This window comes from Pseudomonas sp. ok272, from assembly GCF_900109995.1.
In the GTDB taxonomy this organism is placed as follows: domain Bacteria; phylum Pseudomonadota; class Gammaproteobacteria; order Pseudomonadales; family Pseudomonadaceae; genus Aquipseudomonas.
Map to the genome: position 1 here is coordinate 281758 of NZ_FOCB01000001.1, position 56559 is coordinate 338316.

Genomic DNA, 56559 nt, shown 5'->3' on the forward strand with positions numbered 1-56559 from the left:
CCGCGGTGCGGCACTGAGTGCTGCCGGCATGGATCGGGTTACAGGCGACCACATGGGCATGCTGGCCACTGTGATGAACGCTCTGGCCATGCGCGACGCCCTTGAGCGAGCCAACATCACCGCTATCGTAATGTCGGCGATTTCGATGGTCGGCGTTACTGATCACTATGATCGGCGCAAAGCCATGCGTCACCTGGATGCCAAGGAAGTGGTGATTTTCGCCGCGGGTACCGGCAATCCATTCTTCACCACCGATTCGGCGGCATGCCTGCGCGGTATCGAGATCAATGCGGATGTGGTGCTCAAAGCCACGAAGGTTGACGGTGTTTATACTGCAGATCCATTCAAAGACCCGCATGCCGAGAAGTTCGATCATCTGACTTATGATGAAGTGCTGGATCGCAAGCTGGGTGTAATGGACCTGACTGCTATTTGCTTGTGCCGCGACCACAAGATGCCGCTGCGCGTATTTAACATGAACAAGCCCGGCGCCCTGCTGAACATCGTACACGGCGGCGCGGAAGGGACTCTGATCGAGGAAATCGAACAATGATCAACGAAATCAAAAAAGACGCTCAAGAGCGCATGCAGAAATCCCTGGACTCGCTGAACCATGCATTTGGTCAGATTCGTACCGGCAAGGCACACCCAAGTATCCTGGGCAGCGTGATGGTGCCGTACTACGGCACAGACACCTCGATCACCCAGGTGGCCAACATCACCGTGAAGGACTCTCGTACCCTGCAAGTCGTGGCCTTCGAGCGCAACATGCTCGCAGCGGTCGACAAGGCGATCCAGAGTGCTGGCTTGAACCTCAACCCAACCAACCTGGGTGAGTTGCTGCTGATCTCCATGCCGGCCCTGACTGAAGAGACCCGCAAGGGCTTCACCAAGCAGGCACGTAGTGCAGCGGAAGATGCTCGTGTTGCCGTGCGTAATATCCGCCGTGACGCATTGAGCGACCTGAAGAAGCTGGTCAAGGACAAGGAAATCAGCGAAGACGAAGAGCGTCGCGCTGCTGCCGACATCCAGAAGCTGACCGATAAGGCTGAGGCTGATATCGATGCAGCTACCAAGCAAAAAGAAGCGGATTTGATGGCCGTATAAGGGTCGCGCTTTCATGGAAAAGAACAAGCAACCTGCACCGCCCTCGGTGCCGCGTCACGTCGCGATTATCATGGACGGTAATAATCGCTGGGCCAAAAAACGCTTCCTGCCCGGCGTTGCCGGGCACAAGGCGGGCGTCGATGCGGTGCGCGCTGTTATCGAGGTGTGCGCTGAATCGGGTGTCGAGGTCTTGACCCTGTTTGCGTTCTCCAGTGAAAACTGGCAGCGCCCCGCCGATGAAGTCAGTGCGCTGATGGACCTGTTCTTCAAGGCGTTGCGTCGTGAGGCCAAGCGCCTTAACGAGAACAACATCAGCTTGCGCATCATTGGCGACCGTTCGCGTTTTCACCCCGAGCTTCAGGCAGCCATGCGTGAAGCCGAGGCGATGACGGCGGGCGCCAATCGCTTTGTCCTGCAGATCGCCGCCAACTACGGTGGTCAGTGGGATATCGCCCAGGCTGCACAGCGTCTGGCGCGGGAGGTTCAAGCGGGGCACCTGCGTCCTGACGACATCACTCCAGAGCTGTTGCAAACCTGCCTGGCTACCGGCGACCTGCCGTTACCGGACTTGTGCATCCGCACGGGTGGCGAACATCGCATCAGCAACTTCCTGCTATGGCAACTCGCTTATTCCGAGTTGTACTTCTCCGACCTGTTCTGGCCGGACTTCAAACACGAAGCCATGCGCAATGCGCTGGCCGATTTCGCTTCTCGCCAGCGTCGCTTCGGTAAAACGAGCGAGCAGGTCGAAGCTGGAGCCCGGGTTTAATGCTTAAACAACGAATCATTACGGCACTGATCCTGCTGCCGATTGCCTTGTGCGGTTTTTTTCTGCTTGAAGGCTCCGGCTTTGCGCTGTTCATCGGCCTGGTGGTAACCCTCGGTGCCTGGGAGTGGGCGCGCCTGGCAGGTTTCGAGGCCCAGCCGATCCGTGTGGCCTATGCCGCTGTCGTGGCCGCGATGCTGTTTGTCATGCACCTGGTGCCGGGGCTTGCGCCCTGGGTGCTGGGCGCTGCCGTGCTGTGGTGGGGGGTGGCGACCTTCCTGGTGCTGACTTACCCCAGGACCAGCGAGCATTGGGCCAGTGCGGCCTGCAAGCTGGTGATCGGCCTGCTGATACTGTTGCCGGCCTGGCAAGGCCTGGTCCTGATCAAGCAGTACCCGCTGGGGAACGGGTTGATCATGGCGGTGATGGTGCTGGTCTGGGGTGCCGACATCGGCGCTTATTTCTCTGGTCGGGCCTTTGGCAAGCGCAAGCTGGCGCCGCTGGTCAGTCCAGGCAAGAGCTGGGAAGGCGTCTACGGTGGCCTGGCGCTGAGTTTGGTGCTTGCCCTCATTGTCGGCCTGGTTCGTGATTGGAGTGTCGGCGAGGTGCTGCTGGGGTTGATCGGTGCAGCCATCATCGTGTTCATTTCGGTGGTGGGCGACCTGACCGAGAGCATGTTCAAGCGCCAGGCGGGGATCAAGGACAGCAGTAACCTGCTGCCTGGTCACGGCGGGGTGCTGGATCGAATCGACAGCCTGACCGCCGCGATTCCGGTGTTCGCCGTGCTGCTTTGGATGGCGGCGCCGTGAGTCGTCCCCAACAGATTACCGTTCTTGGGGCGACCGGCTCCATCGGTCTGAGCACCCTCGACGTCATTGCACGTCATCCTGATCGTTTCCAGGCGTTTGCCTTGAGTGGCTACTCCCGGCTTGGTGAGTTGCTGGCCCTGTGCATTCGCCATGTGCCGCGCTTCGCGGTGGTGCCGGAGCCTGTGGCGGCGCGACGTTTGCAGGATGACCTGCGGGCGGCCGGACTGTCGACTCGGGTGCTGGTGGGGGAGGAGGGGCTGTGTCAGGTCGCCTCTGACCCTGAAGTCGATGCGGTGATGGCGGCCATTGTCGGGGCCGCGGGTTTGCGGCCGACCCTAGCCGCGGTCGAGGCCGGCAAGAAAATCCTGTTGGCCAATAAGGAGGCGCTGGTGATGTCCGGCGCCTTGTTCATGCAGGCAGTGCATCGGAGTGGGTCGGTGTTGTTGCCGATCGACAGTGAGCACAACGCCATTTTCCAGTGCATGCCGGCAGACTTTTCCCGCGGACTGGGTGCGGTGGGTGTCCGGCGGATCTTGCTGACGGCTTCTGGTGGTCCCTTTCGCCAGACGCCAATGCATGAGCTGGTGGATGTGACGCCGGATCAAGCGTGCGCCCACCCTAATTGGTCGATGGGGCGCAAGATTTCGGTCGATTCGGCCAGCATGATGAACAAGGGCCTGGAACTGATCGAGGCCTGCTGGTTGTTCGATGCCAAGCCGTCACAGGTTGAAGTGGTGATTCACCCGCAGAGCGTGATTCACTCGTTGGTCGACTATGTAGACGGCTCGGTACTCGCGCAATTGGGTAATCCGGATATGCGCACACCGATTGCCAATGCGCTGGCCTGGCCGGAGCGTATCGACTCCGGGGTGGCACCCCTGGATTTGTTTGCCATCGCGCGCTTGGACTTCCAGGCGCCTGACGAACAGCGTTTCCCGTGTCTGCGCCTGGCACGCCAGGCGGCAGAGGCGGGCAACAGTGCGCCGGCCATGTTGAATGCTGCGAATGAGGTGGCAGTTGCGGCGTTTCTTGATGGGCGTGTCCGTTACCTGGAGATCGCGAGTATCATCGAGGAGGTCCTGAACCTCGAGCCCGTGGTTGCGGTCGATGACTTGGATGCAGTGTTTACGGCGGACGCTAAAGCGCGTGAGTTGGCGCAGCGTTGGTTGGGTCGCCACGGGCGATAGTGTGGTGGCCGATTGGCCAGCGGTAGTGCTGAGCGGGAATACGGAGAAAGTAGATGAGCGCGCTCTATATGATTGTCGGCACCCTGGTGGCATTGGGCGTGCTGGTCACCTTCCACGAGTTTGGCCATTTCTGGGTCGCCCGCCGCTGTGGCGTCAAGGTGCTGCGCTTTTCCGTAGGCTTCGGCATGCCGCTGCTGCGCTGGCATGATCGGCACGGCACCGAGTTTGTGATTGCTGCTATTCCGCTGGGCGGCTACGTCAAGATGCTTGATGAGCGCGAAGGCGAAGTCCCGGCCGAGCAGTTAGATCAATCCTTCAATCGCAAGACCGTGCGCCAGCGCATTGCAATCGTTGCGGCGGGCCCGATTGCCAATTTTTTACTGGCCCTGGTGTTTTTCTGGGTGCTGGCCATGTTGGGCAGCGAGCAACTGCGTCCGGTCATCGGTGGTGTCGAGGCGGGCAGTATCGCGGCCAAGGCGGGGTTGACCGCCGGGCAGGAGATTGTCGCCATCGATGGCGAGCCGACCGTGGGCTGGGGCGCGGTTAACCTGCAACTGGTCCGGCGTCTTGGTGAGAGCGGTGCCCTGCAGTTGCTGGTGCGCGAGCAAGGCTCTACGGTCGACTCGCCGCGCGAGTTGGTGTTGGATCATTGGCTCAAGGGCGCCGATGAGCCGGACCCGATCCGCTCCCTGGGCATTCGTCCATGGCGTCCGGCGTTGCCGCCGGTGCTGGCGGAACTCGACCCCAAGGGGCCGGCGCAAGCGGCAGGCCTGAAGGCCGGCGACCGCCTGCTGGCGCTCGACGGTCAGGCCTTGAGCGATTGGCAGCAAGTGGTGGATTGGGTCCGTGTACGTCCTGATACCAAAATTATGCTGCGCGTCGAGCGCGACGGTGCTCAAATCGACGTCCCGGTAACCTTGGCGACACGCGGCGAAGCGAAAGCGGCGGGTGGTTATCTGGGTGCAGGGGTAAAGGCTGTCGACTGGCCACCAGAGATGGTCCGTGAAGTCAGTTTCGGTCCCTTGGCGGCCATTGGCGAGGGTGCAAGGCGCACTTGGACCATGAGTGTACTGACCCTCGACTCGCTCAAGAAAATGTTGTTCGGCGAGCTCTCGGTAAAAAACTTGAGTGGACCGATAACCATTGCTAAAGTGGCGGGCGCTTCTGCCCAGTCGGGTGTCGCTGATTTCCTGAATTTCCTTGCTTATCTGAGTATTAGCCTGGGGGTTCTGAATTTGTTGCCCATTCCTGTACTGGATGGGGGGCATTTGTTGTTTTATCTGATCGAGTGGGTGCGTGGTCGCCCCTTGTCAGATCGGGTGCAGGGTTGGGGGATACAGATCGGTATCAGCTTGGTGGTCGGGGTGATGTTACTTGCCCTGGTCAACGATCTGGGTCGACTGTAACGCTTCGCTGAATTGCGAATCTGCCGCATTTGCGGCAGTTTGTTTATTGCCAGTTGGAATAAGAAAGGACTTCATGAAACGTCTGCTGCTAACTGCGGTTCTCTCCGTATTGATGATCGCCGAAGTTCACGCCGAGTCCTTCACTATCTCCGATATTCGCGTCAATGGCCTCCAGCGGGTCTCCGCGGGTAGCGTCTTTGGTGCCTTGCCGTTGAACGTCGGTGAGCAGGCGGACGATCGTCGCCTGGTGGAATCCACTCGTGCGCTGTTCAAAACCGGTTTCTTTCAAGACATCCAACTGGGTCGCGACGGCAATGTCCTGGTCATCACGGTAGTCGAGCGCCCGTCGGTCGCCAGTATCGAGATCGAAGGCAACAAGGCGATCTCCACTGAAGACCTGATGAAAGGCCTCAAGCAGTCCGGTCTGGCCGAAGGCGAAATCTTCCAGCGGGCGACGCTTGAAGGTGTGCGTAACGAGCTACAGCGTCAGTACGTAGCCCAGGGCCGCTACTCGGCAACCGTTGATACTGAAGTTGTGCCCCAGCCGCGCAACCGCGTTGGCCTGAAGGTCAATATCAACGAAGGTACCGTTGCAGCGATCCAGCACATCAACGTCGTGGGCAACACCGTTTTCCCCGACGAAGACCTGATCGACCTGTTCGAACTCAAGACCAGCAACTGGCTGTCGTTCTTCAAGAACGATGACAAGTACGCCCGCGAAAAACTCTCCGGTGACCTGGAGCGCCTTCGCTCCTACTACCTGGATCGTGGCTATATCAACATGGATATCGCCTCCACCCAGGTGTCGATCACCCCGGACAAGAAACACGTCTACATCACTGTCAACGTCAACGAAGGCCAGAAGTACAAGGTCCGTGACGTAAAACTGAGCGGTGACCTGAAGGTGCCTGAAGACCAGGTCAAGGCGTTGCTGCTGGTGCAGCAAGGCCAGGTGTTCTCGCGCAAGCTGATGACCACCACTTCCGAGCTGATCACCCGTCGCCTGGGTAACGAGGGTTACACCTTCGCCAACGTCAACGGCGTACCGTCGCCTCATGACGATGATCACACGGTTGATATCACCTTCGTCGTCGACCCGGGCAAGCGTGCCTACGTCAACCGCATCAACTTCCGCGGCAACACCAAGTCGGAAGACGAAGTGCTGCGTCGTGAAATGCGCCAGATGGAAGGTGGCTGGGCTTCGACCTACCTGATCGATCAATCCAAGACCCGCCTGGAGCGTCTGGGCTTCTTCAAGGAAGTCAACGTCGAGACCCCGGCTGTACCGGGCGTGGATGACCAGGTTGATGTGAACTACAGCGTTGAGGAACAGGCGTCCGGCTCGATTACCGCCAGCGTCGGTTTTGCACAGAGTGCCGGTTTGATCCTCGGTGGCTCGATCACCCAGAACAACTTCCTGGGTACCGGTAACAAGGTCAGCATTGGCCTGACCCGCAGTCAATACCAGAGCCGCTATAACTTCGGTTATGTGGACCCCTACTGGACTGCTGATGGCGTGAGCCTGGGTTACAACGCGTTCTATCGCACCACCGACTACAAAGACCTCGACGTCGACGTAGCCAGCTATGCAGTAGACAGCCTGGGTGCGGGCGTCAGCGTTGGTTACCCGATCAGCGAGACTTCCCGCCTGACCTTCGGCCTGACGGCACAGCAAGACAAGATCAAGACCGGTCAATACACCGTTGACGAGATCTTCGACTTCGTGAACAGGGAAGGTGATCAGTACCTGAACTTCAAGGCGTCGGCCGGCTGGTCCGAGTCGACCCTGAACAAGGGTGTGCTGGCGACCCGTGGCCACTCCCAGAGCGTAACCCTGGAAGCCACTACACCGGGCAGCGACCTGTCGTTCTTCAAGCTCGACTACCGTGGCCAGTTGTTCCAGCCGCTGAGTGACAACTACACCGTTCGCCTGCATACCGAACTGGGTTATGGCGACGGTTATGGTTCCACCGATGGTTTGCCGTTCTATGAAAACTACTATGCTGGTGGCTTCAACTCGGTTCGTGGCTTCAAGGACAGTACCTTGGGGCCGCGTAGTACGCCGAGCCGTGGCGCCAAAGATACCGGTAACGTGGGTACGATCGCTGACCCGGACCAGGATCCGCTGCCGTTTGGTGGTAACGTATTGATCCAGGGTGGTGCGGAGTTGTTGTTCCCACTGCCGTTCGTCAAGGACCAGCGTTCGTTGCGTACCTCTGTGTTCTGGGACGTGGGTAACGTGTTCGATTCCAAGTGTGATCAGAGCACCAACACCAATGGTGTTACGAAGTCCAACACGCAATGCAACGACATCAGTCTGAGCAACCTGGCCAGCTCCGTGGGCGTTGGCGTGACCTGGGTCACCGCATTGGGTCCTTTGAGCTTTGCGCTGGCCATGCCGGTCAAGAAACCTGATAACGCTGAAACCCAAGTGTTCCAATTTTCCCTCGGTCAGACGTTCTAAGCGTCTAACTCAAGATAACGACAATGGATTTGTAGGAGTGCATCGTGCGTAAGTTGACTCAATTGGTTCTCCTGGCGACTGTCCTGGTAGCAACCCCGGCGTTTGCCGAGATGAAAATCGCTGTACTGAACTATCAGATGGCATTGCTTGAGTCTGACGCGGCCAAGAAATACGCCGTGGATGCCGAGAAGAAGTTCGGTCCGCAGTTGACCAAACTCAAGACCCTGGAAAGCAGCGCCAAGGGCATCCAAGATCGACTGGTAGCCGGTGGCGACAAGATGGCCCAGGGCGAGCGCGAGCGACTTGAGCTGGAATTCAAGCAGAAGGCCCGTGACTTTCAGTTCCAGTCCAAGGAGCTGAACGAAGCCAAGGCTGTTGCTGACCGTGAAATGCTGAAGCAGCTGAAGCCGAAACTGGACAGCGCTGTGGAAGAAGTCATCAAGAAAGGTGCTTTTGACCTGGTCTTCGAGCGTGGCGCAGTGATCGATGTCAAACCTCAATATGACATCACTCGCCAGGTTATCGAGCGCATGAATCAGCTGAAATAATCCATGACTGCGACTAAAAAGCTCGGCCAGTTGGCCGAGTTCCTTGGCGCCACCTTACGTGGCGACCCGGAGAAAGTAATTACTGGGCTAGCCACCTTGCAGGAGGCTGGCCCAGCTCAGTTGAGCTTTCTGGCAAATCCCCAGTACCGTAAATACCTGGTCGACAGTCAGGCCGCAGCCGTGTTGCTGAAGGCCGCTGATGCCGAGGGTTTTGTCGGGGATGCGCTGGTTGTGCCGGATCCGTATGCGGCGTATGCGCGGGTTTCCCACCTGTTCGATCCCAAGCCGAAATCTGCTGCGGGGGTTCATCCCACTGCGGTGATTGCGCCGGATGCTGTGGTCGATCCAGCGGCGAGCATCGGTCCCTTCGTGGTGATCGAAAGCGCTGCACGCATTGCTGCTGGCGTGACCCTTGGCGCCCATTGTGTCATCGGTGCTCGTAGCGAGGTCGGTGAGGGTGGTTGGCTGGCGCCCCGTGTGACGCTCTACCACGACGTGCGCATCGGCAAGCGTGTGGTGATTCAATCGGGTGCGGTGCTCGGTGGCGAAGGTTTCGGCTTTGCCAACGTCAAGGGCGTCTGGGAGAAGATTGCCCAGGTCGGTGGTGTGTTGATCGGTGATGACGTGGAGATCGGCGTGAATACCGCCATCGACCGCGGTGCGTTGGCCGACACCATCATCGGCAATGGCGTGAAGCTGGACAACCAGATCCAGATCGCCCACAACGTGCAGGTCGGCGATCACACGGCCATGGCGGCATGCGTGGGGATTTCCGGCAGTACCAAGATCGGCAAGCATTGCATGCTGGCCGGCGGTGTCGGGTTGGTAGGGCACATCGATATTTGCGACAACGTGTTCCTGACCGGAATGACCATGGTGACCCACTCGATTACCGAGCCGGGTGCCTATTCGTCCGGTACGGCCATGCAACCGGCTGCCGAGTGGCGCAAAAGCGCGGCACGCATCCGTCAGCTCGATGACATCGCGCGACGTCTGCGACAGCTGGAAAAGCAGGTGGGTGAAGTGACCCCCGGCAGCAATGCTTCATCAGATGGCTGATACCCATTCCATATCAAGTGTGCACAGCCGTTAGACTGCCTCCTTGATTTGCTAGAGGAGTGTGCGCAGTCGCATGCTCCCAATCTTTACATAGGCTTCCCCCCGAAATGATGGACATCAACGAGATTCGCGAATACCTGCCTCACCGTTACCCGTTCCTGCTGGTGGACCGTGTAGTGGACCTGGATGTTGAGGGCAAGCGCATTCGTGCCTACAAGAATGTCAGCATCAACGAACCATTCTTCAATGGTCACTTCCCGGCGCATCCGATCATGCCCGGCGTACTGATCATCGAGGCGATGGCCCAGGCTGCCGGGATCCTTGGTTTCAAAATGCTCGACGTCAAGCCGGCCGACGGCACGCTCTACTACTTCGTCGGCTCCGACAAGCTGCGCTTTCGCCAGCCAGTCAAGCCGGGTGATCAATTGATCCTCGAAGCCACCTTCATCAGTTGCAAGCGCAAGATCTGGAAGTTTGAATGCCAGGCGTCGGTGGATGGCAAGCCGGTGTGCTCGGCCGAGATCATCTGTGCGGAACAAAAAGTATGAGTTTGATTGACCCTCGCGCAATCATCGATCCCTCGGCCGTCCTGGCCGAGGGCGTTGAAGTCGGCCCCTGGTCGATTGTCGGCGCTGGTGTGGAAATCGGCGAGGGCACAGTGATTGGCCCGCACGTAGTGCTCAAGGGGCCGACCCGGATTGGCAAGCACAACCGCATCTACCAGTTCTCTTCAATCGGTGAAGATACGCCCGACCTGAAGTACAAGGGTGAGGAAACCCGCCTGGTGATCGGTGACCATAACGTCATTCGCGAAGGCGTGACGATTCACCGTGGCACCGTCCAGGATCGGTCGGAGACCACTCTGGGTGATCACAATTTGATCATGGCCTATGCGCACATCGGCCACGACAGCGTTATCGGCAATCACTGCATCCTGGTCAACAACACGGCGTTGGCCGGCCATGTGCACGTTGCCGACTGGGCGATCCTGTCCGGCTTCACCCTGGTTCACCAGTACTGCCATATTGGCACCCACAGCTTCTCGGGCATGGGCACCGCCATCGGCAAGGATGTTCCTGCTTATGTCACGGTGTTCGGTAATCCGGCCCAGGCACGCAGCATGAACTTTGAAGGTCTGCGCCGTCGTGGTTTCAGCGAAGAAGCGATCCACGCCCTGCGTCGGGCCTACAAGGTGGTTTACCGCCAGAGCCTGACCGTTGAACAGGCGTTGGCCGAGTTGGCTGAACCGTCCTTGCAGTTCCCCGAAGTCGCGGTATTCCGCGACTCGATCCAGTCCTCGACTCGCGGTATTACTCGTTAATCATGGCCAATTTGCGTATTGCGCTGGTGGCTGGCGAAGCCTCCGGCGATATTTTAGGCGCAGGCCTGATGCGTGCACTCAAGGCGCAGCATCCAGCGGTTGAGTTCATTGGCGTCGGCGGTCCACTGATGGAGGCTGAAGGCCTGGTGTCCTATTTTCCGATGGAGCGCCTGTCGGTCATGGGCCTGGTGGAGGTCCTGGGTCGCCTGCGTGAACTGTTGGCGCGCCGCAAGAAGCTGATCAAGACCTTGATTGCGCAGCAGCCCGATGTGTTCATCGGTATCGATGCGCCGGACTTCACCCTCAATATCGAATTGAAACTGCGTCAAGCCGGGATCAAGACCGCGCATTACGTCAGTCCGTCCGTCTGGGCCTGGCGACAGAAGCGCGTGCTGAAGATCCGCGAAGGCTGTGACCTGATGCTCACGCTGTTCCCCTTCGAAGCCAAGTTCTATGAAGAGCAGGGCGTGCCGGTGCGGTTTGTCGGTCACTCGTTGGCGGATGCGATTCCGCTGGAAGCGGATCGCGCGGCGGCGCGGGCCGAGTTGGGGCTGCCTGATGGACCGCTGGTCGCCTTGATGCCGGGCAGTCGTGGCGGCGAGGTCGGACGCCTGGGCGCCTTGTTCCTGGATACCGCCGAGCGTCTGCGGGCCATGCGCCCTGGCGTGCGGTTCGTCATGCCCTGTGCCAACCCCGAGCGGCGGGCGCAGCTCGAGGAACTGCTGGCCAGTCGAGACTTGCCGGTTACCCTGCTCAACGGTCGTTCCCACCAGGCATTGGCCGCGTGTGATGCGGTGCTGATTGCCTCGGGTACCGCGACGCTGGAGGCGCTGCTGTTCAAACGGCCAATGGTCGTGGCGTACCGCCTGGCGCCGCTGACGTACTGGATTCTCAAGCGCATGGTCAAAAGCCCTTACATCTCCTTGCCGAACTTGCTGGCCCAGCGCTTGCTGGTGCCCGAGTTACTGCAGGATGATGCGACGCCTGAAGCGTTGGCGCTGACGTTGTCGCCGTTGATCGATGGCGGCGAAGAGCAAACCACCGGTTTTGACCAGATTCATCGGACCCTGCGTCGCGATGCGTCCAATCAGGCCGCCGAAGCGGTCCTCAACCTGATCGGCAAATCCTGATGAGTCAGCAGAAGATACAGATGGGCCTGGATTTTACCCTCGTCGCCGATGCCGAAGATTTGGTCGCAGGCGTTGACGAAGTCGGGCGCGGCCCCTTGTGTGGCGCGGTTGTCACGGCGGCCGTGATCCTTGACCCGAAGCGGCCGATCCTGGGGCTCAATGATTCCAAGAAGCTCACGCAAGCACGGCGCGAAAAGCTTTATGACGAAATCTGCGAAAAGGCCCTGAGTTGGTGCATTGCCCGGGCCGAGGTCGAGGAAATCGATGAGCTGAACATCCTGCACGCCACCATGCTGGCCATGCAGCGTGCGGTCGAAGGGCTGCACGTCACGCCTAAGCTGGCGATGATCGACGGCAACCGCTGCCCGAAGCTGGCGATGCCGGCCGAAGCGGTGGTCAAGGGGGATAGCAAGGTGCCGGCGATTGCCGCCGCGTCGATCCTGGCCAAGGTCAGCCGTGATCGCGAGATGGCGGCGTTCGAATTGATCTACCCGGGGTACGGCATTGGGGGCCACAAGGGCTACCCGACTCCCGTTCATCTGGAAGCCCTGGCCCGCCTGGGACCGACCCCGATCCACCGGCGCTCGTTCGCACCGGTACGCTTGGCGTACGAGGCCCGTGAAGGTTTGCTCGAGCGCTAGTGGCGAGGCTGATGTTTTTGCCAAGGCCCGGTACAATCCGGGCCTTGTTGTTTTCATGACTTAACGCAGGATCACTATGCCGGCTTCATTCGTTCACCTACGCCTGCACACTGAATACTCCCTGGTTGACGGTCTGGTTCGGATCAAGCCGTTGGTCAAGGCGCTGGTCGGCATGAACATGCCCGCCGTGGCGGTCACCGACCAGAACAACATGTGTTCGTTGGTCAAGTTCTATAAAAACACCATGGGCGCCGGGATCAAGCCGATCTGCGGCGCCGACCTGTGGCTGTCGAACAAGGATCCGGACAACGCGCTGAGCCGGATCAGCTTCCTGGTGATGAACGCCGTTGGCTACCGTAACCTCACTGAGCTGATTTCCCGCGGCTTCATCGAGGGCCAGCGCAACGGTCAGGTCATCATCGAGCGTGAGTGGGTGGCCGAGGCCAACGAAGGCCTGATCATGCTGTCGGCGGCCAAAGAAGGCGAGATCGGCATCGCGGCACTCAGTGGCAACCCGGACGAAGCCGAAGCCCTGGCCCGCGAGTGGATGGCGGTGTTCCCGGATCGTTTCTACCTGGAAATCCAGCGCACCAATCGTCCCAACGACGAAGAGCAATTGCACGCCGCGGTGGCCCTGGCTGACAAGCTCGGCGCGCCGCTGGTCGCGACCAACGACGTACGCTTCATCAAGCAAGAAGACTTTGCCGCTCACGAAACTCGTGTGTGCATCGGCGAAGGGCGGGCGCTGGACGACCCGCGCCGTTCGAAGAACTACAGCGATCAGCAGTACCTCAAAAGCGCCGAGGAAATGCTCGCGTTGTTCAGCGACTTGCCGGATGCGGTGCAAAACACCGTCGAGATCGCCAAGCGCTGCAACATCGATGTGAAGCTGGGGACGCACTTCCTGCCCAACTTCCCGATTCCCGATGGCATGACCATCGATGAGTATTTCCGCAAGGTGTCCTTCGACGGCCTTGAGGAGCGCCTGTCCGTCCTGATGCCCAAGGACACGACCGACGACTACGAGGCCAAGCGCCAGGTGTATGTCGATCGGTTGAACTTCGAGCTGGATATCATCATCCAGATGGGGTTCCCCGGTTACTTCCTGATCGTGATGGACTTTATCCAGTGGGCCAAGAGCAACGGTGTGCCGGTAGGGCCGGGCCGTGGGTCGGGTGCCGGGTCGCTGGTGGCCTACGTTCAGAAGATCACCGACCTTGACCCGCTGGAATACGACCTGCTGTTCGAACGGTTCCTTAACCCGGAACGGGTCTCCATGCCCGACTTCGACGTCGATTTTTGCATGGACGGTCGTGACCGGGTTATCGAGTACGTGGCCGAGAAGTACGGGCGCAACGCGGTAAGTCAGATCATCACGTTCGGTTCCATGGCCGCCAAGGCGGTGGTTCGCGACGTGGCTCGGGTGCAGGGCAAGTCCTACGGGCTGGCGGATCGTCTGTCGAAGATGATTCCGTTCGAAGTCGGCATGACCCTGGAAAAAGCCTACGAACAGGAAGAGATCCTGCGTGACTTCATCAAGGTCGATGAAGAAGCGGCCGAAATCTGGGAAATGGCGCGCAAGCTCGAGGGTGTTGTGCGTAACGTCGGCAAGCACGCCGGTGGCGTGGTTATCGCGCCGACCAAGCTGACTGACTTCTCGCCGATCTATTGCGATGAAGAGGGCGGTGGCCTGGTCACCCAGTTCGACAAGGATGATGTCGAGGCGGCTGGCCTGGTGAAGTTCGACTTCCTGGGCCTGCGAACCCTGACCATCATCGATTGGGCGTTGAAAACCATCAACCGTGAGCGCGCCAAGGTCAATGAGCCGCCGCTGGATATCGCCTTTATCCCGCTGGACGACAAGCCGACCTACTCGCTGCTGCAAAAGGCCGAGACCACCGCGGTGTTCCAGCTTGAGTCGCGGGGCATGAAGGAACTGATCAAAAAGCTCAAGCCCGACTGCCTGGAAGACTTGATCGCACTGGTAGCGCTGTTCCGTCCCGGTCCGTTGCAGTCGGGCATGGTGGACGACTTCATCAACCGTAAGCACGGTCGCGCCGAACTGGCGTATCCGCACTCCGACTATCAGTACGAAGGCCTCAAGCCCGTATTGGCGCCGACCTACGGCATTATCCTGTATCAAGAACAGGTGATGCAGATCGCCCAGGTCATGGCTGGCTACACCCTGGGGGGTGCGGACATGCTGCGTCGTGCCATGGGTAAGAAAAAGCCCGAGGAGATGGCCAAGCAGCGGGGCGGTTTCATTGAAGGTTGCGCCACCAACAATATTGATGCTGATCTTGCGGGTAACATCTTCGATCTGGTGGAGAAGTTCGCCGGTTACGGCTTTAACAAGTCCCACTCTGCCGCCTACGGGCTGGTGTCATACCAGACGGCCTGGCTGAAAGCGCATTACCCGGCGCCGTTCATGGCCGCGGTACTGTCGGCGGATATGCACAACACCGACAAGGTCGTGACCTTGATCGAAGAAGTGCGGACCATGAAGCTGCGCCTCGATGCGCCGGACGTGAACGCTTCGGAGTTCAAGTTCACGGTGAACGACGACGGCCGCATCATTTATGGCCTGGGCGCGATCAAGGGGGTTGGCGAAGGGCCGGTCGAGGCGATCACCGAAGCGCGCCTGGAAGGGCCATTCAAGGACCTGTTCGATTTCTGCGCGCGGGTCGATCTCAAACGTATCAACAAGCGCACCCTCGATGGTTTGATCCGCAGTGGTGCCCTGGACCGGCTCGGTCCGTATTTCCATGATGAGCCCAAGGCTTATCAGGCCAATATCGATCGCAACCGCGCAGTCTTGCTGACGGCCATGGAAGAAGCGATCAAGGCGGCCGAACAGACCGCGCGCACCCACGACAGCGGCCACGCCGACCTGTTTGGCGGACTGTTCGTCGAAGCGGACTCCGATGTCTATGCCAATCACCGCAAAGCCAAGGAACTGACCCTCAAGGAGCGTCTCAAGGGTGAGAAGGACACCTTGGGTCTGTACCTCACCGGTCACCCGATTGACGAGTACGAAGGCGAGATCCGCCGTTTTGCCCGCCAGCGCATCATCGACCTGAAGCCGGCCCGGGATACCCAGACGGTCGCGGGCATGATCATTGCCCTGCGGGTGATGAAGAACAAGAAGGGCGACAAGATGGGGTTCATCACCCTCGATGACCGCTCGGGCAGGATCGAGGCGTCGCTGTTTGCCGAGGCGTTCCATTCGGCGCAATCGTTGCTGCAGACCGATGCGATGGTGGTGGTGGAAGGTGAAGTCAGCAACGACGACTTCTCCGGTGGCTTGCGCCTGCGGGTCAAGCGGGTCATGAGCATGGAAGATGCGCGTACCAACTTGGCCGAGAGCCTGCGCTTGAAGGTGCAGACCCAGGACTTGAAAGGCGATCAGTTGCGCTGGCTGGGCGATTTGCTCAAGCGCCATCGCGGCGCTTGCCCGATCACCATGGAATACGCCAGCCCCGACGCCAAGGCCTTGTTGCAGTTTGGCGAGGGCTGGCGCATTGATCCGGCAGACAGCTTGATTCAAGCCCTGCGTGACCAGTTCGGGCGAGACAACGTCTTCCTCCAATACCGTTGACGGGCAGGGGCCGCTGAAGTGCTCCGGCCCTGACCTGAATTTTTAATCTCGACCTGAACGCGCCTCTCCCTTAAGGTAGGGCGCGAATAGACAACCGGCCGGCCCAAGCTCTCTTGGACGTCGACCCAAGACGGACGCCTATGAACCCGAATTTTCTTGATTTCGAACAGCCAATCGCCGACCTGCAAGCCAAGATCGAAGAGTTGCGCTTGGTCGGTAATGACAATTCGCTGAATATCGGCGATGAAATCTCCCGCCTGCAAGACAAGAGCAACACGCTCACCGCAGACATCTTCGGCAAGCTGACCAGTTGGCAGATTGCGCGCCTGGCACGCCACCCGCGCCGTCCGTATACCCTGGACTACATCCAGCACATCTTTACTGAGTTTGATGAGTTGCACGGCGACCGTCATTTCTCCGATGACGCGGCTATCGTCGGTGGCGTTGCCCGCCTGGACGACCAGCCGGTGATGATCATTGGCCATCAGAAAGGCCGCGAAGTACGCGAGAAGGTACGTCGCAACTTCGGCATGCCGCGCCCGGAAGGCTACCGCAAGGCGTGCCGCCTGATGGAAATGGCCGAGCGCTTCAAGATGCCGATCCTGACCTTCATCGACACACCGGGTGCATACCCGGGTATCGACGCCGAAGAGCGCAATCAGAGCGAAGCAATCGCCTGGAACCTGCGTGTCATGTCGCGCCTGAAGACCCCCATCATTGCCACCGTGATTGGTGAAGGTGGTTCTGGTGGTGCGCTGGCCATTGGCGTGTGCGACCAGTTGAACATGTTGCAGTACTCCACGTACGCGGTGATCTCGCCAGAAGGCTGTGCTTCGATCCTGTGGAAAACCGCCGAGAAGGCACCGGATGCCGCCGAAGCCATGGGCATCACCGCCGAGCGCCTCAAAGGCCTGGGTATCGTCGATAAAGTGATTGGCGAGCCATTGGGTGGTGCACACCGTGATCCGGCCACCGCGGCGGCCTCGATCCGCGCGGAGCTGAGTTCGCAGCTGGCAATGTTGAAGAAGTTCGACAACGATGCACTGCTGGCGCGCCGTTACGAGCGTCTGATGAGCTACGGTCTCTGATCTGACCTCGGCTTTAAATGTGGGAGCGAGCGTGCTCGCGATGGCGGTATAACATCAACCGATTCGTTGGATGTTAGGCCCTGATCGCGAGCAGGCTCGCTCCCACAGTCGTTTTTGGCGAAGTGATTCATGAGTCAATCCCCTACTGATCTGTCTGCACGACTGCTGTTGAGCCTGGCGCCCTGGCGCGCCGCGCCCACCTGGCGCATCGCGTTCTCTGGTGGCCTCGACTCCACGGTCCTGCTGCACGCGCTCGCTCGGCTTGCCCAGACCCAATCCCTGCCTGAGCTCAAGGCCATTCACGTCCATCACGGCCTCCAGGCGGTGGCGGATACGTGGCCGGCACATTGCCAGGCTGCGTGTGATGCCCTGGGTGTGCCGCTCACGGTGGTTCGAGTTCAGGTGTTGTCCGGCGCCAGCCTTGAGCGTGCGGCGCGTGAGGCGCGCTATGGTGCCTTTATCGAGGCCACTCAGGTCGACGAGGTGCTGCTGACTGCCCAGCATCGTGACGATCAGGCCGAGACGCTGGTGTTTCGCCTGTTGCGCGGAGCCGGAGTAAGAGGCCTGTCCGCGATGCCGGCGCAGCGCCCATTGGGGCATGGGCACCTGGTGCGGCCATTGCTGGGGATCTCACGCGCTGCGCTTGAGGCCTACGCGGCCGAGCACCAGTTGAGCTGGATCGAAGACCCTTCCAACGGGGATCAACAGTTCTCGCGTAATTACCTTCGCCAGCAGATTTTTCCGATACTGACTCAGCGCTGGCCCCAGGCGGCAGCTACCATTGCCCGTAGTGCCGCGCATTTGAGTGAGGCGCAGGGATTGCTCGAAGAGTTGGCGCAAGTGGACTTGGCGCACGCGGCAACCCCCCATGCCTTTGATTGGCTGGGTGTGCCGTCGCTGGCGTTGCCGGCGCTGACCACGCTTTCCGCTGCTCGCCAGCGTAATGCGCTGAGTCATTGGCTGGCACCGTTATCGCGCTTGCCGGATAGCGACCACTGGTCGGGTTGGGCGGATCTGCGTGAGGCGGCAGTGGATGCGCGGCCGGTCTGGCGCCTGGCCGATGGCGAGTTGCATCGCTCGAATGGGCGACTCTGGTGGTTGTCGGGTGCGTGGTTGAGCCCGGCGCCGGTGCCGATGGCGTGGCCGGATCCGCTGGAACCGCTGTTGCTGGGTGAAAATGGTCGGCTGATCCTGCGCGGTGCGGTGCCCGGCGGCGCGCTCAGCGTGCGCTACCGCCAGGGCGGAGAAGTCATGCCGGTGCCCGGTCGTGGGCATCGTGATCTCAAGCGCTTGCTCAATGAGCGTGCGGTGCCGATGTTTGTCCGTGGCAGATTGCCGCTGCTGTATTGCGACGAGCAGTTGATCGCAGTGGCCAACCTGGCTGGGCTGGACGGTGGCGCGGGTGCCGGGGCGGTTTTGCGCTGGCAGCCAACAGGCCAAGATCTAGGTTTGAGCTGAAAGGGGCTTTCCGGTAGACTACGCTCCCTTCTTGATACAACTTCTGTGGATTCGACTGAATTGCAGCAGTTGCCGATTACCAAGCAGTCTTTGCTGGGCGATTCCAAAAAATGTGTAGCGATCAACCTACCGGTGCTTCATCTGCCGGTCTGTCACAACGCGGCGGTTTTTTTGAAAGATGCACTGTAATTAATGCAGGTGATCGGGGGCTTCGGCCTTCCTTCGCTTTCCCCGGCGGCTCGGACCGCTTTAACGCAGACTTCTAGGGTTTTTCATGACGCGCTACATATTCGTCACGGGCGGTGTTGTTTCTTCATTGGGGAAAGGCATCGCATCGGCTTCATTGGCGGCCATCCTGGAGGCGCGGGGACTTAAGGTCACCATGCTCAAGCTGGACCCGTACATCAACGTTGACCCGGGCACCATGAGCCCGTTCCAGCACGGTGAAGTGTTCGTCACCCACGACGGCGCCGAGACCGACCTGGACCTGGGCCACTACGAGCGGTTCATTCGCACGACCATGACCCAGAACAACAACTTCACCACGGGCCGTGTCTACGAGCACGTGCTGCGCAAAGAGCGCCGTGGTGACTACCTGGGTGCAACCATCCAGGTGATCCCGCACATCACCGACGAAATCAAGCGCCGCATCATCAAGGGTGCTGGCGACGCTGACGTGGCCATGGTCGAGATCGGTGGCACCGTGGGTGACATCGAATCCCAGCCGTTCCTCGAAGCCATCCGTCAGTTGCGTTTCGAAGTCGGCGCCAAGCGCGCAATGCTGATGCACCTGACACTGGTGCCGTACATTGCCACCGCTGGCGAGACCAAGACCAAGCCCACCCAGCACTCGGTCAAGGAACTGCGTTCCATCGGCCTGCAGCCAGACGTGCTGGTCTGCCGCTCCGACCACCCGATCGATCTGTCGTCGCGTCGCAAGATCGCGCAGTTCACCAACGTTGAAGAACGTGCGGTGATCGCCCTTGAAGATGCCGATACCATCTACAAGATCCCGGGCATCCTGCACGCCCAGGGCCTGGACGACTTCGTCGTCGAGCGCTTCGGCCTGCAATGCGGCGGTGCCGACCTGTCCGAGTGGGAAGCTGTGGTTGACGCCAAGTTGAACCCGGAACATGAAGTCACCATCGCCATGGTCGGCAAGTACATGGAGCTGCTGGACGCCTACAAGTCGCTGATCGAAGCGATGAGTCACGCCGGTATCAGCAACCGTACCAAGGTCAACCTGCGCTACATCGACTCCGAAGACATCGAGAACCAGGGCACCGCGCTGCTGGAAGGCGTCGATGCCATCCTGGTTCCGGGCGGCTTCGGTCTGCGTGGCGTGGAAGGCAAGATCACGGCGGTTCAATACGCTCGCGAAAACAAGGTTCCCTACCTGGGGATCTGCCTGGGTATGCAGGTCGCGGTGATCGAGTTCGCACGTAACGTGATGGGCTGGAAAGACGCCAACTCCACCGAGTTCGACCGCGCCAGTGGTCACCCGGTCGTGGGTCTGATCACCGAGTGGGAAGATGCCACCGGCGCCGTGGAAACCCGCACCGAAACGTCCGACCTGGGCGGCACCATGCGCCTGGGCGCCCAGGATTGCCTGCTGGAAGCCGGTTCCCTGGTGCACGATTGCTACGCCAAAGATGTAATCGTCGAGCGTCACCGTCATCGCTACGAAGTGAACAACAAGCTGCTGCCACAAATCATCGAGGCCGGCCTGAAAATTTCCGGTCGCTCCGGTGATGGCGCGCTGGTGGAAGTGGTCGAGGCGCCGAACCATCCTTGGTTTGTCGCATGCCAGTTCCACCCTGAGTTCACGTCGACTCCCCGTGACGGTCACCCGTTGTTCAGTGGCTTCGTCAAGGCGGCGCTCGCTCAACACCAGAAGAAGGCGTGAAACTGATGGGTCAGAAGATTATCCGCGTAGGCAACATCGAAATCGCCAACGACAAACCGATGGTACTGTTCGGCGGTATGAACGTACTGGAAAGTCGCGACATGGCGATGCAGGTGTGTGAAGAGTACGTCAAGGTCACCGAGAAACTCGGGATCCCCTACGTGTTCAAGGCCAGCTTCGACAAGGCTAACCGCTCGTCGGTAGCGTCCTACCGGGGCCCAGGCCTCGAAGAAGGCATGCGGATCTTCCAGGACATCAAGCAAGCCTTTGGCGTGCCGATCATTACCGATGTCCATGAGCCGGCCCAGGCGGCGGTTGTCGCAGAGGTTTGCGACATCATCCAGCTGCCTGCCTTCCTGTCGCGTCAGACCGACCTGGTGGTCGCGATGGCCAAGAGCGGTGCGGTGATCAACATCAAGAAAGCCCAGTTCCTCGCACCCCAGGAGATGAAGCACATCCTGAGCAAGTTCGAAGAAGCGGGTAATGATCAACTGATCCTCTGCGAGCGTGGTTCGAGCTTCGGCTATAACAACCTGGTCGTCGACATGCTCGGTTTCGGCATCATGAAGCAGTTCCAGTACCCGGTGTTCTTCGACGTGACCCACGCGCTGCAAATGCCCGGTGGTCGCGCGGACTCCGCGGGCGGACGTCGTGCCCAGGTCACCGACCTGGCCAAGGCCGGCATGAGCCAGTCCCTGGCTGGCCTGTTCCTGGAAGCTCACCCGGACCCGGACAACGCGAAATGCGATGGCCCTTGCGCCTTGCGCCTGAACAAGCTTGAGCCGTTCCTGGCCCAGCTCAAGGCACTGGACGAACTGGTTAAGAGTTTTCCGACGGTAGAAACCGCGTAATCCTCGATTCTCCGGTAAAGTACCGCTCGATTTATCGCTCAGGCCCTCGGGCCTGAGCTTTTATCGTCTGCAAGACTGCCCGCTAGATCAATCTTGTCGCTGATAAGAAGATTTCCTATAGCTGCGTCGCTTTCGTCAACTTTGGAGTGTTTACAACAATGGCAAAAATCGTCGACATCAAAGGTCGTGAAGTTCTCGACTCCCGTGGCAACCCCACCGTCGAAGCAGACGTACTTCTCGACAACGGCATCATCGGCAGCGCCTGCGCGCCGTCCGGTGCTTCCACCGGCTCGCGTGAAGCGCTCGAGCTGCGTGATGGCGACAAGAGCCGTTACCTGGGCAAAGGTGTCCTGAAGGCTGTGGCTAACATCAACGGTCCGATTCGCACCGCGCTGCTGGGTAAAGACCCGGTTGACCAGAAAGCCCTCGACCGCATCATGATCGAGCTGGACGGTACCGAGAACAAAGGCAGCCTGGGCGCCAACGCGATCCTGGCCGTGTCCCTGGCCGCTGCCAAGGCCGCCGCCCATGATCAAGACCTGCCGCTGTACGCACACATTGCCAACCTGAACGGCACCCCGGGTGTCTACTCGATGCCGGTGCCGATGATGAACATCATCAACGGTGGCGAGCACGCCGATAACAACGTCGACATCCAGGAGTTCATGGTCCAGCCGGTTGGCGCCAAGACCTTCTCGGAAGGCCTGCGCATGGGTACCGAGATCTTTCATCACCTCAAGGCTGTGCTCAAGGCCCGTGGCCTGAGCACCGCAGTCGGTGACGAAGGTGGTTTCGCACCGAACCTGGCGTCCAACGAAGATGCACTCAAAGTGATCTCCGAAGCCGTGGCCAACGCTGGCTACAAGCTGGGCACCGACGTGACCCTGGCCCTGGATTGCGCGGCCAGCGAGTTCTACGAAGACGGTAAGTACAACCTGTCCGGCGAAGGCCAGGTGTTCACCGCCGAAGGTTTTGCCGACTACCTCAAGGGCCTGACCGAGCGTTACCCGATCATCTCCATCGAAGATGGCCTGGACGAGTCCGACTGGGCTGGCTGGAAGATCCTCACCGACAAGATCGGCGAGAAGACCCAGTTGGTAGGCGACGACCTGTTCGTGACCAACACCAAGATCCTGAAAGAAGGCATCGACAAGAAGATTGCCAACTCGATCCTGATCAAGTTCAACCAGATCGGCACCCTGACCGAAACCCTGGAAGCCATCCAGATGGCCAAGGCCGCGGGCTACACCGCCGTGATCTCGCACCGCTCCGGCGAAACCGAAGATTCGACCATTGCCGACCTGGCCGTGGGCACTGCGGCAGGCCAGATCAAAACCGGTTCGCTGTGCCGTTCCGATCGCGTATCCAAGTACAACCAACTGCTGCGTATCGAAGAGCAATTGGGCGCCAAGGCCACGTACAACGGCCGTAGCGAGTTCCGCGGCTAAGTCTGAAGCGTAAAAAGACAGCGGATTGCGTCGATATCGTCGCTGTATTAGTCGATCGACGCTAATCTGATGCCTTAGAGTGCGAGCCTGGATCTTTCCAGGCTTCGTGCTATCAGATGCTTCAAAGTATTGGCATGGCTGTTTTTTCACTGGATACCTGATATTCGATGCGCAGTCCCTATTGGTTGTTTCTTGTCCTGCTCTTGCTCCTGGGTGGTTTGCAGTACCGCCTGTGGGTGGGAAATGGCAGCCTGGCCCAAGTCGCCGAACTGACTCAGCAAATTGCTGACCAGCACGCTGAAAACCAGGCACTGCTAGAGCGCAACCGGGTGCTGGACGCCGAAGTCATGGAGTTGAAAAAAGGCATGGAGACCGTTGAAGAGCGGGCTCGCCACGAGTTGGGCATGGTCAAGGACGGTGAAACGCTTTACCAGTTGGCCCAATGATGCATTCCTTGCCGGCCTTTTGGGCCGTGATTCCCGCCGCGGGCGTTGGTGCTCGTATGGCGGCCGACCGTCCCAAGCAGTATCTGCAACTGGGCGGGCGCACTATTCTCGAACACAGCCTTGGCTGTTTTCTCGATCACCCAGCCCTCAAGGGCCTGGTGGTCAGTCTTGCCGTAGATGATCCCTATTGGCCAAACCTGGCCTGCGCTGCCGATCCTCGTATCCAGCGTGTTGACGGGGGTGAAGAACGTTCGGGGTCGGTACTCAACGCGTTGCTGCATTTGCATGCGCAAGGGGCGGCCGATGACGATTGGGTGTTGGTTCATGACGCGGCGCGCCCCAACCTGACGCGCGATGATCTGGACAAACTGCTGTCGGAACTGGCTGATGATCCCGTCGGCGGTTTGCTGGCGGTTCCCGCACGTGACACGCTCAAGCGCGTGGACAAGCAGGGGCGGGTCGTCGAGACCGTCGACCGCAGCTTGATCTGGCAGGCTTACACGCCGCAAATGTTCCGCCTGGGCGCGTTGCATCGGGCATTGGCTGACAGCCTGGTGGCGGATGTGAGCATCACCGACGAAGCTTCGGCGATGGAGTGGGCAGGGCAGGCACCGCGCTTGATCGAGGGGCGCGGGGATAACCTCAAGGTTACCCGTCCCGAAGACCTCGAATGGCTGCGCCTGCGCTGGATCAATCGGCCTTAGGTTACGTACTCCGGCCGTAACGCCAAACCTTCCTTCAAGTAGTCCACCAACTTGCGTACCTTCGGCGACAAATGCCGTTGCTGTGGATACAGCGCCCACACTGCGGTGTTAGGCGGTTGATGAGCATCGAGCAGCGACACCAGTGCGCCGCTCTTGAGGTGCTCAAGCGCGTAGTAGTCCGGTAGCTGACACAGTCCTACTCCTTCTAACGCTGCATCCAGTACGGCTTGCCCACTGTTGCAGCGCCAATTGCCCTGTACCCGTTGGGAAAACTCCCTACCGTCCTGCGCCAGTTGCCAGATATCCGAACTCCCGATCAGGCAGTTATGCCGGCTGAGTTCCGACAGGCTGTGTGGCCGGCCATACCGTTCCAGGTAGGAGGGTGACGCGCACAGGTACATGCGGCGCGGGGCCAGGCGGGTGGCCATCAAGCGTGAATCTTGCAGGCGTCCCAGGCGGATCGCCAGGTCCAGGCCCTCATGCACCAGGTCCAGGGGGCGATTGCTCAGCTCGATGTCGACCCGCAGTTGCGGGTAAAGCCCCATGAAACGCGTCACCAGCGGCACGATAAACCGCTCGCCATAGGCCACTGCGCATGTCATGCGCAGCATGCCCTTGGGTTCACTGGCCAGATCGCCGACCGCGCGCAACGCTTCTTCGCGACCGTCTTGCAGGCGCTGACAGTGTTGGAGGAACGTTTGTCCAGCCTCGGTCAGGGTCACTCGCCGGGTACTTCGATAGAGCAGGCGGGTTTGCAGGCGCTCTTCCAGGCGTACGACTTGTCGACTGACGTGGGACGATGAAACCCCGAGCCGCTCGGCCGCCGCGGTGAATTGGCTGCATTCGGCGACGGCGACGAACTCGTCGATACCTTCCCAGCGGCTCTCGGACATGTTGATTATCCCTGTATGGCAATAATATTTTGCATTTGTCTCGATTATTCATCGGATGGCCCTGTATTACACTCCCAGCCTCGTTTTTATTCACTGGAGAGTCAGGATGATCAAGTCGCGCGCTGCTGTTGCCTTCGAGGCCAAGAAACCCCTTGAGATCGTTGAAGTCGATGTCGCCATGCCCAAGGCGGGCGAAGTCCTGCTGCGTGTGGTTGCCTCCGGTGTGTGTCATACCGATGCCTACACCCTGTCAGGCGCTGACCCGGAAGGCATCTTCCCGTCGATTCTCGGCCATGAAGGCGGGGCGATCGTCGAAGCCATTGGCGAGGGCGTGACGTCGGTGGCGGTGGGCGACCACGTGATTCCGCTGTACACCCCGGAATGTGGCCAGTGCAAGTTCTGCAAGTCGGGCAAGACCAACCTCTGCCAGGCGATCCGTGCGACCCAGGGCAAAGGCTTGATGCCGGATGGCACCACGCGTTTCTCCTACAAGGGTCAGCCGATTTTCCACTACATGGGCACCTCGACCTTCTCCGAGTACACCGTGTTGCCGGAAATCTCCGTGGCGAAGATTCCCAAGGACGCACCACTGGAAAAAGTCTGCTTGCTGGGCTGTGGCGTCACCACCGGCATTGGCGCAGTCATCAACACCGCCAAGGTCCAGCCGGGCGACACCGTGGCCATCTTCGGCCTGGGCGGGATCGGTTTGTCGGCAGTCATTGGTGCGGTAAAGGCCAAGGCAGCCCGTATCATTGCCATCGACATCAACCCGGGCAAGTTTGAAATCGCCAAGCAATTGGGGGCCACCGATTGTGTGAACCCGAAAGACTTCGACCGTCCGATCCAGGAGGTCATCGTTGACATGACCGATGGCGGCGTCGATTTTTCCTTCGAGTGCATCGGTAATGTTCAACTGATGCGAGCCGCCTTGGAGTGCTGCCACAAAGGTTGGGGCGAGTCGGTGATCATTGGTGTTGCCGGTGCCGGCCAGGAAATTGCGACCCGTCCGTTCCAACTGGTGACCGGTCGCGTCTGGCGCGGTTCGGCATTCGGTGGGGTGCGTGGCCGCAGCGAACTGCCGAGCTATGTGGAAATGGCCCAGACCGGTGAGATCCCGCTGGATACCTTCATCACCCACACCATGGGCCTGGAAGACATCAATAAGGCCTTCGACCTGATGCATGAAGGCAAGAGCATCCGCACCGTCATCCATTTCTGAGGTGGGCCATGACTCTGGAGAATCTCTCTTGCCAGAAGAGCTTTGGCGGCTGGCATAAACGCTACAAGCATCACTCCCAGGTGCTGGGCTGCGACATGGTGTTTGCCGTGTTCCTTCCGCCACAGGCGGAGCAGGGCGGCAAGCTGCCGGTACTGTACTGGCTGTCCGGGTTGACCTGCACCGATGAGAACTTCATGCACAAGGCCGGGGCGATGCGCCTGGCGGCCGAGTTGGGGTTGATCATCGTCGCACCGGATACCAGCCCCCGTGGCGCGGAGGTACCAGACGATCCGGACGCGGCGTGGGACTTCGGCCTGGGGGCCGGGTTCTACCTGAACGCGACGCAGGAACCCTGGGCCAAGCACTATCGGATGCATGACTACGTAGTGCAGGAATTACCGGCGTTGGTCGAGGCGCATTTCCCGGCGTCGGATAAGCGCGGAATCAGCGGTCACTCCATGGGCGGGCATGGTGCCCTGGTGTGCGCCTTGCGCAATCCAGGCCGCTACCAATCGGTATCGGCCTTTGCGCCCATTAGCAATCCAATGGATTGCCCCTGGGGGCAAAAGGCGTTCTCCCGCTACTTGGGCGAAGAGCGTTCGAAGTGGCGAGAGTGGGATGCCTGTGTGCTGATCAGCGAAGCGCGCGAGCAGTTGCCGTTGCTGGTGGATCAGGGGGACCGGGATGACTTCCTGGCAACCCAGTTGAAGCCGGATGCGCTGCAACAAGCGGCAAAACTTTCAGGCCATCCCCTGACGCTGCGGCTGCAACCGGGCTACGACCACAGTTACTTCTTCATTGCCAGCTTCATCGACGATCACTTGCGACATCACGCCCACGCCCTGGACGCCTAAAGCAGGTAGAATCACGCCCTGACTCTATCGGGGCGTTTTTTTATGCGTATTGGCCACGGCTACGATGTGCACCGTTTCGCCGAAGGCGACTTCATTACCCTGGGCGGGGTGCGGATTGCCCACAGCGTTGGGCTATTGGCTCACTCTGACGGCGACGTGTTGCTGCATGCGCTCAGCGATGCCTTGCTGGGGGCGGCGGCGCTGGGTGATATCGGCAAGCATTTTCCGGACACCGACCCGCAGTTCAAGGGGGCCGACAGCCGTGCGCTGTTGCGGCATGTCGTTGCGCTGATCCACGCTAAAGGCTGGAAAGTCGGTAACGTCGACAACACCATCGTTGCCCAGGCGCCGAAAATGGCCCCGCATATCGAATCGATGCGTGCGCTGATTGCCGCGGATCTTCAAATTGAGTTGGATCAAGTGAACGTGAAAGCCACCACCACCGAGAAGCTTGGCTTCGTCGGTCGCGAAGAAGGTATTGCCGTGCATTCCGTCGCCTTGTTGCTGCGTCCATGAACGACGTGCAATTGCTCGGCCCGCGGGCCTATGGCGAGCCCTTGGGCACTGCCGTATTGAAAGCCATCGCCGAGGATTTCCAGGTCGATGAAGTCCTCGATATTCCCCTGACCGGCGACGGCGAGCACCTATGGATCTGGGTTGAAAAACGTGGCCTGAATACCGAGGAGGCGGCGCGGCGCATTGCCAAGGCTGCCGGTGTGCCGTTGCGTACCGTCAGCTATGCCGGCTTGAAGGATCGCCAGGCCCTCACGCGCCAGTGGTTCAGCGTGCAATTGCCGGGCAAGGCCGATCCGGACCTGTCTGCTGCAGAAAACGACACACTGAAAGTCCTGAAGACCGCGCGGCACAAGCGCAAGCTGCAACGGGGTGCCCATTCCGCCAACGGCTTCACCTTGCGCCTGACCCAGTTTGCCGGGGACAAGGACGCCCTTGACGCACGCCTGCAATTGATCGCCAAGCAAGGCATCCCCAACTATTTCGGCGCCCAGCGTTTCGGCCATGACGGCGGTAACGTGGTCGATGCCCGTAGCTGGGCTGCGCGCAAGGCTCTGCCGGAGCAGCGCAATGTGCGTTCGCGCCTGCTGTCCACGGCGCGTAGCTATTTGTTCAATCAAGTGTTGGCGGCCCGCGTCGCTGACGGCAGTTGGCAGCGCGCCCAAGTGGGCGACTTGCTGGCCTTCACCGACAGCCGCAGTTTTTTCCCCGCGGGCGAAGCTGAATGCAGCGACCCGCGCTTGGCCATACTTGATCTGCACCCCACGGGTCCGCAATGGGGCGAGGGCGAGTCACCGGCCAGCGGTGCGACCCACGAATTGGAACAATGGATCGCCACGGCCGAAGCGGACCTGCGCGACTGGTTGGTCAATGCCGGAATGAGCCATGAACGTCGCATCCTGCGACTGCCCATTGGCGGTTTGACATGGCATTATCCCGAACCTGACATTCTGCAACTGGAATTCGTCCTGCCGGCCGGATGCTTCGCCACTGTATTGGTGCGCGAACTCGTTGATCTGGTGCCGGTGGGGCAGACGGACAGCTCATGCGTATTCTGATTTCTAACGACGACGGGGTAACCGCCCCGGGTCTTGCCGCGCTTCATGCCGCGCTGGCGGATTATGCCGAGTGCGTGGTGATTGCCCCGGACCAGGACAAAAGTGGCGCCAGCAGTTCGCTGACGCTCGACCGTCCGTTGCACCCGCAAACGCTGGCCAATGGATTTATCAGTCTCAACGGCACGCCGACCGACTGCGTACACCTGGGTCTCAATGGTCTGCTGGAGATTGAACCGGACATGGTGGTTTCCGGGATCAACCTGGGCGCCAACCTGGGCGACGACGTGCTGTATTCCGGTACGGTCGCCGCGGCGCTAGAAGGGCGATTCCTGGCCAAGCCTTCCTTCGCCTTTTCGCTGGTCTCACGGCAAGTGGAAAACCTGCCGACGGCGGCCTATTTCGCGCGCAAGCTGGTCGAGGCCCATGCCGGATTGGCGTTGCCGCCGCGTACGGTGCTGAACGTGAATATTCCCAACTTGCCTCTGGATCACATCCGCGGCATCCAACTGACCCGCCTGGGCCATCGTGCCCGCGCGGCAGCGCCGATGAAGGTCGTCGATCCGCGTGGCAAGTCCGGCTACTGGATTGCTGCAGCCGGCGATGCCGAGGATGGTGGCGTGGGCACAGACTTCCATGCGGTGATGCAGGGCTATGTCTCCATTACACCGCTGCTGCTTGATCGCACCTTCAATGATGCTTTCAGAAGTCTCGATGGCTGGCTGGAGGGGCTGCGCTGATGGCTCGCGAGCAAGACGATATGCTGCGCCGCGGAATCGGCATGACCTCCCAGCGTACCCGTGAACGCCTGATTCAACGTCTGTATGAAGAGGGCCTGAGCAACGCGCAGGTGCTGGAAGTGATCCGTCGTACCCCGCGCCATCTGTTCGTTGATGAAGCGCTGGCCCACCGTGCCTATGAAGACACGGCGCTACCGATTGGCCACAACCAGACCATTTCCCAGCCCTATATGGTGGCGCGCATGAGCGAGCTGCTGCTGGAGGCTGGTCCTCTGGATAAAGTGCTGGAGATCGGCACGGGTTCGGGCTACCAGACAGCCGTGCTGTCGCAGTTGGTCGAGCGAGTGTTCTCGGTAGAACGCATCAAGGTGCTGCAGGACCGAGCCAAGGAACGCCTGGTCGAATTGAACCTGCGCAACGTGGTCTTTCGCTGGGGTGATGGCTGGGAGGGCTGGCCTGCGCTGGCGCCTTACAACGGCATCATTGTCACCGCGGTGGCCACCGATGTACCGCAGGCGCTGCTCGATCAACTGGCGCCTGGAGGCCGTTTGGTGATTCCGGTAGGCTCGGGTGAGGTGCAGCAACTCATGTTGATCATTCGTGAGGAGCAGGGTTTCTCCAGGCGTGTTCTGGGGGCGGTTCGCTTCGTCCCATTGCTCAATGGCCCGCTGGCCTGAGCTTTTGTTCAACGGCGCTGAACGCTCTTCGATTGCCTGGGTCTTACGGCGGCATCGGTTGGATAAACGCACCTGTGTAGCTTCAAGCCAGCCTGCGTGTGTCTGGATTTCGCTTTGTCGGCGGTAAAGCGCGGACGGCCAGTTATACTTGCGACACTTCATGCCTGAACAAGGCACATTCTATTTTCAGCCACCAGAAAGGGAGCGGCGGGTGAGTCTCAATGTCATTGCGCAGCGTATCGGTACAGCAAGCTTTAAGTGCCTGGTCACTGGCCTTGTCTTGAGTTCCTTGTTGGTCGGTTGCTCCAGCACGCGATCCAGCGACGTGCGTGTCGTCGATCGCAACAGTACGGCCAACCAGCGGCCCGCGGTCACCACGGGCCAGCACGTAGTCCGTAAGGGCGATACCCTGTTTTCCATCGCCTTTCGCTACGGCTGGGACTACAAGGCCCTGGCGGCACGAAACAATATTCCTACGCCCTACACCATTCACCCAGGTCAGACTATTCGCTTTGATGGCCGTGCGGGTTCAACGCCAAGCCAAACTGTGACGTCGTCGACAACCAACACCTCTTCGTCCGGCAAATTCACCGTCACCCGGCGCCCTGCGTCGAGCGCCAGCGGTACCACGGCGTCCGTTGCGCCGTCCGTCGCAAACAAGCCAGCCCCCGTAACGTTGCCACTGGCCGGACCTGCGCCGAAAGGATGGGGGTGGCCATCTAACGGCATTTTGATTGGAAAATTTTCTTCAAACGGTAGTTTGAATAAAGGAATTGATATCGCCGGAGATTTGGGACAGCCTGTTTTGGCTGCGTCTGATGGGACTGTCGTATACGCCGGGAGTGGCTTGCGGGGCTACGGCGAACTGGTCATCATCAAGCACAGCGATACCTACGTCAGTGCCTACGGTCACAACCGCAGGCTGTTGGTTCGGGAGGGGCAGCAGGTCAAGGTCGGACAGACAATTGCCGAAATGGGGTCAACGGGTACAGACCGGGTGAAACTGCATTTTGAGATTCGCCGACAAGGTAAGCCTGTAGATCCGCTGCAATTCCTGCCACGCCGTTGATTTGTTGCCAGCCTGTTCCGTCACGTAGAGGGAACAGGCTCCAGCGTTGCCAAGGATAAAGGCGCCGCTTGAGCTTGAGGTCGAACTCACCAAAGGACTATAACAATGGCTCTCAGTAAAGAAGTGCCGGAGTTTGACATCGACGATGAGGTTCTCCTGATGGAGACCGACGTCGCATCGGATTCGACGCCGATAGAAGGCTCAGCTATGCCTTCGACTCGCGCCAAGTCCAAACACTCCGCTTCACTCAAGCAACACAAGTACATTGACTACACGCGTGCGCTTGATGCCACTCAGCTGTATCTCAATGAAATCGGTTTTTCCCCCCTGTTGTCCCCGGAAGAAGAAGTTCATTTTGCGCGCCTGTCGCAAAGTGGTGATCCGGCTGGGCGCAAGCGGATGATTGAAAGTAACTTGCGCCTGGTGGTGAAAATCGCTCGACGTTATGTCAATCGTGGGCTGTCGTTGCTTGATCTGATTGAAGAGGGCAACCTCGGGCTTATCCGGGCTGTGGAGAAGTTTGATCCGGAGCGTGGCTTTCGCTTTTCGACCTATGCCACTTGGTGGATTCGTCAGACCATCGAGCGTGCGATCATGAACCAGACCCGGACCATCCGGTTACCGATTCATGTGGTAAAAGAGCTCAACGTCTACCTTCGGGCAGCGCGCGAGCTGACTCAAAAGCTCGACCATGAACCCTCACCCGAAGAAATCGCCAACCTGCTGGAGAAACCGGTGGGAGAGGTCAAGCGCATGCTGGGCTTGAATGAGCGGGTTTCTTCGGTCGACGTCTCGCTGGGGCCGGACTCGGATAAAACCCTGCTGGATACGCTCACTGATGATCGGCCTACCGACCCGTGTGAACTGCTTCAGGATGATGATCTGTCACAGAGCATCGATCAGTGGCTCTCTGAGTTGACCGACAAGCAGCGAGAGGTGGTGATCCGCCGCTTTGGGTTGCGCGGTCACGAGAGCAGCACGCTGGAGGACGTTGGCCTGGAGATCGGCTTAACTCGTGAGCGCGTCAGGCAGATTCAGGTTGAAGGTCTGAAACGGCTACGTGAAATCCTTGAGAAAAATGGACTGTCGAGTGAGTCGCTATTCCAGTAGTGGAAACATACTTACTTGAAAGTCAAAAAAGCCCCGTCTGTTACGGGGCTTTTTGTTGTTTGTCTGTAAGTGCGATGTTTGAATGTTTAAGTGCAGTCCAAGCTATTTCTCTGGCTTGTGTAAGCCGTGGCTTACTCTTTCGTAAGTATTCGGTTTGTATGGCTGGAGATAGTTGTCGCCTAGGAACTTGCTATGTTTCTAGTTTGTTGTTTTTAAAAGATATTTAGTTTTATGGCGCGCCGATATTTCCCATGTGTTTAACCGGGCGTAGTGGTTGCTCTTATGGGGAAAAGCTCTAATATCAGTCCTGTGTCAACGGATAGACACAGCCATCAAGGAGGGTGGTCTAGGAACATCGCAAGGACGTGATTCATCAGGATGATGAAAGGGAACATAGGGAATAGGGAAAAAATGTGGGCGGGTCATACCGCCCCTTTTTTTGCCTGCGAAAAAGCCATTGGCCCTGAAATCCAAAGGCTCACGCACTCAACCACCCCGCGCGGCAAGACGCTGGGTGAGCAAACCGGGTATGTCGGGGTTTTGCGGGTCCAGCGCCATGACTCACGCACTAACTGTGTGTGTTAGAGCGTAAGTCGTTGATGGGGGGCGAGGTCGCGACGATCAGCGTTCGAGGTCTTTGATCTTGCCTTTAACGCCATCCCACTCTTCGGCATCAGGCATCGATTCTTTCTTCTCGGTGATGTTGGGCCAGATTTCGGCTAGCTCAACGTTCAACTGAATGAATTCTTGCATGTCTTCCGGGACTTCGTCTTCGGAGAAGATGGCCACGGCAGGGCATTCTGGTTCGCACAGGGCGCAGTCGATGCACTCATCCGGGTGAATCACCAGGAAGTTCGGGCCTTCGTAAAAGCAGTCCACCGGACAGACTTCTACGCAGTCGGTGTACTTGCACTTGATGCAGTTGTCGGTGACGACGAAGGTCATTTCTAATTCTCTCCTCAGGCGGCGTGCTGCGCCCCTTCACGGTGGGGTCGCCAGGTTTGGGAGCGATAATCTGCAGGCGGGCTAAGCCTGCAGCATCCCAAACCGCGCGAGATTCTAACAGCTTGCGGCTAACAGCGTTAGATCCGTGTCTTCAGTGTATAGAGCATTTCGAGTGCACGGCGCGGCGTCATGTCATCCAGGTTGAGCTTGGCCAGTTCATCGAGCACCGGGTGGGGCAAGCTGGCGAACATATCGCTTTGCTGTGGCGTCGCGGGCCTGCCTTTGGCTGGTGCCGCAACTTCATGAGGCAGGGCCGTGGCTTCCAGTCGACCCAGATGCTCGCGAGCGCGCACGATGACCTCGGTGGGCACTCCGGCCAACTGCGCAACCGCCAGGCCATAGCTTTGGCTGGCTGGGCCAGGCAGCACGTGGTGAAGGAAGACAATTCGCTCATTGTGCTCGGTGGCATTGAGGTGAACGTTGGCCACCAGTGGCTGGCTCTCCGGTAGCACCGTCAGTTCGAAGTAGTGGGTGGCAAACAACGTGTAGGCACGCAGTTGAGCCAGGCGCTCGGCCGCGGCCCAGGCCAGGGACAGTCCGTCAAAGGTACTGGTGCCGCGGCCGACTTCGTCCATCAGCACCAGGCTGCGTTCGGTGGCGTTGTGCAGGATGTTTGCGGTTTCGCTCATTTCGACCATGAAGGTCGAACGGCCGCCCGCCAGGTCATCGCTGGAGCCGATCCGGGTGAAGATGCGGTCCACCAATGACAACTCGCAGCTGGCCGCCGGTACGAAGCTCCCGATGTGTGCCAACAGAACGATCAATGCGGTCTGACGCATGTAGGTGGATTTACCGCCCATGTTCGGACCGGTGATCACCAGCATCCGGGTGCTGTCGTCCAGGTTCAGGTCGTTGGCCACGAACGGGGTCGTCAGTACCTGCTCGACCACGGGGTGACGGCCCTGGCTGATGCGCATGCACGGTTCGCTGACGAATGTCGGGCAGTTCAGGTCCAGGTTCAGTGCCCGCTCTGCCAGGTTGCTCAGCACGTCCAGCTCGGCCAGCGCCGCTGCGGTGTCCTGGAGCGGTGGCAACTGGCTGATCAGGTCTTCGAGCAGTGCTTCGTAGAGCATCTTCTCCCGTGCCAGTGCGCGGCTCTTGGCCGACAGGGCCTTGTCTTCGAACGCCTTGAGTTCCGGCGTGATGAAGCGCTCGGCGCCCTTGAGGGTCTGGCGGCGGATGTAGTCGGCTGGGGCTGACTCGGCTTGCTTGCTCGGCAACTCGATGAAGTAGCCGTGAATACGGTTGTAGCCGACCTTGAGGTGAGACAGGCCGGTACGGGCTTTCTCGCGGGCTTCGAGATCGATCAGGAACTGGCCGGCGTTCTCGCTCAGCGATTGCAGGTCGTCGAGTTCGCTGTCGTAGCCAGTCTTCAGCACGCCGCCATCACGGATCACCGCGGGCGGGTTGTCGACGATGGCTTTTTCCAGCAGGGCGGCCAACACCGGGTAGGTGCTGGTGGTGGTCGCCAGCTGGTTCAAATGCTCGGCGTCCAACTCGCTCATGGCGACCTGCAGCGCCGGCAGGGCGCCCAGGGCGTCACGCAGGCGGGCGAGGTCTCGCGGGCGGGCGTTACGCAGGCCGATCCGCGCGAGGATCCGCTCGATGTCGCCGATTTCCTTGAGTTGCGGTTGCAGTTTTTCGAAGCGATAGCCATCGAGCAGGCAGGTGATTGAGCGTTGCCGCGCCTGCAAGACGTTCAGGTCGCGCAGTGGACGGTTCAACCAGCGGGTCAGCAAGCGGCTGCCCATGGCCGTCTGGCAGCGGTCGACCACCGATTGCAGGGTGTTGTCGCGCCCGCCCGCCAGGTTGGTATCCAGTTCCAGGTTGCGACGGCTAGCACCATCGAGCACCACGGTGTCGTCCAGGCGCTCATGGCGCAGGCTGCGCAGGTGCGGCAGCGCGGTGCGCTGGGTTTCCTTGGCGTAGCTCAACAGGCAACCGGCCGCGCCGATGGCCAGCGTCAGGTTTTCGCAGCCAAAACCCTTGAGATCCTGGGTGGAAAATTGCTGGCAAAGGCTTTTGAACGCCGAATCACGCTCGAAATCCCACGGCGCACGACGGCGAACGCCGCGACGCTTCTCCGCCGGCAGGTCCTTTGGCCAATCATCTGGAATCATCAACTCGACCGGGTTGACCCGCTCAAGCTCAGCCAGCAGGTTTTCCCAGCCTTTGATTTCCAGCACGGTGAAGTTGCCGCTGGTGATATCCAGCACGGCCAGGCCGAACAGGCGTTCATCGCCCAGCACGGCAGCGATCAGATTGTCGCGGCGCTCATCGAGCAGCGCTTCGTCGCTCACGGTGCCTGGGGTGATGATGCGCACCACCTGACGATCCACCGGCCCCTTGCTGGTCGCCGGGTCGCCAACCTGCTCACAGATCACCACCGATTCGCCGAGCTTGACCAGTTTGGCCAGGTAGCCTTCGGCAGCGTGGTAAGGAATCCCACACATGGGAATCGCCTGACCAGCCGATTGCCCGCGAGCGGTCAGGGTAATGTCCAACAGCTTGGCGGCCTTCTTCGCGTCCTCGTAGAAGATCTCGTAGAAGTCGCCCATGCGGTAGAACATCAACTGGTCGGGGTGCTGGTTCTTCAGGCGCCAGTACTGCTGCATCATCGGGGTGTGGCTGGAGAGGTCTGAAATTGGTTTATTCATCGGATAATTAGGCGAATTCATTCAAAAGGGGTGGGATAAAGGAGAGCGCTTGCCCGGCTTTTCCACGATGGATGCAAGGTTACCATGGGCCAGTCCGAGCGACCCAGGGATCAAAGCCGTACCGCTTTTTTCCAAGAACGATGCACTTTTATGCAAATACGCAATTGTCTTCATCCTAAAGAACCACCATTATGCGTTCCATGCAAAAACGCAACGTTTCTACCGTCCTAAGGGCACTGCTCGATCAACACCGGATCTCCCCTACGGAGCTTCACCGGCGTACCGGCGTGCCTCAATCCACGCTCTCGCGGATTCTCAGCGGGAAGATCGTCGACCCTTCGGATAAGCACATATCGAAGATCGCCGAGTACTTTCGCGTGAGTACCGATCAATTGCGCGGTCGCGCCGATATAGTGCCGACCTCGGTGGCGGCCGTTCAGGCGGCGCATTCCGAACTCAAGGACATAAGCCTGTGGGATGACGATACCCCCGTTGATGACGATGAGGTGTCGGTGCCTTTTTTGCGCGAGGTTGAATTGGCTGCTGGATCAGGAAGATTCGTCATTGAGGAAAGCGAGCGCGCCAGCCTGCGGTTCGGCAAGCGCAGCCTGCGTCATAACGGCGTGCAGTTCGACCAGGCCAAGTGCGTGACCGTACGCGGCAACAGCATGTTGCCCGTGTTGCGCGACGGTGCCACGGTCGGGGTCAACGCCGGAAAGTGCACGATTGGCGACATCATCGACGGCGACTTGTACGCCATCAACCACAACGGCCAGTTGCGGGTGAAGCAGCTTTATCGCCTGCCAACGGGGATTCGCCTGCGCAGCTTCAATCGCGATGAGCACCCGGACGAGGACTACAGCTTCCAGGACATCCAGGAAGAGCAAATCGTGATCCTCGGCCATGTCTTCTGGTGGGGCATGTACGCCCGCTAACCTCACTGCTGTCAGAAAAGCCCGCCCAGTCAGGTGGGTTTTTTTTCGCCTGCTGAAAAGTCCTAACGCCAGGATTCGCAAGGGTTGATGCGTTAATGCATTGATGGTGCACAAGCAAATGCATTTATGCATTGACTGTATATGCATACATGCATAATCTTTGTCTTAAGCCGCCCGACAAGGTGGCTGGAAACGAAGCTTTTTAGTTCCACGGCAACGGCAGCGATGGACCGGCCTCAACGGTTCAGAGGGTTGGCAACTGACACGGGTGTGCAGCGTAAAGCACCGTAAGCAGCTATCTGGCGGACAGGGTCGCGGTCGGAGGAACAAGTTTGAATGGATCCGTACCGGGCCAGTCGCACCGAACGATCGCGTGTCCGGTTTCAATGCCGACTGAGACAGGACGCAGGACCGCATTACTGAAAATGCCTGGCACGCGTCGGGCTTTTTGGAATGCCTGCCTGCCGCCAGGCCCATCAAGAGACAACGTTTGAACAGCACACAAACCCATGACCTATTGATCAACGCAGGAGGCGTGACATGACGAACGAGCCGCAAGTGTTGCTGGACATGCCGATCTGGCTTGTCATCGCCCTGGCGGTGATCGGCGGGGTGTCCGGCGAAATGTGGCGCGCCGACAAGGACGGCGCTCGCGGTTGGCCGCTGTTGCGGCGCCTGGCGCTGCGCTCGGGGGCCAGCATGGTCTGCGGGGTCTCGACCATCATGCTGCTGTATGCCGCCGGCGTGTCGATCTGGACCGCTGGCGCCTTCGGCTGCCTCACCGCGATGGCCGGCGCCGATGTGGCGATCGGGCTCTACGAGCGTTGGGCCGCCAAGCGCATAGGCGTGAGCGATGTGCTGCCGCGTGACTCCAGCCAGGACCGCTAGCGGTCAGCCAACCACCACCGATCCAGAACAAGTCCGATGGAATGGCTGACGAGGGGCGTAGACAATGACCCCGCCCCGCAAGGATGCGGGTTATCGACGGAAACTTTCCTTTACTCAAGCCTTCGGCATCACCGACGCAGGCGGTCGGGGGTTGAGGCCTGTCAGGCCTATATCAGGACGATTGCCCGCTAATACTTTGATCTTGCCCACGCCTTGCAAGCGTGTACTGCTCGTGTACGGTAACGCTCATACCCGCCTGATTTAAGGAGAGAGTCGTGAACGAAATCACCCAGCTTGCCGCGGACCTTGGTCGTCGTCTGCAGGTGCTCAATGCCCACGTCAGCACGGCCGAGTCCTGCACCGGGGGCGGTATCGCCGAGGCGATTACCCGGGTCGCCGGCAGCTCGGCGTGGTTCGAGGCCGGTTATGTCACCTATTCCAATCGTCAGAAAACCCAACAGCTGAACGTGCCGGCCGAGTTGTTCACCCAGGTCGGGGCGGTCAGTCGCGAGGTGGTCGAGGCGATGGTGCAGGGCGCGCAGCGTAATAGCCATGCGCGGTTTGCCGTGGCGGTCAGCGGGATTGCCGGGCCGGACGGTGGTTCTCCGAGCAAGCCGGTGGGCACTGTCTGGCTGGCGTGGGGCGTCGGCGACGCCGTGTTTGCTGAGTGTCGGCACTTCCCCGGAAACCGCGATGAGGTCCGCCGACAAACGGTGAAGGCCGCGCTAGAGGGGCTGCTGCTGCATGCCGACGGAGAAATCTCAAATCAGGGGTAGGCGATCCCCAAACGCTGTGGAATAATACTGGCTACTTATACAGGTGTTGGCCGACAGGCCTTATTGATTACGTGAGGACTTTAATGGACGACAACAAGAAGAAAGCCTTGGCTGCGGCCCTGGGTCAGATCGAACGTCAATTCGGCAAGGGTGCCGTAATGCGTATGGGCGATCAGGACCGTCAGGCGATCCCGGCTATCTCCACGGGCTCTTTGGGTCTGGACATCGCGCTTGGCATTGGCGGCCTGCCAAAAGGCCGTATCGTTGAAATCTACGGTCCTGAATCCTCCGGTAAAACCACCCTGACGCTCTCTGTTATCGCCCAAGCGCAAAAGGCCGGCGCGACCTGCGCATTCGTCGATGCCGAGCACGCACTGGACCCGGAATATGCCGGCAAGCTGGGCGTCAACGTCGACGACCTGCTGGTTTCCCAGCCAGACACTGGCGAACAAGCCCTGGAAATCACCGACATGCTGGTGCGTTCCAACGCGGTTGACGTGATCATCGTCGACTCCGTGGCTGCCCTGGTGCCGAAGGCTGAAATTGAAGGCGAAATGGGTGACATGCACGTGGGCCTGCAAGCCCGCCTGATGTCCCAGGCGCTGCGTAAAATCACCGGTAACATCAAGAACGCCAACTGCCTGGTGATCTTCATCAACCAGATCCGGATGAAGATCGGCGTGATGTTCGGCAGCCCGGAAACCACCACCGGTGGTAACGCGCTGAAGTTCTACGCCTCGGTTCGCCTGGACATCCGCCGTACCGGCGCGGTGAAGGAAGGCGACGAAGTAGTGGGCAGCGAAACCCGCGTCAAAGTGGTCAAGAACAAAGTAGCAGCGCCGTTCCGTCAGGCCGAGTTCCAGATTCTTTACGGCAAGGGCATCTACCTCAATGGCGAGATGATCGACCTGGGCGTGCTGCACGGCTTTGTCGAGAAGTCCGGCGCCTGGTATGCCTACAACGGCACCAAGATCGGTCAGGGCAAGGCCAACTCGGCCAAGTACCTGGCGGACAACCCGGATATCGCTGCCAAGCTCGAGAAGCAGATTCGTGACAAGCTGCTGACGCCAGCGGTTATTGATACCAATGCTTCTCCGGTCAAAGAGACCGAAGAAGAGCTGGTTGACGCTGATATCTGATTAACGCCATGACCGCCGTACTCGATACCCCCGTCGCAGTGCGGCGGACCGCAATGGACCTGCTCGCGAGACGTGAGCATGGTCGAGTCGAGCTGACGCGTAAACTGCGTCAGCGTGGCGCTCCAGATGAAATGATCGACACGGCCCTCGACCGTCTGACGGAAGAGGGCCTGCTGTCGGAATCACGCTACCTGGAAAGTTTTGTTTCCTATCGTGCTCGCTCTGGTTATGGCCCTTTGCGGATTCGTGAAGAGCTGGGCCAACGTGGTTTGCAGCGTGCCGATATCGAATTGGCCCTGCGCGAGTGCGGAATCAGTTGGCAAGAACACCTGGAAGACACCTGGCGGCGCAAGTTTGCCGGGCATCTACCGATAGACGCCCGTGAGCGTGCCAAGCAAGGGCGTTTTCTCGCCTACCGTGGTTACTCCATGGAGATGATCGGTCGCTTGTTCAGTGGCCGGGGGATGGAAGACTAGGAAGGGCCCGACTATGTCAGTAGTCGGGCCCTTTTTTGTTCACGAGACTTTGCTTGGTTCGCGTTGGCGCTGGGGTGTCGTGGCCTGGGTCGCGCCCCAGTTTTCTGGCAGGTTGATGTAGTCGACCAATTCGCGCAGGCGTCCATGATCACGAGCGTTGAAGGCGAAGGCCAGTCGCGTCAGGTGGCTGAACTGGATCTCATCGTGCTCCTCGCCAGCGTAGGCGTGCTGGTGAAATTGATCGCTGAGGCACAAGTCGGCGAAAGCTGTTTGCATGTGCGCAAGGGCCTGCTCATTGAGTGAATGATGCATGCGGATCACAAACTGACGCTTCAGCCAGCGGCTGGAGTGGAAGTTGCTGTAGAACTGATTGATCTGCGCCACGGCCTCTTCAACGCTGTACACCAGGCTCACCAGCTTCAGGTCGGTCGGCAGGATGTAACGGTTAGCCTCCAGCTGGCTGCGAATGAAGTCCAGCGCGCCTTCCCAGAAGCGGCCACCCGGTGCATCCAGCAACACCACGGGCACCAGCGGGCTCTTGCCGGTCTGGATCAGGGTCAGTACTTCCAGGGCTTCATCCAGGGTGCCGAAACCGCCAGGGCAGAGCACCAGGGCGTCGGCCTCTTTGACGAAGAACAGCTTGCGGGTAAAGAAAAAGTGGAACGGCAAGAGGTTGTCAGTGCCCCCGACGGTCGGGTTGGCGTGTTGCTCGAAGGGCAGGGTGATGTTGAACCCCAGGCTGTGATCCCGGCCCGCGCCTTCATGGGCGGCGGCCATGATGCCGCCACCGGCGCCGGTGATGACCATCAGGTTCGATTCGGCGAGTTTCTCCCCCAGCTCCCGGGCCATGGCATACAGCGGGTGTTCGATCGGCGTTCGTGCGGAACCGAACACCGTCACTTTGCGCCGTCCCTTGAACTTTTCCAGTACGTGGAAGGCGTGCTCCAGTTCGCGTAGCGCTTGCAGGGTGATCTTGGCATTCCAGCGGCTGTGGTCTTCTTGTGCCATGCACAGCACCGTCAGCATCATGTCGCGATAAATCGGGATGTTCGGACTGTTGGGGCAAACCAGGTTGAGCTGCTCTTCGATCTTCGTCGTGAGATCGACGCCGTTTTCTTGAAAGTGACGTATCAGAAGGTCATTCGGCTGGTAGGGCATTCAACTTCTCCTTCTACGCAGAACTACGGCTCGAACGAGAGATTCGTTGGTGCCGCTTTGAATCCAGACGCTCGCGCCGAGCGTGTCGAGATGATCATGGTCCTGGAAAGTCTGTGCTGGCAATCACTTATTAGCGGTTCTCAATCCGCTTTCACCGCCCGTCAGAACCTACGCTCAATAGTCGCGGCTCTGATTTACTAATCTACAGGCAGAACAAGACAGTCGCGCTTGCGGGGCGCAGCGCACGGTTTCAGGAGTGAGTGGTTATCGCGCAGGCACTGGCGATTCATAGGCACGGAGGCGGGGTATGACCCGGGTGGTACTGGACATTGATACACAGTTGTATCGAATGCTGAAAACAGCGGCCGAGGCCCATCGTATCAGCCTCGAAGAGGAGTGCCGCCGGCGCCTGGAAGGCCAGGAACAGCGCTCGCCTTACTTGCTGGCGCTGGTGGCGGAACTGCGCGCCGATGATGAGCAGCGGCGCGCGCGGGTGGGCTGATTACTTTTTCTTCTTCGGCGCGGGTTCGGCCGGGCAGTCCGATTCCTGGAACTTGGCCGAGGCCACAGGGCGGTTGGTTTTGTTCTCGGTGAACTCGTAACGCATGATCGCGCCCTTGGCCATCAGCTTGCGGTAGTTCGGATTGCGGCAAACACTGGCGCCCAATTGCAGGTACACCGCTTGTGGATTGGCGCGCATTTGTTCGGCGTAACCGGCCTGCACACTCAGATTGTCGATCAACTCGTTGCCTTCGACCGTATAACCGCGGTCGAGAATGTACTCATTGACCTCACGCGGCAGCCCGGCGTTACTTTCCGCAGCGACCTTCATCAGCATTTTGTTCAATTGGAAGTCTTGCAGCGACGCTGCCTGGACACTGAAAGGCAGCGCCAATGCGAGGGCAGCGGTCGTGGTGATGAGGCGCAGCATGAGTCTCTCCTGATTCAGTGACTGGTGCTTCGACCCGTCACGGGGCTGAGCGTTCAGTGGCGGCGAATTATAGGGGGCTTGGGGGTGGGCGGTACAGGCTTGGGCGGATGGCTCTGGTAAACTGCCGGCACTTTATTGCCCCGCCGAGCGCTTTTTGTGTCGATCCAATCCCTTTGCCATCTGTGCCAGTCATGAGCCACGCCGTTTCCCGCTTGCGTGCCCAGCGCCTGGCGCGTGCCGTCAGGCCCTTCGTTGCCCGCGGTTCGCGAGCTGAGCGATGCGCCGGTTGTCGAGTGATTCCCAGTCACTGCCTGTGCGCTTGGCGACCGAAGGTCGCGGCCAAATCCGCCATGTGCCTGCTCATGCACGATGTTGAGCCGATGAAGCCGAGCAATACGGGCTGGCTGATTGCGGACGTGATCAGCGACACCAGCGCCTTTCCCTGGTCACGTACCGAGGTCGAGCCGGACTTGTTGGCGCTGATCGCTGACCCGCAGTGGCAGCCGTATATCGTGTTCCCGGGGGAGTTTGTCGCGCCAGAGCGCGTGGTGACTCAGGTCGAGCTGCAAGCGGGCAAGCGCCCGCTGTTTATCCTGCTGGATGCGACGTGGAGCGAAGCGCGCAAGATGTTCCGCAAGAGTCCCTACCTGGAGCACTTGCCGGTCTTGAGCCTGGCGCCTGAGCAACTGTCGCGCTACAAGCTGCGACGTTCCAAGCGCGATGACCATTTCTGCACCGCTGAAGTCGCCGCGTTGTGCCTGGAGCTGGCCAACGATCAGGTGGCCAGTGAAGTGTTGGACGCCTACCTGGACGTCTTCAGTACCCATTACCTGTCGGCTAAATTCCAGAAGCCGATTGAGCCTGACGACGCAACCCACACCCGCCTCAAACCTTTCTTATAGGCCTCAGGCTCTCGCCAGCTCGGGCTTCTTCGGCCAGAGCTGCGCCACCAGCATGCCGGCGAGCATCAACGCGCAGCCAAAGTAGCCGCGCGGTTGCAGGTGTTCGTCCAGCAGCCATGCACCGGCGATCGCCGCGAACACCGCTTCCATGGAGAAGATGATGGCCGCGTGGGAGGCGATGGCGTCTTTTTGGGCGATGACTTGCAGGGTGTAGCCGATACCGACGGCAATCATCCCGCCATACACGATGGCCGGGCCGGCGGCGATGATCGCATTGAGATCGAAGGTTTCCAGGCACAGGGCCAGGATCAGGCTGATCACCGAGCAGGTGGCAAATTGGATGAACGCCAGGCGGATAACGTCATGCCGGCTGGCGAACACGCCCACCAGAATCACATGGCCGCCCCAGACGAATGCGCCAATCAGTTGTAGCCAGTCCCCGGAGGCGACGTGGAACTGCTCGCCGACGCTGAGCAGAAACATCCCGATCACCGCCAGCGCCGCACCCAGCCAGGTGCCCAACCCCGTCTTGTGGCCGATAAACAAGCCAATCAGCGGTACTACAATCACATACAGGCCGGTGATAAACCCGGCGTTAGTCACGCTGGTAAACAGCAGGCCGACCTGTTGCAGATTGATCCCCAGCGCCAGGGCCAGCCCCATGACGCCTCCGCCGATCAGCAGTCCCCGGGAAAGGAACGGTTCGGGCTTGGCGTGATGCGGGTTGCCGCGTAACACCAAGGGCAACAGGCACAGCGCCCCCAGGGCGAAGCGCAGGCCGGAGTAAAGGAAGGGACCGATGTGATCCATGCCGGAGGTTTGTGCGACAAATCCTGTTCCCCAAATCACTGCGGTGATCAGCATCAGGACGTCGGCACGCAGGGCTTTGGTCTGCATGAAGGCGCTCTTATTAGATAGCCGGCTAAGATGCCGTAAAGGATGCGGCTTGACCACCCCGGATTCGCTGGGCATCCTTGGCGCCGATTAGGGTGCGGCCGAAGATTGAAACGCTGGTTTTATGAACGTTTGGCGTTGAACGTACCCTGCTGGTATCGCCCTCTGGCGCTACTTCGAGTTGCTTTGGCGAGGCTTGAATGCATCGAGCCCGTCATAAAAAACAGGATCATTTGAAAAATGGCCACATACGACATCCTGATTGCCGATGATCACCCCCTTTTTCGCAGTGCGCTGCACCAGGCCGTCTCCCTCGGGCTGGGGCCTGACGTACGTCTGGTGGAAGTGGCGAGCATTGCCGAGTTGGAAACCCAACTGACCGCCAAGGTTGATTGGGACCTGGTGCTGCTGGACTTGAACATGCCCGGCGCCTATGGGTTTTCCGGACTGGTGCTGTTGCGCGGTCAGTACCCGCAAATCCCGGTGGTGATGGTCTCCGCGCAGGAAGAAGCATCGATCATGGTCAAGTCCCGTGAGTTCGGGGCCAGTGGCTTTATCCCCAAGTCCAGCTCCCTGGAAGTGATCCAGCAGGCGGTCCGTGCGGTGCTCGATGGCGATGTGTTCTGGCCGCCGCAGGCGTTTGAGGCGGTCAGTGTCTCGCCTGAAGCCAAGGCCGCCAGCGAAGGCCTGGCCAGCTTGACGCCACAGCAGTTCCGCGTGCTGACCATGGTCTGCGAAGGCCTGCTCAATAAGCAGATCGCCTATGAGTTGAGTGTTTCCGAGGCCACGATCAAGGCGCACGTGACGGCGATTTTCCGCAAGTTGGGTGTACGCACCCGCACTCAGGCGGCGTTGCTTTTGCAACAACTCGAATCAATTTCAAGCCACTAAACGCGCTGACTTCACGTTTTTTTGACTTTTGTTGATCTAGCTTTCCCACCCCTTTTTGGTTCAGTTGCCTATCTATGTCGCCTTTCAAAGGTCAAACCGGTCTTAAACGTATCCTCAATGCTTCCGGCTATTCGCTGGCTGGCCTGCGTGCAGCCTTCACTGGCGAAGCGGCTTTTCGTCAGTTGGTGTTGCTCAACGTCATCCTGATCCCGCTGACGTTCGTGTTGGATGTCAACCGTGTCGAACAGGCGCTGCTGATTGCCGTGTGCCTGCTCGCCCTGATTGTCGAGTTGCTCAACTCGGCCGTAGAAGCCGCCATCGACCGGATTTCCCTCGACCTGCACCCGCTGTCCAAGAACGCCAAGGACATGGGCAGCGCGGCCCAGTTCGTGGCCCTGTGCATGATCGGGCTGGTGTGGGCGGTGATTCTGCTTTAAGCGATGGTGGGCAGGACGATCTCGTCGCTGCGCTGAACCCCGGCGGTGAACGCGCGGCACAGGTCGAGGAACTCGCGCATGGCCGAGGTCTGGTACTTCTGCTTGTGCCAGATGAAATAGAACTGTCGCGCCAGGTCCAGGTCCGGTGTCTCCACCGCCACCAGGCTGCCCCGGCGAAACGCGTCGCGCAGTGCCAGGCGTGAGATGCAGCCAATCCCCAGGCCCGACTCCACGGCCCGCTTGATCGCTTCGGTATGTTCCAGCTCCAGGCGGATATTCAGCGCGTTGCGGTGATGGCGCATCGCTTGGTCGAAGGTCAGGCGGGTGCCGGAGCCCTGTTCGCGCAGGATCCACGCTTCATGGGTCAGTTCTTCCATGCTGGCCTGGCCACGGGCGGCGAGCGGATGCTGGGGGGCGCAGAACACCACCAGTTCGTCCTCGACCCAGCTCTGCACTTCGATGTCCGGATGGCTGCAGTCGCCTTCGATTAGACCCAGGTCAATTTCGTAGTGCGCGACTTGTTGCACGATATTGGCAGTGTTCTGCACATGCAGCTTCACCTGGCTTTCCGGATGGCGTTGCATGAAGCTGCCGATCAGCAAGGTGGCCAGGTAGTTGCCGATGGTCAGGGTGGCACCGACCGCCAGCGAGCCGAAGCCGGACTTGCCATTGAGCAGGTCCTCGATTTCCTTGGCCTGGTCCAGCAGGGCCACCGCCTGTGGCAGCAGCTGTTTGCCCAGGGCGTTGAGGCTCAGGCGCTTGCCGGCACGGTCGAACAGTTGGCAGCTCGATTGGCGCTCAAGTTCGGTGATGGAGGTGCTGGCCGCCGACTGTGACAGGTTGAGCAGGCCCGCAGCACGGGACACACTCTCTTGCTGAGCGACGGCGACGAAGACTTGAAGTTGACGTAGAGTAAATCGCATATCTATATAACCGATAACCCTTATCTTAATAATCCATTTAACAGATATTGTCGCCGCCATTAGAATGCTATGCAATTGCGCTTATCGTCGGCGCAGACAAAATCTCCAGGAGTTCCCCGTACATGAGCAACATGAACCACGAGCGTGTCCTCAGTGTTCATCACTGGAACGACACTCTGTTCAGCTTCAAGTGCACCCGTGATCCGGGCCTGCGCTTCGAGAACGGCCAGTTCGTGATGATCGGCCTGCAGCAACCCAATGGCCGGCCGCTTATGCGCGCTTACTCGATTGCCAGCCCCAACTGGGAAGAGCATCTGGAGTTCTTCAGCATCAAGGTGCCCGACGGCCCGCTGACGTCTCAGTTGCAGCACCTGAAGGAAGGCGACGAGATCATCATCAGCAAGAAGCCGACAGGCACTCTGGTGCTGGACGATCTGAAGCCGGGTAAGCATTTGTACCTGCTCAGCACTGGTACCGGCCTGGCGCCGTTCATGAGCGTGATTCAGGACCCGGAAACCTACGAGCGTTTCGAGAAAGTGATCCTGTGCCACGGCGTACGTTACGTCAACGAAGTCGCCTACCGCGAGTTCATCACCGAGCACCTGCCGCAGAACGAGTTCTTCGGCGAGGCCCTGCGTGAGAAGTTGATCTACTACCCAACCGTGACCCGCGAGCCGTTCGAGAACGAAGGTCGCCTGACCGACTTGATGCGCAGTGGCAAGTTGTTCACTGACATCGGCCTGCCACCGATCAACCCGCAGGACGACCGCGCCATGTTGTGCGGCAGTCCAAGCATGTTGGACGAGACCAGTGAAGTGCTCAACAGCTTCGGCCTGAAAGTCTCGCCGCGCATGCGTGAGCCGGGTGATTACCTGATCGAGCGAGCGTTCGTCGAGAAGTAAGCCGAACACCCTGCCGATACCCTGTAGGGCCCTGTGGGAGCGAGCCTGCTCGCGAAAACGGACTGCTATTCAACATCATCGTTGAGTGTGCAGCCGTCTTCGCGAGCGGGCTCGCTCCCACCGTTGTTTTCGGCGTTCAACGCTTGGCGGGAATGACTTCCAGCACGCGGATCGATTCCGGTGTCGGGTAGTGCCAGCGCACATCCACATCCCAGAACTGCGCGCCATATTCGCGCTCGGGCGTAGGCGTTTGGTAGGCCGGACGTGGGTCTTGCGCCAGGCACTGCTCGATCAGCTCGATGAGGGGCTCTTCGAGGCGCTGAGCGTGGGTATGGGCCTGTTGCAGGGCGATGTCCGTCCACTGCACGGCAATCAGCGGTGGCGCAGCGCTGGCGATCTGATTGGTGGCTTGTGGGATGATATCGGCGTAGGGCACGTACGGCTTGATGTCGAGCACCGGCGTGCCGTCCAGCAGGTCGATGCCGGAGATCCACAGGCGGCCGGCGTCGACCTTGTCCAGCTTGACCACCGACTGGCCGATGCCGTTGGGCCGGTGGGTGGCCCGGGTGGCGAACACCCCCATGGACTTGTTGCCCCCCAGGCGCGGCGGGCGGACCTTGAGCCGTGGCGTGTCTTCCAGGGCCTGGTGGAACAGGAACAGCAGCCAGATATGGCTGACCTGTTCCAGGCCTTGTACCGCCTCACCCTGATCGAACGGCGCGACCAGTTCCAGCACCCCGCGGGCGGCCGGGGCCAATTGCGGTTGGCGCGGGATGGCGAACTTCTCCTTGAAGCAGGAGCGTACGAACCCGACCGGGGAAACGCTGTAGCTCATGGCCTTAGCCGCGAACCCGCAGGGTCAGGCCCTTGAGGAAGTTGCGCAGCAACTGATCGCCGCACGGACGGTAGTTGGTGTGGCCGAACTTGCGGAACAGCGCGCTCAGCTCAGGCTTGGACACCGGGAACTCGGCCGCCTTGAGGATCGCGTGCATGTCGTCTTCCTTGAGTTCGAAGGCCACGCGCAGTTTCTTCAGGATGATGTTGTTGGTCACGGGCAGCTCGACCGGCTGCGGTGGACGGTTTTCGTCCTTGCCGCGCTTGAAGATCACCAGGCCATCTAGGAAGTGCGCCATGACCGTGTCCGGGCAGCGCACGAAGCCTTCTTCGTCTTCTTCCTTTTTATCGAGGTAGGTCAGCAGGACTTCCTTGGACAGCTCTTCGCCGCCGCCGAGCTTGATGATCTCGATGACTTTGTTGTCGCTGAGGTCGAGCATGTAGCGCACGCTGCGCAGTACGTCGTTATGAATCATGTGTGCAGTCCTGATGGGGGCGTTGCCGGTGCCGGCGACGCCTGAATGTGGGGGGAGGGCGGCCTTAGAACTTCTCTTTGGCGGACAAGTAGCGCCATTGGCCCACCGGTACCTTGCCAATGGACACGCCGCCGATACGAATACGACGGACGGCGATGACCTTGAGACCGACCGCCTGGCACAGCAGGGCAATGATTCCCGGTTGCGGGTTCTTCATCGCGAAGCGCAGGCGGTTTTCGTTCTGCCAACTGGCCTTGACCGCCGGCAGTTCCTTGCCCTTGTAGGTCAGGCCGTGGTTCAGGCGGTTGAGGCCGTGGGCAACCATGTCGCCTTCGACTTCGACCACGTATTCCTGTTCGATCTTGCTGGCGTCGGCGGTGAGCTTGCGCAGGATCTTCCAGTCCTGGGTGAACACCAATAGGCCACTGGCGTTGGCTTGCAGGTCGGCGCTGGCGGTCAGGCGCAGGAAGTGGCCCTTGAGCGGGCGCTTGCTGAAGCGATGTTCTTCGCTCAGGGTCTCGGGGCCGATCAGTTGTTGCGCGGCCTCGACGTCGATGCCGGCTGGGGCATGCAGCAAGATGGTCACCGGCTCCGGCACGGTGGCCTTGGCTTCGGGGTCCAGTTCGACTTTTTGCGTGTCGACCTTGAACTGCGGCTCATCGATGACTTCGCCGTCCACGGTAACCCAGCCGCCTTCAATGAACAGCTCAGCCTCTCGACGGGAACAGCCGACGAGTTCGATGAGGCGTTTGGAGAGACGAATCGGGTCAGTCATGACAGGGGCCGTAACAAAAGGGGGCAGGCATTGTACCTGCCTCGCGCCGGTTAATCCCGAGTCCATTTGGACCGTGTGGCTTTTAGCCGCGCTGGACCTGCGGTTCGGGCTGTTTAAAACGCATATGCAGCAACGGATAGGGCTGGCCCATGCCGTCGACCTCCGAGCGACCGATCACCTCAAAGCCCAGCTTGAAGTAAAAGCCCAAGGCTTGCGGGTTTTGCTCGTTGACGTCCAGTTCGTCGGCATTGAGGTGCGCCAGGGCGTAGTGCAGCAATTGTTTGCCCAGGCCCTCGCCGCGATGCCCGGGGGCGATGAACAACATCTCCACCTTGCCCGCCGCCACGCCGGCGAACCCGGTGATGCGCTGGTTGCGATCACGGGTACAGATCAGCATCACGGCGTCCAGGTACCGGGTCAGGACCAGGTTCCTCAGTAGCTCGATGTAGCTGTCGGGCAGAAAATCGTGGGTAGCGCGTACGGACGCTTCCCAGACCTGAGCCAGTTCCTGGTAGTCGCTGAGTTTCGGTGTGTGGATGACCGAATGATGGCGCATGCTCGCCGGCTCCTTGTCATATGAAGTGACAAACGAAACTCTAGCTGTAAAAAAGCCCCGCATCCTTTCAGGAGAGCGGGGCTCGGTGTTTTTTTTACGTTAGATCTGTTCGGCCCACAGGTCGTACTCGTCGGCGTCGGTCACTTTGCACCAGACCTTGTCGCCCGGCTTGAGGTTGCTGCCGTTGTCGATGAACACGTTGCCGTCGATTTCCGGGGCATCGAAGAAGCAGCGGCCAACCGCGCCTTGCTCGTCGACTTCGTCCACCAGGACTTCGATTTCACGGCCGATGCGCAGTTGCAGGCGTGCCGAGCTGATGGCCTGCTGGTGGGCCATGAAGCGGTCCCAGCGGTCTTGCTTGACGTCGTCCGGGACGATCGCCGCGTCCAGCAGGTTGGCCGGTGCGCCTTCGACGGGCGAGTACTGGAAGCAGCCGACGCGATCCAGCTGGGCTTCGGTCAGCCAGTTCAGCAGGTACTGGAAGTCTTCCTCGGTTTCGCCGGGGAAGCCGACGATGAAGGTCGAGCGGATGATCAGGTCCGGGCAGATTTCACGCCAGTTCTTGATCCGCGCCAGGGTCTTGTCTTCGAAGGCTGGGCGTTTCATGGCCTTGAGGACTTTAGGGCTGGCGTGCTGGAACGGGATGTCCAGGTACGGCAGGATCTTGCCGGCGGCCATCAGCGGGATCAGCTCGTCGACGTGTGGGTACGGGTAGACATAATGCAGGCGGACCCAGACGCCCAGGGTGCTGAGGGCTTCGCACAGTTCGGTCATGCGGGTCTTCACCGGCGCGCCGTTCCAGAAACCGGTGCGGTACTTGACGTCAACGCCGTAGGCGCTGGTGTCCTGGGAGATCACCAGCAACTCTTTCACGCCGGATTTGACCAGGCGCTGGGCCTCGTCGAGCACATCGCCGACCGGACGGCTGACCAGCTTGCCGCGCATCGAAGGGATGATGCAGAAGCTGCAGCTGTGGTTGCAGCCTTCGGAAATCTTCAGGTAGGCGTAGTGGCGCGGGGTCAGCTTGATGCCTTGTGGCGGTACGAGGTCGATCAGCGGGTTGTGGTCCTGGCGCGGCGGCACGACGGCGTGCACGGCGTTGACCACCTGCTCGTACTGCTGCGGGCCGGTGACGGCCAGTACGCTGGGGTGTACGTTGCGGATGGTGCCTTCTTCCACACCCATGCAGCCGGTCACGATGACCTTGCCGTTTTCCTTGATCGCTTCGCCAATGACTTCCAGGGATTCGGCCTTCGCCGAGTCGATGAAGCCGCAGGTGTTGACGACGACCACGTCAGCGTCCTGGTAGGTCGACACGACGTCATAACCTTCCATGCGCAGTTGGGTCAGGATGCGCTCGGAGTCGACCAGTGCTTTGGGGCAACCCAGGGATACGAATCCAACTTTTGGATTGGCTGGCGCAGGAGTGGTGGACATGTCTAACCTCGGTGTTTGGTGACGCCTCAAGCCACAAATGGCAAGGCGACTGACGGGCGCTTGAATGGCGCCTCTGATCAAAAAGTGCGCAATTCTAGCGATGGCCGACGCACTTGACCAGCTTTATGCAGGGAAATACGACCAGTGCTGCGCTATGCTTCGCGCCGTTACACCCAGGCGTAGGGTTGTAGTCAATAAATCGTCTGTATCAATAAGTAAAACGGCGCATGCTGCGAGGCAGTTCGCGCGGGTTTGCAGAGCTTAGGCGCTTGATCAGTGTCGTGCTGTTTATATAAAGCCCCCGACTTGGTGGCAGGAGTGGTTGATGGGTCAGGCAAGTAGTCAGGCGGTGGGCTCGGAGGGTTCGGCGGCCAAGCCGATTGGGATGTTGGTCGCGGCGGTCGGCGTGGTGTACGGCGATATCGGTACCAGCCCGCTGTACACCCTCAAGGAAGTGTTCTCCGGTGGGTATGGCGTACCGGTCAATCATGACGGTGTGCTGGGGATTCTGGCGCTGATCTTCTGGTCACTGATCTGGGTGGTGTCGATCAAGTACATGATGTTTGTCCTGCGCGCCGACAACCAGGGGGAGGGCGGGATCATGGCCTTGACCGCGCTGGCCCGGCGGGCTTCTGCCGGACACGCCCGGTTGCGCACGCTGTTGGTGGTGTGCGGGCTGATCGGTGCCGCGCTGTTTTATGGTGACAGCATGATTACCCCGGCGATTTCCGTGCTCTCGGCGATTGAAGGCTTGGGATTGGCGTTCGATGGCATCGACCATTGGGTGGTGCCGTTGTCCCTGGTGGTGCTGGTCGCGCTGTTCCTGATTCAGCGCCATGGCACCGCGCGCATTGGCATTTTGTTTGGGCCGATCATGGTTACCTGGTTCCTGGTGCTGGGTGCGCTGGGGGTCTACGGCATCCTTCAGCACCCGGAAGTGTTGCAGGCGTTGAACCCCATGTGGGGCGTGCGTTTCTTCATGGTGCACCCGGGCATGGGCGTGACGATCCTCGGCGCCGTGGTCCTGGCACTGACCGGTGCCGAAGCCTTGTATGCCGACATGGGGCACTTCGGGCGCAAGCCGATTGCCCGTGCGTGGTTCATCCTGGTGTTGCCGGCGCTGGTGCTGAACTACTTCGGCCAGGGCGCCTTGCTGTTGGGCGACCCGGCCGCGGCCCGCAACCCGTTTTACCTGCTGGCGCCGAGTTGGGCGCTGATCCCGTTGGTCGGGTTGTCGACCCTGGCCACGGTGATTGCCTCGCAAGCGGTGATTTCCGGGGCGTTCTCCCTGACTCGCCAGGCCATTCAGCTCGGCTACATTCCACGCATGCACATCCAGCACACCTCCAGCGCCGAACAGGGCCAGATCTACATCGGTGCGGTGAACTGGGCGCTGATGGTCGGCGTGATCCTGCTGGTGCTCGGCTTCGAGTCCTCGGGTGCGCTGGCCTCGGCCTATGGCGTGGCGGTGACGGGCACGATGTTGATGACCACCATCCTGGTGTCGGCGGTCATGCTGTTGCTGTGGAAATGGCCGCCGATCCTGGCGGTCCCGGTGCTGCTTGGCTTCCTGCTGGTCGATGGCCTGTACTTCGCCGCCAACGTACCGAAAATCCTCCAGGGCGGGGCGTTCCCGGTGATCGCCGGCCTGGCGCTGTTTGTGTTGATGACCACCTGGAAGCGCGGCAAGCAATTGCTGGTCGAGCGCATCGATGAAGGGGGGTTGCCACTGCCGATCTTCATCAGCAGCATCGCGGTGCAACCGCCGCATCGGGTGCAGGGGACTGCAGTGTTCCTGACCGCGCGCCCGGACGCCGTGCCCCATGCGCTGTTGCACAACCTGCTGCACAACCAGGTGCTGCACGAGCAAGTGGTGCTGTTGACAGTGGTCTACGAAGACATCCCGCGCGTATCGCCTGAGCGCCGCTTCGAAGTCGACTCCTACGGCGAGGGCTTCTTCAGGGTGATCCTGCACTTCGGCTTTACCGACGAGCCGGACGTGCCGCAAGCACTGAAGCTGTGCCATCTGGATGAGCTGGACTTCAGCCCGATGCGCACCACCTACTTCCTCAGCCGCGAGACGGTCATCGCCTCCAAGCTCGAAGGCATGGCACGCTGGCGCGAGGCGTTGTTCGCCTTCATGCTCAAGAACGCCAACGGCAACCTGCGCTTCTTCAACCTGCCGGTGAACCGGGTGATCGAGTTGGGCACCCAGGTCGAGATGTAAGCCGTGCTGGAATGAAAAAGCCCCCGCAGCCTTGAGGTTGCGGGGGCTTTTTGTTGGGCCGCTCAGATCACTCGCCAGCGACCTTGGCGGCTGCCTGGCGCTTGACGATGATGTCGACCAGGCGCTGGGCCAGGGCCGGGTAGTTCTCGTCGAAGTGATGGCCGCCAGGTAGCTTCATGACTTCGCCGACCACGGTCTTGTCGGTGCATCCGCTTTCATTGAACTCTTCTGCACCGTAGATGCACACCACTTTGTTGGCCGGCAGTTTGGCCATTTCCGGGCCGGTGGCGGCTTCCTTGCCGGCGTTGCCGAGCCAGCCGTCGACTTCGATCTCGAAGCTGCCGGTGCGGGCGAAGGCCAGCAGGATGATTGCGTCTACGCGCTGCTGTTCGCTTTCCGGCAGGCGGTTGTAGATGGCCGGCAGGACGTCGGCGCCGAACGAGTAACCGGTGAGGATGAAGCGCTTGGTGCCCCACTTCTGGCGGTAGTGCTGCATCAGTTCGGCCAGGTCGGTTGCGCTTTGCTCGGGACTTTTGTGCTGCCAGTAGTAGCGCAGGGTGTCGATGCCCACGACGGGGTAGCCGATCTTGGCCATTTCGCCGGCCACGTCACGGTCCAGGTCGCGCCAGCCGCCGTCGCCGGAGAGGAACAGGGTGACGGTGTCCTTGGCCTGTCCGGCGGGCACTTCGACCACCGGGATGTTCAGGCCACCATTGCCCTGGTCGGCGCCGATGAGGATCTTGCGCAGCTCGTTGTTCAGGACCTGCGGCAGGTTGATGTCGTAGTCGCTGATGCTGGTTTGGGCATTCGGTTGGTCACGGACAAATCCGGCGCTGGTGTCGTCTGGGCCGTCGTTCCAGGCCGCCAGCCAATGGCCGTGGGCCGCGCTTTTGGGCAGCAGGTCGGTGCAGCTGGATTTCTCCAGGGCCAGGTCAACCGAGACCGCCACGGACTTGTCGTTCTTCTGCTCGGCCAGCCAGCGCCAGGCCAGGACCGCGCCAGGGCCGATACCGCCGACCACGGTGGCCGGGCCTTGCAACTGGCCGAGCGCGGCTTGCAGGGCACGTCGTTGCAGCAGGCAATCCTTGGGCAGGATCACTTGGACGATCTGTGCGGCGCCACCTCGGCTGAGGGTCATCAGTTGGCTATCGCTGAGTTTCTGCTCGTCGTTCACCGCCACCACGACCTGGGCCCGCGGCTTGATGCCTGGGATGACGCGGGTCATCGGCGCGCCGTCGGCCGGCGTCAGTCGTTCGAGGGTGGGCTCTGGTGCCGGGCGGTTCCAGTACCAGTACCCGCCGCCAAGGATTACAGCCAGGACCACCAGGATGGCCAATACATACCGCCAGGCGCGTTGAATCATTAGCGTTTCACCAATCCAGTCAAGCCGCCCGCAATCAGGGCGGCGGTATCGGCCAGGGCCACTAACGGATCGAGTCCGGCAGGCACGGCCATGTAACGAGGTTCCCAGTCAGGCTGGAACTTGTCTTTGAAGCGACGCAGGCCCTGGAAGTTGTAGAGCTGCTCGCCACGACGGAACACCATTGAGCCCAGGCGCTGGGTCAGTGGTGCGCCACGACGCGGTTGCAGGCCCGACAGCGGCACCATGCCCAGGCTGAAACGTGCATAGCCATGATTTTTATAATGCTGGATCAGGCCGACCATCATGAACTCCATGGTCAGCTTCGGGGCGTCTGGGTGCGCACGCATCAGGTCGAGGCTGGCCAGGTCGTGGCTGTAGGTCTCGAGCAGGTTGGCGAACGCGACCGGGCGTCCTTCAAAATGAATGATCGCGATGCGAAAGTGCTTCAAGTAATCGTCACTGAAGCGGCCGAGGGAGAAGCCTTTCTCGCGCACGTTCTTGCCCGTGAGCCAGGCATCTGAGATCACTTTCAGCTGGTCCATCGGCGCCTGGCCCGGTTCGAAGATCTCCAGGGACAGGCCATCGCGCGAGCCGCGGTTCCAGGTGTAGCGCAGGTCCTTCATCTCTTTGCCCTTGGCCTCGAGATCAAAGCGCAGCAGGTCGACCCGGGCTTCTTCGCCCAGCTTGATCGCCGTCAGGCCGATGTCCATGTAGTACGGCAGGTTCTCCGCGCGCACCTGGTAGAACACCGGGCGGGCATGGTGCAGGTCGCACAGGTCGCGGAACTGCCAGATCATCTCGGCGCGTTGCTGGGGCGGCCCGATGGGGTCGTACAGGGCCACGAGGCTGCGGCCACGGCGCGCATACATCAGGAAGGCGTCGTCGTTGGGGTGGAACAGCAGCGCTTTGTCACCGGTCAGGGCCAGGCCTCCGTCGGGTTGGGCGGAGGCCATCAGGATCTTCTGTGCCTTGGCGAGCTCTTCCGCATCGGGCAGGTGGATCACTGGGCGCGCGGTGCGCAGCAGCCAGGTCAGCGACACGATCACCAGCAATACCGCGGCGCCCAGCAGCGAGCGCAAGCCACGAGGGGCGTCGGAATCGAGGGTGAACTGCCACCATAGTTGGTGGCTATAGGGCACGTCCTGGTAGGCGAACAACAACAGCCAGATCGAGGCGGCCAGCACGCAAACGCTGGCGACCAGGTACAGCGGCGAAAACGGTACCTCGGTCAGGCGGCTGGGGCGGTAGAACGAACGCCGGAACACGGCCAGCAGGCTGGCCGTCAGGATCAGCAGGCAGGCCTCTTCCCAGTCGAAGCCTTTGAGCAGCGAGAGCAGGGCGCCGGCGATCAGCAAGATGGTGGTCAGCATCCACGCTGCCGACAGCCGACGGCGCAAGCCTTGGGCCAGCAGCAGGCAGAGCACGCCGATCAGGCTGGCGCCAAAGTGCGAGGCGTCGATCAGGCGATGGGGGATCAGAAAGCCGATATGCTCCAGGCGGCTGTCGATTTCTGGTGTGGCGCCGGAAAACAACAGGACCACCCCGGACAGGAACACCAGCACCGACAGCACCGGGGCCGCCAGGCCCGACGCTGCGCGCAGGGATTGGCGCGTCTGGAACAGCCGTTGTCCTTCGTTGATCAGCAGCAGCAGGCACGCCACCAGCATCGGTAGGATCACGTAGATCAGGCGATACAGCAGCAGGGCGGCAGCCAGGGGCGCGGCACCGAGCTTGTCGGCGAAGGCCGCGAGCAAGATCGCTTCGAAGACCCCGACGCCCCCCGGCACGTGACTGAGCACGCCCGCCGCCAGGGCCAGCAGGTACACCAGCAGGAACGCACCGAACGGTGGCGCTTCGGGTAGCAGCAGGTAAAGGACGGTCGCGGCGGCGGCCACATCCAATGCGGTGAT

General features: G+C 60.1%; 54 protein-coding genes (2 of these 54 cut by a window edge). 40 read left to right on the forward strand and 14 right to left on the reverse strand.

What is annotated here, in order from left to right:
- The 21 genes from pyrH to ispD all read left to right on the forward strand — a co-directional run.
- Positions 1 to 553, forward strand: the 3' portion of a protein-coding gene (pyrH, locus tag BMW74_RS01290; protein WP_071487452.1) for a UMP kinase. 191 nt of this gene lie to the left of the window's left edge; only the last 553 of its 744 coding nucleotides appear in the window; its start codon lies beyond the left edge, outside the window; it ends in the stop codon at positions 551 to 553.
- Entirely contained in the window at positions 550 to 1107 is a 558-nt protein-coding gene (gene frr, locus BMW74_RS01295) for a ribosome recycling factor (protein WP_093412427.1), read from the forward strand. The genes pyrH and frr overlap by 4 nt, the downstream gene beginning before the upstream one ends.
- A gap of 13 nt (positions 1108 to 1120) precedes the next feature.
- The gene (gene uppS / locus BMW74_RS01300) at positions 1121 to 1876 is read left to right on the forward strand and encodes a polyprenyl diphosphate synthase (protein WP_093412430.1); all 756 of its coding nucleotides are present in this window, start codon (positions 1121 to 1123) and stop codon (positions 1874 to 1876) included.
- Positions 1876 to 2682, forward strand: coding sequence for a phosphatidate cytidylyltransferase (locus BMW74_RS01305; protein ID WP_093412434.1), 807 nt, complete (start codon positions 1876 to 1878; stop codon positions 2680 to 2682). The genes uppS and BMW74_RS01305 overlap by 1 nt, the downstream gene beginning before the upstream one ends.
- Positions 2679 to 3869 (forward strand): 1-deoxy-D-xylulose-5-phosphate reductoisomerase, encoded by a 1191-nt coding sequence (gene ispC, locus BMW74_RS01310; RefSeq protein WP_093412437.1) that lies wholly within the window; start codon positions 2679 to 2681, stop codon positions 3867 to 3869. The genes BMW74_RS01305 and ispC overlap by 4 nt, the downstream gene beginning before the upstream one ends.
- 53 nt (positions 3870 to 3922) lie before the next feature.
- Positions 3923 to 5275: a sigma E protease regulator RseP gene (gene rseP, locus BMW74_RS01315; protein WP_093412440.1), complete on the forward strand. Its 1353-nt coding sequence runs from the start codon at positions 3923 to 3925 to the stop codon at positions 5273 to 5275.
- 73 nt (positions 5276 to 5348) lie between these two features.
- Entirely contained in the window at positions 5349 to 7739 is a 2391-nt protein-coding gene (bamA, locus tag BMW74_RS01320; protein ID WP_093412443.1) for an outer membrane protein assembly factor BamA, read from the forward strand.
- A gap of 44 nt (positions 7740 to 7783) precedes the next feature.
- Positions 7784 to 8287 carry an OmpH/Skp family outer membrane protein gene (locus BMW74_RS01325; protein ID WP_093412446.1) on the forward strand — a complete coding sequence of 168 codons (504 nt, stop codon included), beginning with the start codon at positions 7784 to 7786 and terminating at the stop codon, positions 8285 to 8287.
- A 3-nt stretch (positions 8288 to 8290) separates the two neighbouring features.
- Positions 8291 to 9346: a UDP-3-O-(3-hydroxymyristoyl)glucosamine N-acyltransferase gene (gene lpxD, locus BMW74_RS01330; RefSeq protein WP_093412449.1), complete on the forward strand. Its 1056-nt coding sequence runs from the start codon at positions 8291 to 8293 to the stop codon at positions 9344 to 9346.
- A 107-nt stretch (positions 9347 to 9453) separates the two neighbouring features.
- A complete protein-coding gene (fabZ, locus tag BMW74_RS01335; protein ID WP_008028982.1) occupies positions 9454 to 9894 on the forward strand; it encodes a 3-hydroxyacyl-ACP dehydratase FabZ in 441 nt (146 codons plus the stop codon).
- Positions 9891 to 10667, forward strand: coding sequence for an acyl-ACP--UDP-N-acetylglucosamine O-acyltransferase (lpxA, locus tag BMW74_RS01340; protein ID WP_093412452.1), 777 nt, complete (start codon positions 9891 to 9893; stop codon positions 10665 to 10667). Before fabZ ends, lpxA begins: the two co-directional genes overlap by 4 nt.
- Before the next feature lie 2 nt (positions 10668 to 10669).
- Positions 10670 to 11797 carry a lipid-A-disaccharide synthase gene (lpxB, locus tag BMW74_RS01345; protein WP_093412455.1) on the forward strand — a complete coding sequence of 376 codons (1128 nt, stop codon included), beginning with the start codon at positions 10670 to 10672 and terminating at the stop codon, positions 11795 to 11797.
- A 14-nt stretch (positions 11798 to 11811) separates the two neighbouring features.
- Positions 11812 to 12438, forward strand: a complete 627-nt coding sequence (rnhB, locus tag BMW74_RS01350) for a ribonuclease HII (RefSeq protein WP_175479138.1) — start codon at positions 11812 to 11814, stop codon at positions 12436 to 12438.
- Between the two features lie 76 nt (positions 12439 to 12514).
- The gene (gene dnaE, locus BMW74_RS01355; protein ID WP_093412461.1) at positions 12515 to 16036 is read left to right on the forward strand and encodes a DNA polymerase III subunit alpha; all 3522 of its coding nucleotides are present in this window, start codon (positions 12515 to 12517) and stop codon (positions 16034 to 16036) included.
- A gap of 140 nt (positions 16037 to 16176) precedes the next feature.
- Positions 16177 to 17124 (forward strand): acetyl-CoA carboxylase carboxyltransferase subunit alpha, encoded by a 948-nt coding sequence (locus BMW74_RS01360; protein ID WP_093412464.1) that lies wholly within the window; start codon positions 16177 to 16179, stop codon positions 17122 to 17124.
- 129 nt (positions 17125 to 17253) lie between these two features.
- A complete protein-coding gene (gene tilS, locus BMW74_RS01365) occupies positions 17254 to 18582 on the forward strand; it encodes a tRNA lysidine(34) synthetase TilS (protein ID WP_093412467.1) in 1329 nt (442 codons plus the stop codon).
- A 274-nt stretch (positions 18583 to 18856) separates the two neighbouring features.
- Entirely contained in the window at positions 18857 to 20488 is a 1632-nt protein-coding gene (locus BMW74_RS01370; protein WP_093412470.1) for a CTP synthase, read from the forward strand.
- Between the two features lie 5 nt (positions 20489 to 20493).
- On the forward strand, positions 20494 to 21339 hold the full coding sequence (kdsA, locus tag BMW74_RS01375) for a 3-deoxy-8-phosphooctulonate synthase (RefSeq protein WP_093412473.1): 846 nt from the start codon (positions 20494 to 20496) through the stop codon (positions 21337 to 21339).
- A 158-nt stretch (positions 21340 to 21497) separates the two neighbouring features.
- Positions 21498 to 22787 carry a phosphopyruvate hydratase gene (eno, locus tag BMW74_RS01380; RefSeq protein ID WP_093412475.1) on the forward strand — a complete coding sequence of 430 codons (1290 nt, stop codon included), beginning with the start codon at positions 21498 to 21500 and terminating at the stop codon, positions 22785 to 22787.
- A gap of 167 nt (positions 22788 to 22954) precedes the next feature.
- Complete coding sequence (ftsB, locus tag BMW74_RS01385; protein ID WP_093412478.1) at positions 22955 to 23233, forward strand: cell division protein FtsB; 279 nt, start codon at positions 22955 to 22957, stop codon at positions 23231 to 23233.
- Positions 23230 to 23937 (forward strand): 2-C-methyl-D-erythritol 4-phosphate cytidylyltransferase, encoded by a 708-nt coding sequence (ispD, locus tag BMW74_RS01390; protein ID WP_093412480.1) that lies wholly within the window; start codon positions 23230 to 23232, stop codon positions 23935 to 23937. The genes ftsB and ispD overlap by 4 nt, the downstream gene beginning before the upstream one ends.
- Here ispD and BMW74_RS01395 read toward each other — a convergent pair.
- Complete coding sequence (locus BMW74_RS01395; protein ID WP_093412482.1) at positions 23934 to 24830, reverse strand: LysR substrate-binding domain-containing protein; 897 nt, start codon at positions 24828 to 24830, stop codon at positions 23934 to 23936. The two genes, ispD and BMW74_RS01395, sit on opposite strands and share 4 nt — an antisense overlap.
- A gap of 106 nt (positions 24831 to 24936) precedes the next feature.
- On the opposite strand from BMW74_RS01395, the gene BMW74_RS01400 reads away from it, so the two are divergent.
- The 8 genes from BMW74_RS01400 to rpoS all read left to right on the forward strand — a co-directional run bounded on the left by BMW74_RS01400 (position 24937) and on the right by rpoS (position 32067).
- Positions 24937 to 26049 (forward strand): S-(hydroxymethyl)glutathione dehydrogenase/class III alcohol dehydrogenase, encoded by a 1113-nt coding sequence (locus BMW74_RS01400; protein ID WP_093412484.1) that lies wholly within the window; start codon positions 24937 to 24939, stop codon positions 26047 to 26049.
- Positions 26050 to 26057: 8 nt separating this feature from the next.
- Complete coding sequence (gene fghA / locus BMW74_RS01405) at positions 26058 to 26903, forward strand: S-formylglutathione hydrolase (RefSeq protein ID WP_093412486.1); 846 nt, start codon at positions 26058 to 26060, stop codon at positions 26901 to 26903.
- Positions 26904 to 26945: 42 nt separating this feature from the next.
- Positions 26946 to 27419 (forward strand): 2-C-methyl-D-erythritol 2,4-cyclodiphosphate synthase, encoded by a 474-nt coding sequence (ispF, locus tag BMW74_RS01410; RefSeq protein ID WP_093412488.1) that lies wholly within the window; start codon positions 26946 to 26948, stop codon positions 27417 to 27419.
- Entirely contained in the window at positions 27416 to 28474 is a 1059-nt protein-coding gene (gene truD, locus BMW74_RS01415; RefSeq protein ID WP_093412490.1) for a tRNA pseudouridine(13) synthase TruD, read from the forward strand. Before ispF ends, truD begins: the two co-directional genes overlap by 4 nt.
- Positions 28462 to 29211, forward strand: a complete 750-nt coding sequence (surE, locus tag BMW74_RS01420; RefSeq protein WP_093412492.1) for a 5'/3'-nucleotidase SurE — start codon at positions 28462 to 28464, stop codon at positions 29209 to 29211. Before truD ends, surE begins: the two co-directional genes overlap by 13 nt.
- A gap of 41 nt (positions 29212 to 29252) precedes the next feature.
- Complete coding sequence (locus BMW74_RS01425) at positions 29253 to 29888, forward strand: protein-L-isoaspartate(D-aspartate) O-methyltransferase (RefSeq protein WP_172736405.1); 636 nt, start codon at positions 29253 to 29255, stop codon at positions 29886 to 29888.
- Positions 29889 to 30099: 211 nt separating this feature from the next.
- Entirely contained in the window at positions 30100 to 30957 is an 858-nt protein-coding gene (locus BMW74_RS01430) for a peptidoglycan DD-metalloendopeptidase family protein (protein WP_093412499.1), read from the forward strand.
- Between the two features lie 105 nt (positions 30958 to 31062).
- Entirely contained in the window at positions 31063 to 32067 is a 1005-nt protein-coding gene (gene rpoS / locus BMW74_RS01435; RefSeq protein ID WP_093412502.1) for an RNA polymerase sigma factor RpoS, read from the forward strand.
- 621 nt (positions 32068 to 32688) lie between these two features.
- Here the strand turns inward: rpoS and fdxA are convergent.
- Together fdxA and mutS are read right to left on the reverse strand one after the other, a co-directional pair.
- Complete coding sequence (fdxA, locus tag BMW74_RS01445; RefSeq protein ID WP_093412508.1) at positions 32689 to 33012, reverse strand: ferredoxin FdxA; 324 nt, start codon at positions 33010 to 33012, stop codon at positions 32689 to 32691.
- A 137-nt stretch (positions 33013 to 33149) separates the two neighbouring features.
- Positions 33150 to 35717: a DNA mismatch repair protein MutS gene (mutS, locus tag BMW74_RS01450; protein ID WP_175479139.1), complete on the reverse strand. Its 2568-nt coding sequence runs from the start codon at positions 35715 to 35717 to the stop codon at positions 33150 to 33152.
- A gap of 212 nt (positions 35718 to 35929) precedes the next feature.
- Here mutS and BMW74_RS01455 point away from each other — a divergent pair, with 212 nt between their 5' ends.
- The 5 genes from BMW74_RS01455 (at position 35930) to recX (ending at position 39943) form a co-directional block, all read left to right on the forward strand.
- Positions 35930 to 36664: a LexA family transcriptional regulator gene (locus tag BMW74_RS01455; protein WP_093413411.1), complete on the forward strand. Its 735-nt coding sequence runs from the start codon at positions 35930 to 35932 to the stop codon at positions 36662 to 36664.
- A 540-nt stretch (positions 36665 to 37204) separates the two neighbouring features.
- Positions 37205 to 37552, forward strand: coding sequence for a phage holin family protein (locus tag BMW74_RS01460; protein ID WP_093412515.1), 348 nt, complete (start codon positions 37205 to 37207; stop codon positions 37550 to 37552).
- 275 nt (positions 37553 to 37827) lie between these two features.
- On the forward strand, positions 37828 to 38328 hold the full coding sequence (locus BMW74_RS01465) for a CinA family protein (RefSeq protein WP_093412518.1): 501 nt from the start codon (positions 37828 to 37830) through the stop codon (positions 38326 to 38328).
- Between the two features lie 83 nt (positions 38329 to 38411).
- Complete coding sequence (recA, locus tag BMW74_RS01470; protein ID WP_093412521.1) at positions 38412 to 39467, forward strand: recombinase RecA; 1056 nt, start codon at positions 38412 to 38414, stop codon at positions 39465 to 39467.
- An 8-nt stretch (positions 39468 to 39475) separates the two neighbouring features.
- Entirely contained in the window at positions 39476 to 39943 is a 468-nt protein-coding gene (gene recX, locus BMW74_RS01475; protein ID WP_093412524.1) for a recombination regulator RecX, read from the forward strand.
- A 39-nt stretch (positions 39944 to 39982) separates the two neighbouring features.
- Here recX and BMW74_RS01480 read toward each other — a convergent pair whose 3' ends face one another.
- Entirely contained in the window at positions 39983 to 41101 is a 1119-nt protein-coding gene (locus BMW74_RS01480; protein ID WP_093412527.1) for an LOG family protein, read from the reverse strand.
- A 307-nt stretch (positions 41102 to 41408) separates the two neighbouring features.
- Between BMW74_RS01480 and BMW74_RS01485 the strand changes: the two genes are divergently transcribed.
- Positions 41409 to 41603 carry a hypothetical protein gene (locus BMW74_RS01485; RefSeq protein WP_093412530.1) on the forward strand — a complete coding sequence of 65 codons (195 nt, stop codon included), beginning with the start codon at positions 41409 to 41411 and terminating at the stop codon, positions 41601 to 41603.
- Here BMW74_RS01485 and BMW74_RS01490 read toward each other — a convergent pair whose 3' ends face one another.
- Positions 41604 to 42032, reverse strand: coding sequence for a PA3611 family quorum-sensing-regulated virulence factor (locus BMW74_RS01490; RefSeq protein ID WP_093412533.1), 429 nt, complete (start codon positions 42030 to 42032; stop codon positions 41604 to 41606). It abuts the gene before it with no gap.
- A gap of 191 nt (positions 42033 to 42223) precedes the next feature.
- Between BMW74_RS01490 and BMW74_RS01495 the strand changes: the two genes are divergently transcribed.
- Positions 42224 to 42934, forward strand: coding sequence for a tRNA-uridine aminocarboxypropyltransferase (locus BMW74_RS01495; RefSeq protein ID WP_093412536.1), 711 nt, complete (start codon positions 42224 to 42226; stop codon positions 42932 to 42934).
- A gap of 3 nt (positions 42935 to 42937) precedes the next feature.
- On the opposite strand, the gene BMW74_RS01500 is transcribed toward BMW74_RS01495, so the two are convergent.
- The gene (locus tag BMW74_RS01500) at positions 42938 to 43831 is read right to left on the reverse strand and encodes a DMT family transporter (protein ID WP_093412539.1); all 894 of its coding nucleotides are present in this window, start codon (positions 43829 to 43831) and stop codon (positions 42938 to 42940) included.
- Between the two features lie 237 nt (positions 43832 to 44068).
- Here BMW74_RS01500 and erdR point away from each other — a divergent pair, with 237 nt between their 5' ends.
- Together erdR and BMW74_RS01510 are read left to right on the forward strand one after the other, a co-directional pair.
- Entirely contained in the window at positions 44069 to 44719 is a 651-nt protein-coding gene (erdR, locus tag BMW74_RS01505; protein WP_093412542.1) for a response regulator transcription factor ErdR, read from the forward strand.
- A 74-nt stretch (positions 44720 to 44793) separates the two neighbouring features.
- The gene (locus BMW74_RS01510; protein ID WP_093412545.1) at positions 44794 to 45156 is read left to right on the forward strand and encodes a diacylglycerol kinase; all 363 of its coding nucleotides are present in this window, start codon (positions 44794 to 44796) and stop codon (positions 45154 to 45156) included.
- Here the strand turns inward: BMW74_RS01510 and BMW74_RS01515 are convergent.
- Entirely contained in the window at positions 45153 to 46079 is a 927-nt protein-coding gene (locus BMW74_RS01515; RefSeq protein WP_093412548.1) for a LysR family transcriptional regulator, read from the reverse strand. The genes BMW74_RS01510 and BMW74_RS01515 overlap by 4 nt on opposite strands.
- A gap of 122 nt (positions 46080 to 46201) precedes the next feature.
- Between BMW74_RS01515 and fpr the strand changes: the two genes are divergently transcribed.
- Positions 46202 to 46981 carry a ferredoxin-NADP reductase gene (gene fpr, locus BMW74_RS01520; protein WP_093412551.1) on the forward strand — a complete coding sequence of 260 codons (780 nt, stop codon included), beginning with the start codon at positions 46202 to 46204 and terminating at the stop codon, positions 46979 to 46981.
- A gap of 136 nt (positions 46982 to 47117) precedes the next feature.
- On the opposite strand, the gene tsaA is transcribed toward fpr, so the two are convergent.
- The 5 genes from tsaA to rimO all read right to left on the reverse strand — a co-directional run bounded on the left by tsaA (position 47118) and on the right by rimO (position 51059).
- Complete coding sequence (gene tsaA / locus BMW74_RS01525; protein WP_093412554.1) at positions 47118 to 47816, reverse strand: tRNA (N6-threonylcarbamoyladenosine(37)-N6)-methyltransferase TrmO; 699 nt, start codon at positions 47814 to 47816, stop codon at positions 47118 to 47120.
- A 4-nt stretch (positions 47817 to 47820) separates the two neighbouring features.
- Positions 47821 to 48291, reverse strand: coding sequence for a YehS family protein (locus BMW74_RS01530; RefSeq protein WP_093412557.1), 471 nt, complete (start codon positions 48289 to 48291; stop codon positions 47821 to 47823).
- 64 nt (positions 48292 to 48355) lie between these two features.
- A complete protein-coding gene (locus BMW74_RS01535) occupies positions 48356 to 49066 on the reverse strand; it encodes an rRNA pseudouridine synthase (protein WP_093412560.1) in 711 nt (236 codons plus the stop codon).
- 82 nt (positions 49067 to 49148) lie between these two features.
- Complete coding sequence (locus BMW74_RS01540; RefSeq protein ID WP_093412563.1) at positions 49149 to 49622, reverse strand: GNAT family N-acetyltransferase; 474 nt, start codon at positions 49620 to 49622, stop codon at positions 49149 to 49151.
- 99 nt (positions 49623 to 49721) lie between these two features.
- Positions 49722 to 51059 carry a 30S ribosomal protein S12 methylthiotransferase RimO gene (gene rimO, locus BMW74_RS01545; RefSeq protein ID WP_093412566.1) on the reverse strand — a complete coding sequence of 446 codons (1338 nt, stop codon included), beginning with the start codon at positions 51057 to 51059 and terminating at the stop codon, positions 49722 to 49724.
- A 325-nt stretch (positions 51060 to 51384) separates the two neighbouring features.
- On the opposite strand from rimO, the gene BMW74_RS01555 reads away from it, so the two are divergent.
- Positions 51385 to 53286, forward strand: a complete 1902-nt coding sequence (locus BMW74_RS01555) for a potassium transporter Kup (protein ID WP_093412569.1) — start codon at positions 51385 to 51387, stop codon at positions 53284 to 53286.
- Between the two features lie 67 nt (positions 53287 to 53353).
- On the opposite strand, the gene BMW74_RS01560 is transcribed toward BMW74_RS01555, so the two are convergent.
- Together BMW74_RS01560 and mprF are read right to left on the reverse strand one after the other, a co-directional pair.
- Positions 53354 to 54649 (reverse strand): virulence factor family protein, encoded by a 1296-nt coding sequence (locus BMW74_RS01560; protein WP_093412572.1) that lies wholly within the window; start codon positions 54647 to 54649, stop codon positions 53354 to 53356.
- Positions 54649 to 56559, reverse strand: the 3' portion of a protein-coding gene (mprF, locus tag BMW74_RS01565) for a bifunctional lysylphosphatidylglycerol flippase/synthetase MprF (RefSeq protein WP_093412575.1). 732 nt of this gene lie beyond the right edge of the window; 1911 of the gene's 2643 nt are visible here — the last part of the coding sequence; its start codon lies off the right edge, out of view; its stop codon occupies positions 54649 to 54651. The genes BMW74_RS01560 and mprF overlap by 1 nt, the downstream gene beginning before the upstream one ends.

Excerpts from the sequence above, each read along its gene's own strand:
- BMW74_RS01480 (WP_093412527.1), bottom strand. The coding sequence starts at position 41,101 with ATGCCCTACCAGCCGAATGACCTTCTGATACGTCACTTTCAAGAAAAC.
- tilS (WP_093412467.1), top strand. The coding sequence starts at position 17,254 with ATGAGTCAATCCCCTACTGATCTGTCTGCACGACTGCTGTTGAGCCTG.
- recA (WP_093412521.1), top strand. The coding sequence starts at position 38,412 with ATGGACGACAACAAGAAGAAAGCCTTGGCTGCGGCCCTGGGTCAGATC.
- BMW74_RS01560 (WP_093412572.1), bottom strand. The coding sequence starts at position 54,649 with ATGATTCAACGCGCCTGGCGGTATGTATTGGCCATCCTGGTGGTCCTG.
- fpr (WP_093412551.1), top strand. The coding sequence starts at position 46,202 with ATGAGCAACATGAACCACGAGCGTGTCCTCAGTGTTCATCACTGGAAC.
- fabZ (WP_008028982.1), top strand. The coding sequence starts at position 9,454 with ATGATGGACATCAACGAGATTCGCGAATACCTGCCTCACCGTTACCCG.
- BMW74_RS01370 (WP_093412470.1), top strand. The coding sequence starts at position 18,857 with ATGACGCGCTACATATTCGTCACGGGCGGTGTTGTTTCTTCATTGGGG.
- eno (WP_093412475.1), top strand. The coding sequence starts at position 21,498 with ATGGCAAAAATCGTCGACATCAAAGGTCGTGAAGTTCTCGACTCCCGT.
- bamA (WP_093412443.1), top strand. The coding sequence starts at position 5,349 with ATGAAACGTCTGCTGCTAACTGCGGTTCTCTCCGTATTGATGATCGCC.
- tsaA (WP_093412554.1), bottom strand. The coding sequence starts at position 47,816 with ATGAGCTACAGCGTTTCCCCGGTCGGGTTCGTACGCTCCTGCTTCAAG.
- BMW74_RS01305 (WP_093412434.1), top strand. The coding sequence starts at position 1,876 with ATGCTTAAACAACGAATCATTACGGCACTGATCCTGCTGCCGATTGCC.
- rpoS (WP_093412502.1), top strand. The coding sequence starts at position 31,063 with ATGGCTCTCAGTAAAGAAGTGCCGGAGTTTGACATCGACGATGAGGTT.
- rseP (WP_093412440.1), top strand. The coding sequence starts at position 3,923 with ATGAGCGCGCTCTATATGATTGTCGGCACCCTGGTGGCATTGGGCGTG.
- BMW74_RS01495 (WP_093412536.1), top strand. The coding sequence starts at position 42,224 with ATGAGCCACGCCGTTTCCCGCTTGCGTGCCCAGCGCCTGGCGCGTGCC.
- erdR (WP_093412542.1), top strand. The coding sequence starts at position 44,069 with ATGGCCACATACGACATCCTGATTGCCGATGATCACCCCCTTTTTCGC.
- BMW74_RS01485 (WP_093412530.1), top strand. The coding sequence starts at position 41,409 with ATGACCCGGGTGGTACTGGACATTGATACACAGTTGTATCGAATGCTG.
- BMW74_RS01555 (WP_093412569.1), top strand. The coding sequence starts at position 51,385 with ATGGGTCAGGCAAGTAGTCAGGCGGTGGGCTCGGAGGGTTCGGCGGCC.
- lpxA (WP_093412452.1), top strand. The coding sequence starts at position 9,891 with ATGAGTTTGATTGACCCTCGCGCAATCATCGATCCCTCGGCCGTCCTG.
- BMW74_RS01460 (WP_093412515.1), top strand. The coding sequence starts at position 37,205 with ATGACGAACGAGCCGCAAGTGTTGCTGGACATGCCGATCTGGCTTGTC.
- lpxB (WP_093412455.1), top strand. The coding sequence starts at position 10,670 with ATGGCCAATTTGCGTATTGCGCTGGTGGCTGGCGAAGCCTCCGGCGAT.
- BMW74_RS01535 (WP_093412560.1), bottom strand. The coding sequence starts at position 49,066 with ATGACTGACCCGATTCGTCTCTCCAAACGCCTCATCGAACTCGTCGGC.
- BMW74_RS01395 (WP_093412482.1), bottom strand. The coding sequence starts at position 24,830 with ATGTCCGAGAGCCGCTGGGAAGGTATCGACGAGTTCGTCGCCGTCGCC.
- BMW74_RS01530 (WP_093412557.1), bottom strand. The coding sequence starts at position 48,291 with ATGATTCATAACGACGTACTGCGCAGCGTGCGCTACATGCTCGACCTC.
- BMW74_RS01360 (WP_093412464.1), top strand. The coding sequence starts at position 16,177 with ATGAACCCGAATTTTCTTGATTTCGAACAGCCAATCGCCGACCTGCAA.
- BMW74_RS01490 (WP_093412533.1), bottom strand. The coding sequence starts at position 42,032 with ATGCTGCGCCTCATCACCACGACCGCTGCCCTCGCATTGGCGCTGCCT.
- ispF (WP_093412488.1), top strand. The coding sequence starts at position 26,946 with ATGCGTATTGGCCACGGCTACGATGTGCACCGTTTCGCCGAAGGCGAC.
- BMW74_RS01540 (WP_093412563.1), bottom strand. The coding sequence starts at position 49,622 with ATGCGCCATCATTCGGTCATCCACACACCGAAACTCAGCGACTACCAG.
- BMW74_RS01425 (WP_172736405.1), top strand. The coding sequence starts at position 29,253 with ATGACCTCCCAGCGTACCCGTGAACGCCTGATTCAACGTCTGTATGAA.
- rimO (WP_093412566.1), bottom strand. The coding sequence starts at position 51,059 with ATGTCCACCACTCCTGCGCCAGCCAATCCAAAAGTTGGATTCGTATCC.
- recX (WP_093412524.1), top strand. The coding sequence starts at position 39,476 with ATGACCGCCGTACTCGATACCCCCGTCGCAGTGCGGCGGACCGCAATG.
- kdsA (WP_093412473.1), top strand. The coding sequence starts at position 20,494 with ATGGGTCAGAAGATTATCCGCGTAGGCAACATCGAAATCGCCAACGAC.
- BMW74_RS01400 (WP_093412484.1), top strand. The coding sequence starts at position 24,937 with ATGATCAAGTCGCGCGCTGCTGTTGCCTTCGAGGCCAAGAAACCCCTT.
- BMW74_RS01515 (WP_093412548.1), bottom strand. The coding sequence starts at position 46,079 with ATGCGATTTACTCTACGTCAACTTCAAGTCTTCGTCGCCGTCGCTCAG.
- uppS (WP_093412430.1), top strand. The coding sequence starts at position 1,121 with ATGGAAAAGAACAAGCAACCTGCACCGCCCTCGGTGCCGCGTCACGTC.
- frr (WP_093412427.1), top strand. The coding sequence starts at position 550 with ATGATCAACGAAATCAAAAAAGACGCTCAAGAGCGCATGCAGAAATCC.
- lpxD (WP_093412449.1), top strand. The coding sequence starts at position 8,291 with ATGACTGCGACTAAAAAGCTCGGCCAGTTGGCCGAGTTCCTTGGCGCC.
- ispD (WP_093412480.1), top strand. The coding sequence starts at position 23,230 with ATGATGCATTCCTTGCCGGCCTTTTGGGCCGTGATTCCCGCCGCGGGC.
- BMW74_RS01455 (WP_093413411.1), top strand. The coding sequence starts at position 35,930 with ATGCAAAAACGCAACGTTTCTACCGTCCTAAGGGCACTGCTCGATCAA.
- BMW74_RS01510 (WP_093412545.1), top strand. The coding sequence starts at position 44,794 with ATGTCGCCTTTCAAAGGTCAAACCGGTCTTAAACGTATCCTCAATGCT.
- dnaE (WP_093412461.1), top strand. The coding sequence starts at position 12,515 with ATGCCGGCTTCATTCGTTCACCTACGCCTGCACACTGAATACTCCCTG.
- surE (WP_093412492.1), top strand. The coding sequence starts at position 28,462 with ATGCGTATTCTGATTTCTAACGACGACGGGGTAACCGCCCCGGGTCTT.
- ftsB (WP_093412478.1), top strand. The coding sequence starts at position 22,955 with ATGCGCAGTCCCTATTGGTTGTTTCTTGTCCTGCTCTTGCTCCTGGGT.
- truD (WP_093412490.1), top strand. The coding sequence starts at position 27,416 with ATGAACGACGTGCAATTGCTCGGCCCGCGGGCCTATGGCGAGCCCTTG.
- fghA (WP_093412486.1), top strand. The coding sequence starts at position 26,058 with ATGACTCTGGAGAATCTCTCTTGCCAGAAGAGCTTTGGCGGCTGGCAT.
- fdxA (WP_093412508.1), bottom strand. The coding sequence starts at position 33,012 with ATGACCTTCGTCGTCACCGACAACTGCATCAAGTGCAAGTACACCGAC.
- BMW74_RS01500 (WP_093412539.1), bottom strand. The coding sequence starts at position 43,831 with ATGCAGACCAAAGCCCTGCGTGCCGACGTCCTGATGCTGATCACCGCA.